Below are 53,460 nucleotides of genomic sequence, written 5' to 3'. Positions count from 1 at the left end.
GATCGACAGATAAAGCTCGCGTTCGATGTCGGCGCCGTCCTCGATATAGAGGCGGTTGACCTGCTTGCCGGAGGGCCCCGTCTGCTTGGTGACCAGCGTATGGCCGAGCATCTCATTGGCGTTGGCGACCACTTCGGCCGCCGACTTCGCCAGCCGCACGCCGCCCTTGGCGTCTGCAGGCAGTTCCTTGAACTTGCCCTTGCCGCGGCCGCCGGCATGGATCTGGCTCTTCACCACATAGAGCGGGCCGGGCAGCGCTTCTGCCGCGGCCTCCGCCTCGCTTGCCTTGAACACAGGAACGCCGCTTGCTACCGGCGCGCCGAACGACTTCAGCAGCGCCTTGGCCTGATATTCATGGATGTTCATGCGTTTGGTCTCCGCGATTACTTGCCGGCGAGGTGCGGGGCGATCTTGACGCAGGCCTCGGTGAGGCCCTGCACCGCCGCCACCGAATTGTCGAACATCTTCTGCTCGGCCTTGGCGAGGTCGATCTCAATGACGCGCTCGACGCCGCCGGCGCCGATCACCACCGGAACGCCGACATAGGTGTTCTTCACCCCATACTGGCCGGAAAGATGCGCAGCGCAGGGCAGCACCCGCTTCTTGTCCTTGAGGTAGGATTCGGCCATCGCGATGGCCGAGGCCGCCGGCGCGTAATAGGCCGAGCCGGTCTTCAAGAGGCCGACGATCTCGGCGCCGCCGTCGCGGGTGCGCTGCACGATCTGGTCGAGCTTCTCCTTCGAGGTCCAGCCCATCTTGACGAGATCGGGCAGCGGGATGCCCGACACGGTCGAATAGCGGATCATCGGCACCATCGAGTCGCCATGGCCGCCGAGCACGAAAGCGGTGACGTCCTCGACCGAGACCTTGAACTCTTCCGCCAGGAAGTAGCGAAAGCGGGCGCTGTCGAGCACGCCGGCCATGCCGACGACATGGCTGGTCGGCAGGCCGGAGAACTTCTGCAGCGCCCAGACCATGGCGTCGAGCGGGTTGGTGATGCAGATGACGAAGGCCTTCGGCGCGTATTTCTTGAGGCCCGCGCCGACCTGTTCCATGACCTTGAGATTGATGCCCAAGAGATCGTCGCGGCTCATTCCGGGCTTGCGCGGCACGCCGGCGGTGACGATGCACACATCCGCGCCCTCGATGCCGGCATAGTCATTGACGCCGGTCAGCCTGGCGTCGAACCCGTCGACCGGCGAGGACTGGGCGATGTCGAGACCCTTGCCCTGCGGGATGCCCTCGGCGATGTCGAACAGCACCACGTCGCCGAGATCCTTGAGGCCGATCATATGGGCGAGCGTGCCGCCGATCATGCCCGAGCCGATGAGCGCTATCTTGTTGCGTGCCATGTCAGGATGTTTTCCTTTGTGTGTGACCGTGCCTCAAATCTTTGCAGACTTGATGACGGCATCGAGGAGGCTGGGATGCTGCGGGGACCCGCGAGATTTCGCCGCACCCAATAGCTCCGGCGTGGAAGAAATTCAAACGATTATTTCGACCCTAGCATTTTCAATCGGTTAGATGGTTCGGGAATTACGTAAACGTCAAAATTCCTAAGCCGACTGAGGAGAATTTACACAATGAACGTCGAAATCAGAAGGCTCCGTCCCGGTGATGACGCCCTTGTGATGCAGGCGCCAAATCTCCCCCCTTGAGGGGGAGATGTCGCCGAAGGCGACAGAGGGGGTCCTCGCGCGTAAAGCGCCGACGCATCTACGCCGAGCCCGGTCGAACCGACCCCCTCTGGCCTGCCGGCCATCTCCCCCTCGAGGAGGAAGATCGCCGTCGCGCCGGCTTTCGCTAATCTCCAACGACGCAGGAGCGCGGCGAAACGATATCCCAACCCTGGAGCATGTCTCCCGAAAGTGGGAACCGGTTTCGGGACAAAGACATGCGTAAAATCAAAAACCTAAAGCGCACGGAGCGAATCTGAAAGATCGCGACGCGCTTTAGGCCTGCCTTACCTCCGCAGCCGGCGCCTCGTCGCGCCTCTCCGCCCAGCCCTCCAGCCAGTCGCGGCTTTGCATTTCGACCAGGCGCGAGGCGGTGCGCTCGAACTCGAACACTTCCGTGCCGCGCTTGGCGGTGTAGAGCCCTTCAGGCGGCGCCTCGGCGCTCATCACCAGCCGCATGCGGTGATCGTAGAGCGTGTCGATCAAGAGGATGAAACGCTTTGCTTCGTTGCGTTTGCCTTCGCCGAGTACCGGCACATGGTCGATGAAGATGGTCGAGAAGCGGTCGGCGATCGCCAGGTAGTCGCGCGCTCCATGCGGCCTTTCGCAGAGATCGGCGAAGGAAAAGCGCGCTGCATCGCCGGCTGCGCGCGGCACGATGAGCTGACGCCCTTTCAGCGTCAGCGTCACCGCCTCGGTCGGCCTGCCATGCGCCATCGCCCTCCAGGCCTCGTCCAGCGCGCGGTCGGCCGTCTCGTCGGCCGGCGTGACATAGACAGGCAGGCGGTTGAGCTTCTCTTGGCGATAGTCTTTTTCGGCGTCGAGCGTCATCACCGCGGCATTGCGCTCGAGCAGACCGATGAAAGGCAGGAAGAGCTGCCGGTTCAGCCCGTCGCGATAGAGATTTTCGGGTGCGACGTTCGAGGTGGCGACCAGCACCACGCCGTTGGCAAACAGCGCCGAGAACAGCCGCGACAGGATCATCGCGTCGGCGATGTCGGTAACGGAGAACTCGTCGAAGCACAGCACCCAGGCTTCGTCGGCCAGCGCGCGGGCCACCGGTGGGATCGGATCGTCCTCCTTGACGTCGCCGTTCTTGCGCGCCGCCCGGTGCTTCTGGATGCGGTCCTGCACGTCGGCCATGAAATCGTTGAAATGGACGCGGCGCTTGCGCCTGGCCGGCAGGAGCTCGAAGAACATGTCCATCAGCATGGTCTTGCCACGCCCGACGCCGCCATGGATGTAGAGGCCCCTCACCGCCTCGCACGGCTGCTTCTTGCGCGCGAACAGCCAGCCCAGCGAGCTGGATTTCTGCGCCAGCCTTTTTGCGGAAAGCTCGTCGGTCAGCCGGTCGAGCGCGGCAACGACGCGCTCCTGCGCCGGGTCGCGCTCGGCCGCGCCGGTCTCGACCAGGTGGTCGTAGCGCTGCCTGACGGTCACATGGGTCTGGAGGCCGTCACGCAGATGCATAGGTCACGTCGTTCTCGGGCAATTCCGGAGTGTCCGGCGGGCTCTCCGTCCGGAATTGCGTAAAATCAATAGGGAAGGGTCCGTCTTATCTTGTAAGCGAGATTGCCTGGCCGTTGGAAGTCTGGCCGTCGAACTTTTCGCCGCCAGACGAATAGAGCCGGGCCAGCGCGCCACCGTTTTCGTCGTAGAGCGTCAGCTGCTTGCCGGCGACATTCCACGACTTGATGCCGTCGATCGGGGCCGGGCAATGCAGCGGTCCGGCGCGATAACCAGCGCCGAACTTGGTCTGCGGCGTCGCCACCTTGCAGCTCTGGCCGGAGACGCTGGCGTTCCAGACACCGGCGACGCTGGCCGCTGTGAGATCGGTGGCGCCGGCGGGCGCCGTGCCGTCCGGCGGCAGCGAAGCGACCTGCGTGTTCTTCGGCGCGGTCGGGAATTGCGACGGATCGGTGGTGCCCGGAGCGGCCGGCGGCGGCAGCTGGTTCTGCGTCACCGTGCCGGAAGGCGCCGGCGTGAGCGGCGCGGGCTGCTGGTCGTCCATCGACGAGAAGCGCGAGGTCGAGCAGCCGCTCGCAATGAGCGCCGCCAGCGATACGGCCAAAAGGCCAGTCTTTGAAAAAGTCATTCCAACCTCCGTCGGATCCGGTGGGGGGCGCCGTCCGCGTAAATACCTGCTTCACCAAGATGGCGAAGGTGGCAGAATTTCAACCCGATATGGTTAAAATAGGGTTTTCGGGGCCGGTGTTGCAAATTTATCGCTACACGTCAGTCGCCTAGGCTACGCCGAGTATCTGGACCGTAACGTCTTGAAATTTTAGGCTTGCAGCCGCGCGCTGGGCACGAAGACATAACCATCCGGGCCGACGATGTAGCATTCGCGCAGACCATGCGGCTTGTCGATCGAGCCGGCAAGCACGATGTGGCCGAGTGCTGCCGCCCTTTTCTCGACCGCATCCGGATCGGCGCCATAAAGGCGCAGCTCGATGCCGGCGCCGCGCGTCTCGGCACCGGTAATCACGCCGGTCATCGAATTGTCGAGATAAGAGTGGTCGGCATGCAGCATGAAGATCGATCCCAGCAGCTCGATCGCCGCGAAATCCTCGTCGGCATAGATGATCCGAGCGCCGAGCACGTCGCGGCAGAAGGCCTCCATCGCCGCCATGTCGGTGACCAAAAGGTTGACGCCCAGCCCGCGCGGCAGCGAGCGGCCGAAATCCTCGGCCTTCATCCACGGTGTCTTGGTTCTCTTCATCACCATGATGACGTTCCTCCACGGTGTCGATCCTAGACGAAGCCGGCCTTCGGCCCTTGGCATTCGCGGGCAAAAATGCTTGCGCCAGGCGGCCGCGTTCCTATTTCAGGGAAACGAAACGGAACAGGCGGTAAAAAATGGCTGCGGGAAAGAGGACCGCCAACCGCTATTACAGCGGTCCGCCCAGCGACCATTTCGACGGCACCCTCTTTTTCAATCCCGACGGCAGGCCGCCGGGGCGCTTCGCCGATCTGCTCAGATGGCAATTCAGCGGCGGGCGCTCGAAATGGCCCGCGGTCTTTCCAAGTCCTTTTCCGCAAGCAAAGCCCGACAAAAGGGTCGAAGGCACAGCGCTTCGACTCACCATGGTCGGCCACGCCTCGCTGCTGATCCAGACCGCCGGGCTGAACATACTGACCGACCCGGTCTGGTCGGAGCGCGCCTCGCCTTTCGCCTTTGTCGGCCCGAAGCGCGTCAATCCGCCCGGCATCGCCTTTGCCGACCTGCCGCCGATCGACCTGGTGCTCCTCAGCCACAACCACTACGACCATCTCGACCTCGCCACGCTCAAGCGGCTGAAGCAGGGCCACGATCCGCTGCTGGTCACGCCGCTCGGCAACGACGCCATCGTCGGCGGCGCCGTGCCCGGCATGCGGCTGTCGGCGCATGACTGGGGCGACAGGCTTGAATTCGGCAACGATGCCGCCATACATGTCGAGCCGGTGCATCACTGGTCGGCGCGCGGCGGGCGCGACCGCCGCATGGCGCTGTGGGCGGGCTTCGTGATCGAGACACCCGGCGGCAAAGTCTATTTCGCCGGCGATACCGGCTTCCATGGCGGCGCCAACTACCGGCTGATGGCGGAAAAGCATGGCGGCTTCCGGCTGGCCATGCTGCCGATCGGCGCCTACGCGCCGCGCTGGTTCATGGCGCCGCAGCACCAGAATCCGGAGGAAGCCGTCCAGGGCATGAGGTTGTGCAATGCCGCCCATGCCGCCGGCTGCCATTGGGGCACTTTTCAGCTCACCGACGAGCCGGTAGACGAGCCGGCCCGGAAGCTGACCGTTGCGCTCGAGGCGCAAGGCATCTCGGAGGCGCAATTCCGCGCCATGCGTCCCGGTGAAGTCTGGGACTTTCCAGAATCTGGTTAAGGAACCCGGCCCTTTGAATTGCGTTCGTCCCACAATGCAATTTCGGCAGGGAGCCCCCTCATGATCAAATGGATCATCATCCTTCTGATTGTCGCCGCGGCCGCGAGCCTGCTTGGCATGCCGGCGCTGGCCGGCGCCGCCGCCTTGGGCGCGCGCATCCTGATCGGCATCGTGCTGATCCTCTTCCTGCTGATCGTGCTCGGCGTCTTCGCCGTAACCTAGGCGCGGCCTTTGCCGTCGCTAGGTCCGGCGTTTCGCCGTGGCCAGAACGGCGTCGCACTGGTAATTCCTGCCCGTTTCCGCCATATAGCGCCAAACGGATACGGAAATGACGGGATCGATGGCAGGCACTGCCCCCTTCGCCAAGATGAACGGCATCGGCAACGAGATCATCGTTGCCGATATGCGTGGCCGTGCCGACAGTGTGACGGCAACCGCGGCGATCGCACTCAATGCCGACACCGCGACAAAGTTCGACCAGATCATGGCGATCCATGATGCGCGGACGCCGGGCACCGCCTACTATGTCGACATCCTGAATTCCGACGGCACCGGCGCCCAGGCCTGCGGCAACGGCATGCGCTGCGTGGTGCAGGCCTTGGCCGCCGAGACCGGCCTGAAGACGTTCACTTTCGAAACCCGCGCCGGCATCCTGAACGCCGTGGAACACGCCGATGGCTCGATCTCGGTCGATATGGGCAAGCCGCGCTTCGGCTGGCAGGAGATCCCGCTCGCCGAGGAATTCCGCGACACCCGGATGATCGAATTGCAGATCGGCCCGATCGACGCGCCGGTGCTGCATTCTCCTTCGGTCGTCTCGATGGGCAATCCGCATGCCATCTTCTGGGTCGACCGCGACGTCTGGTCCTACGAGCTCGACCGCTTCGGCCCGCTGCTCGAAAACCATCCGATCTTCCCCGAGCGCGCCAACATCACCATTGCCCAGGTGACGTCGCCGCAGACGATGATCATCCGCACCTGGGAGCGCGGCGCAGGTCTCACCAAGGCGTGCGGCTCGGCCGCATGCGCCGCGGTGGTGGCGGCCGCCCGCACCAAGCGCACCGGCCGCAGCGTGTCGCTGATCACGCCCGGCGGTGGCGAGCTCCATGTCGCATGGCGCGAGGACGACCACGTCATCCTGACGGGTGCGGCCGAATGGGAGTTTTCCGGCAGCTTCGATCCCTCGACCGGCGCCTGGGCACGCGACACCGAAAGCGCCGCCTGATGCCCGCTCTCGCCAAAGGCCCTGCTTCCAGGGGCATTGACGTCGTCACGTTCGGCTGCCGCCTCAACACCTATGAATCGGAAGTGATGCGCCGCGAGGCCGAAAGCGCCGGCCTCGGCGCGCTGGAAGGCGGCGCCGTCATCTTCAACACCTGCGCCGTCACCGCCGAGGCGGTGCGCCAGGCCAAGCAGGCGATCCGCAAGGCGCGCCGCGAGAACCCTGCGGCGCGCATCATCGTCACCGGCTGCGCCGCGCAGACCGAGCCGCAGAATTTCGCCGCCATGGACGAGGTCGACCTCGTGCTCGGCAATGAGGAGAAGCTCAAGGCGAACTCCTATCGCGCGCTGCCCGATTTCGGCGTCAACGACACCGAGAAGGCGCGCGTCAACGACATTTTTTCGGTGCGCGAGACCGCAAGCCATATGGTCGACGCCATCGAGGGCCGGGCGCGCGCCTTCGTGCAGGTGCAGAACGGTTGCGACCATCGCTGCACCTTCTGCATCATCCCCTATGGTCGCGGCAATTCGCGCTCGGTGCCGATGGGCGCCGTGGTCGAGCAGGTCAAGCGTCTCGCCGGCAACGGCTATGCCGAGATCGTGCTGACCGGCGTCGACATGACCAGCTTTGGCGCCGACCTGCCGGGCAGCCCGAAACTCGGTAAGCTGGTGAAGACGATCCTGCGCCAGGTGTCCGACGTGAAGCGGCTGAGGCTCTCCTCGATCGATTCCATCGAGGCCGACGACGATCTGCTCGACGCGATCGCCACCGAGCCGAGGCTGATGCCGCATCTGCATCTGTCGCTGCAGTCGGGCGACGACATGATCCTGAAGCGCATGAAGCGCCGGCATTTGCGCGATCAGTCGATCCGCTTCTGCGAGGATGTGCGCAAGCTGCGTCCGGGCATCGTCTTCGGCGCCGACATCATCGCCGGCTTCCCGACCGAGACCGAAGCGATGTTCGAGAATTCGGAAAGAATAGTCGCGGAATGCGGCCTGACGCATCTCCACGTCTTCCCGTTCTCGCCACGCGAAGGCACGCCCGCCGCGCGCATGCCGCAGGTCCGCCGCGAGGTGATCAAGCAGCGCGCCGCAAGGCTGCGCGCCGCCGGCGAAGCCGCCTATCGCCGTCATCTGGCGTCCCTTGCCGGTACCCGGCAGTCGATCCTTGTCGAGCGCGACGGGCTCGGTCGCACCGAGGGTTTTACCCTTGCCGCGATCGACATTGGCGCGCCGGGCGAGATCGTCGACGCTGTCGTCACCGGCCATGACGGCGCCCGTCTGATCGCGGCTCCGCTCGCCGCCCAAGCCGCCTGAGACTGCGAGACGCATGGCTGGTTTCTTCAAGAAGATATTTTCGTTCGGCAAGAAGGAGGTCGTCGAGGAACGCGTCGACGAGACCGCGCCCCTGCCGCCGATCAAATGGGATGCGCTGGACGCGCTGAAGCCGGAAGCCGAGCAGGCTGCGCCGGAGTCACCGCCTGCCGCGGAAGCCACGCCTGTTCCCCCACCCGCGGTCGAGGCGGCACCAACGCCTCAGCCGACGCCTGAAGAACCGAAGCCGGAGCCTGCTCCGGCCATTCCGCCGACGCCGGAACCCGTTGTTCCATCTGAGCCGGAACCGCTGCCGGAGCCGAAGCCGGAAGAAGAACCGCAACCGGCTCCGGAGCCAGCCGAGCCGCCGGCACCGGAGGAAGTGCCGAGCCCGCCGGCCGAGCCCGAGCCCACACCGGGCCCGGCACCCGAGCCAAAGCCGCAGGAAGTGCCACCACCCGCGCCGGCCGAACCGGACATCGTCCCGTCGCGTCCGGAACCGCAGCCGGAGCTGGCGCCGGTCGAAGTGCCGACCCCGCCGAGCGAGGTTCCGGTCGAGACGCCTGCGCCTGAGATCCCGCCGGCGGAAGCTTTACCTCCAGTTCGCCAACCCGCGCCAATCGAGCAGCCGCCGATCGGCGCCGAGGTCGCGCCGGAGCCCGAAGCAGTTCCCGCGCCGCCAGCGCCCCAGCCGGCTCCTCCACAAACGAAGTCCGCCCCATCCGCCGGCAAGGTGACAGTCTCCAAAAAAGTCGAGCAGAAGGCCGAGCCGCAAAAGGCGCCGGAACCGGCGCCGAGGCGTTCCTGGTTCCAGCGTATGCGGGACGGGCTCGCCCGCTCCTCGCGCGAGCTCACCGGCAACATCGCCGGCGTCTTCACCAAGCGCAAGCTGGACGAGGACACGCTGCAGGACCTGGAGGACGTGCTGATCCGCGCCGATCTCGGCGTCGAGACCGCGCTGCGCGTCACCGATTCGCTCGCCTCCAGCCGCTACGGCAAGGATGTCTCCGATACGGAAGTCCGCGCCGTCATGGCGGCCGAAGTGGAGAAGGTGTTGACCCCGGTCGCCCTGCCGCTGGAGCTCGACCTCAGCCACAAGCCGCATGTCATCCTGGTCGTCGGCGTCAACGGCACCGGCAAAACCACGACCATCGGCAAGCTGGCGGCCAAGCTGACCGCGGGCGGCCTATCGGTGATGCTGGCGGCGGGCGATACGTTTCGCGCCGCCGCGATCGAGCAGCTGAAGATCTGGGGCGAGCGCACGAAGTCGCCGGTGATCGCCAGCAAGCTCGGCGCCGATGCCGCCGGCCTCGCCTATGACGCCTTCGAGAAGGCGAAGGAGGCCGGGTCCGACGTGCTGATCATCGACACCGCCGGCCGGCTGCAGAACAAGGCCGAGCTGATGGCGGAGCTGGAAAAGATCGTGCGCGTGCTCGGCAAGCTCGATCCGGAAGCGCCGCACACCGTGCTGCAGACGGTCGACGCCACCACCGGCCAGAATGCGCTCAGCCAGGTCGAGATTTTCCGCAACGTTGCCGGCGTCAACGGCTTGGTGATGACCAAGCTGGACGGCACGGCGCGCGGCGGTATTCTGGTGGCGATCGCCGCCAAGCACAGATTGCCGGTCTATTTCATCGGCGTCGGCGAGCAGGTCGACGACCTCGAACCCTTTTCCGCCAGCGAATTCGCCAGGGCGATCGCCGGCGTGGCTTGAACAAGGCGTGATCTGCCCGCTTTTCGGCCAGATCATGCGCAAGAAGGACTTTTATGAACATCCTCGAACGCGACCCGTCCGATCCGCGCCGCAAGCCGCTCAATCCCGGCTTGAAGTTCCTGCTCGAGCTGGGACCGGGCCTGGTGTTCTTCTTCACCACGATCCGCGGCGAGTGGCTGGCCCAAAAATTCCCGGTTCTCACCCATCTCGGCGAACCAATCCTGATCGCCACGGCATTCTTCATGGTCGCGACGGCCTTGTCGCTCAGCGCGTCCTGGGCGCTGACGCGCAGCCTGCCGCTGATGCCGCTGGTCTCGGCGATCGTCGTCTTCGTGTTCGGCGCGCTCGCTTTGTACCTGCAGGACAAGACTTTCGCCTTCATGAAGCCGACAATCATCAATTCGCTGTTCGGCGTCGCGCTGCTTGGCGGGCTGGCCTTCGGCAGGTCGCTGCTCGGCTATGTCTTCGATTCGGCCTTCCAGCTCGATGCCGAAGGCTGGCGCAAGCTGACCTTCCGGTGGGGGCTCTTCTTCCTGTTCCTGGCCGTGCTCAATGAGGTTGTCTGGCGCAATTTCTCGGAAGCGACCTGGCTTTATTTCAAGGTCTGGGGCACGATTCCCATCACCTTGCTCTTCACCTTCAGCCAGATGCCGCTGATCATGCGCCACTCGCTGGAGGACAAGGCGGGCGAGGAAGGGAAGGCCGGCAAATAGAGCAATTCCAGGAAAAGTGTATAACGGTTTTCCGTTCGGAATTGCGTGAAGACAAAGAGCAGTTCCAGGAAAAGTGTGTAGCGGTTTTCCGTCCGGAATTGCGTCAAAGCAAAGAGGGAGAAGGTCATGGAATTCCTCACCACGCGCGACGAGCTGAGGAATATCTATAAGACGCCCCGCCCAACCGACGGTTCGATCCGCAAGGAACTGAAGACGCTCGACGGCCACTGCCGCTCCTTCATCGGCAAGAGCCCCTTCGTGCTGATCGGCTCTTCCGACGGCGCCGGCAATGCCGATGTGACGCCGAAAGGCGACAAGCCTGGCTTCACCGCCATCCTCGACAGCAGCACCATCGCCATTCCCGACCGTCCGGGCAACAACCGGCTGGACACGCTGGAAAACATCATCCGCAATCCGTCAGTGGGGCTGCTGTTCCTCATCCCCGGCATGAACGAGACGCTGCGCGTCAATGGCGATGCCCGCATCACCGTCGATGCCGGCCTGCGCGAGCGCCTGGCTGTCGACGGCAAGGAGCCGCAGAGCGTCATCGTGGTGACGGTCAAGGCCGCCTATATGCACTGCGCCAAGGCCTTCATGCGCTCCGATCTCTGGAAGCCGGAGACCTGGTACGACCGCGCGACCCTGCCGACGCTCGGCCAGATCATCCGCGACCAGCTTGCGCTCTCCGAGAGCGCCGGCGATATCGACCGAGAGCTTGACGACGATTACCGTCAGACCATGTGGTAGACTTCCTCGGGCACGATTCGCCCGAGCTCCCATCCTTGCTTAACCTCCTCGCCATCTCCGGCAGCCTGCGCGCCGCCTCGACCAATTCGGCCCTTGTCGCGGCGCTCGCCGCCAATGCGCCCGCGGATTGCCGCGTCACCGTCTATGACGGGCTCGGCCGGCTGCCGATCTTCAATCCCGACGACGAGGGCGAGCGCACGCCGCGCGAAGCAGCCGACCTGATCGATGCCGTCACCCGCGCCGACGGCGTCATCGTCTCCTGCCCGGAATATGCCCATGGCGTGCCGGGCGGCATGAAGAATGCGCTCGACTGGCTGGTGTCGCGCGATGCCGCGGTCGGCAAGCCGGCCATGCTGGTACATGCCTCTGCGCGCTCGCTCTGTGCCCGCGCCGCGCTTGCCGAGATCATGCGCACCATGTCCTTCGCGCTCTATGAGGACACCACGCTCGAGATCGCGCTGCTCGGCAAGAAGCCAGTGGAGATCGAAGCGATATTGACGATGGCCGAGAACCGGCTGGCGATGCGCGATGCGGTTTCGGCTTTTGTAGGCTTCATCCGCTCGCGGTGAGCAGCAACCGGCCAGATCTTCGTCATTCTAGGGCGGAGCAAGGAGCGTAGCGACGCAGCGCAGACCCTAGAATCCATGCCGTGACATTTGCCCGAGAATGCAACGCCTCAGAAAGGCATTAGGAAGCCGACGCCCGGATAGAACAATCTGCACCGCTGCCGTGCTCGTAGGTCACGGCATGGATCCCAGGGTCTCCGCGACGGAGCTTCGCTCCTGCTTCGCCCTGGGATGACGAGGTTCGAGACGGCTCGGCCAAACTCGAAGGTGGTCTGGAAACTCGGCCTTGAGCCTCTGTGACTCGACGTCGCTGACTACCTCAATACGTCTTCGCCCCATTCACCATCAGCCACACCACATAGAGCGAGGTGGTGCCACAGATGTAGAGGCGGTTGCGCTTGGCGCCGCCGAACACGCAGTTGGCGACGACTTCCGGCACCTTGACCTTGCCGATCAGCGTGCCGTCCGGATCATAGCAATGGATGCCGTCGGCCGCACTTGTCCAGATGCGCCCGGCCTCGTCGAGCCGGAAGCCGTCGAACAGGCCGGCGGTGCAGTCGGCGAAGACCTTGCCGCCCGAAATCTTCTTGCCGGCCTTGCCGACATTGAACACGCGGATATGCGCCGGGTTCTTGGCGCCATGGGTGCGGCCCGTGTCGGCGACATAGAGCAGGCTTTCGTCGAGTGAGAAGGCGAGCCCGTTGGGCCTGACCATGTCGGTGATGACGGCGTCGATCTCGCCCGTTGCCGGGTCGACCCGGTAGACATTGCAGGCGCCGATCTCGCTCTCGGCATGATCGCCTTCATAGTCGCTGTCGATGCCGTAGGCCGGATCGGTGAACCAGATCGAGCCGTCGGAACGGACCACGACATCGTTGGGCGAGTTGAGCTGCTTGCCGCGCCATTTGTCGGCGATGGTGGTGACCGAGCCGTCATGCTCGGTGCGGCTGACGCGTCGGCCCGAATGCTCGCAGGTGAGAAGCCGGCCCTGCCGGTCGACCGTGTTGCCGTTGGAATTGCCGGACGGCTGGCGGAACACGCTGACGCTGCCGTCGGTCTCGTCATAGCGCAGCATGCGGTTGTTGGGGATGTCGGACCAGACGAGGTAACGGCCGGCGGCGAACCAGGCCGGGCCTTCCGCCCAGCGGCATCCGGTGAACAGCTTCTCCACCCGCTCATTGGCGTTGACCAGCCGCGCGAAGCGCGGATCGAGAATTTCATAGTCGGCGGCCGTCATGCTTTCCTCCAGGCATTGGTCGGGCGCGATCAAGCCAGCCGGCGAGCAATCTGGCAAGATCGACGATGAGGCTTCACCGTATCTTGTCCCAGCGCGCCTGCGGGCCGGCATACAAGTAACGGCCGGTTAACCGGCTATGCGCTGGCTGCAATGGTGCATTGCAACATCTTCTTTTTGCAACGCACCATTCCTATGTCATGCTCACAATCGATCAGGGAGGAACAACACGCCGCGTGAATGCGGCAGCAAAGGAACCTCGTCATGATCTTCGACAACTTCGTCTCACGCGCCCGCACCAACATCGCCAAGCGCCGCCAGTACAACCGCCTCGTCGCCGAAATCGAGAACCTGTCGAGCCGCGATCTCGCCGATCTGCGCGCCGACCGCTCCGAGATGCTCTACCAGATCCACAAGCAGATCTACGGCTGAGTCTTTTAGCCACCCAGCGCGAGGCCTGACGGCGCGTTGAGATTCAGGTCAGGCCGAGTCGAAAATGGTGGGTTCCGAGAACCGGAGCGGAGCGTACGTAACGTACGTGAGCACCGGAAGCGCAGGGAGCCGCCATTTGCAGGCCGGCCTCACCTGAATATCAATGTGCCGCCAGCGCCTTCTCGATCTGCGGCAAGAGCAGGTCTCTCGCCGATTCCGGCGTCAGCGGCCCGACATGCTTGTAGGCAATCTTGCCGTCCTTGCCGACGACGAAGGTCTCCGGCACGCCATAGACGCCCCAGTCGATCGCCGCGCGGCCGGCCGGATCGACGCCGATCGCCTGGTAGGGATTGCCGAGATCGCCAAGGAAGCGGCGGGCGTTTTCCGGCTCGTCCTTGTAGTTCAGCGCGGCAAGCGTGAAGCGCTTGTCCTGCGACAGCGCCAGAAGCACCGGATGCTCTTCCCGGCACGGCGCGCACCATGATGCAAAGACGTTGACCAGCGTCACCTTGCCGGCGAAGGATTTTGACTCCAGCCCCGGCAGGTTCGCGCCTTCGAGCGGCGGCAGGCTGGTCTGCGGCGCCGGCAGCCCGATCAGGGCCGAGGGGATTTCCGAGACATCGCGGCCGGACAGAAGCTGCGACAGGAACAGCCCGGCCAGGCCCAAAAAGACCAGCAGCGGCAAAAGCACGAACAGACGGCGACGGGGCGGCGACGGCGTTTGGGTTTCGCTGCTCACGGCTTCGCCTTCCCCGATTTGTCGGAACGTCGCCGCACGCCTGCTGCGTCGAGCGCGGCGAGCTCGCGCTTGCGCGCCCGCTGGTCGAGCAGAATCCAGCCGATCAGCCCGGCCAGCACGATCGCCGTGATGGCATAGGCGGCAGTGACATAGAGGGCGTGTGCGCTCATATCAGCCGCTCCCTGCGCGTGCCTTCCGCGCCTGCCATGCCAAATCGTCCGACCATGTCTTCCCTTAACCCTGCGCCGCCGGCCGCGCAATCAGCCGCCGCGCCGCAGGTGAGAACGTCGTTGCGACATCAATCCGTCCCGTGGCGCAACGCCAGCGCCGCGGCCAGCGGGCCGATCACGGCAAGAAACAGCGTCAGAGCGGCAAGAATGAGGAAGGGCTGCAGGAACGGCGCCGGATCGGCCACCGCGCCATAGCTGGCCGAGACGCCGAAGATCAGCACCGGAATGGTGAGCGGTAGCACCAGCACGGAGATCAAGAGCCCGCCGCGCGGCAGCGCCACCGCTACCGCTGCGCCGGCGGCGCCGATGAAGGTGATGGCCGGCGTGCCGATGAGGAGCGTGAGCGCCGTGGCGCCGATGCCCAACGGCTCCATGTTCATGAACAGGCCAAGCAGCGGTGCCGCGACCACCAGCGGCAGCACGCTGCCCGCCCAATGCGCCAGGCATTTGGTCAGCACCGTCAACGCTAGCATGTGACGGTCGTTGTTAAGCACCAGAAGGTCGAGCGAACCGTCCTCGCGGTCGGCCTGGAACAGCCGGTCGAGGCCGAGCAGGCAGGCGAGCAGCGCGGCAATCCAGAGTATCGCGGGGCCGATGCGCGATAAAAGATTGAGGTCAGGCCCGACGCCGAACGGGATCGTGGCGATCACCGCCAGGAAGAAGATGACGCCGATCAGCGCCCCGCCGCCGGCGCGGATGGAAAGGCGGATATCGCGCAGGAGGAGGGACGACATTATGAAGGCCCCCCTTGTTGAGATCCGCGTTCCTTCGCGCCCCCCTCTGTCCTGCCGGACATCTCCCCCACTTGGGGGGAGATCAGCTGTCGCCGGCGATTTCGCCAATCACCAACGCCGGAAGGATAAGCGGGGCGCCGAAACAGCCAATCTCCCCCCTTGTGGGGGAGATGTCCGGCAGGACAGAGGGGGGCGCCGTAGAGCACCGACATCAACCGGCAACCTTCATTTGGAGCGATTTCGCCCCATCGATCCCCAGCGGCAGATGCGTCGCCGCCACCACTATCCCCCCATCTGCCAGATGCCCGCGCATCACCCCCGCGAACCTTTCCTCCGATGCCTTGTCCAGCCCCGCCGTCGGCTCGTCGAGCAGCCAGACCGGCCGCCGGCTGACCAACAGTTTCGCGATCGACGCGCGCCGCCTCTGCCCGGTCGAAAGATAACCGAACGGCAGATGCCCGAGCCCGCCTAGCGCTACCGTCTCCAAGGCCTCTTCAACGCCAAGTCCCGGCTCACCCTGGAAAGCGCGCCAGAAGCCCAAATTCTCCGCGACGCTGAGCGCCGTCTTCATCGCGTTGAGATGGCCGAGATAATGCGAGGCCGAGGCGACCGACGGAAAATCCTCGCCGCCGCCCTCGACCCGCACGCGGCCCTCGGCTGCCGGCAGCAAGCCGGCGATGACCCTCAGAAGCGTCGATTTGCCGGCGCCGTTCGGCCCGGTGACGATGAGCGCCTCGCCCTTCTCGAGCGCGAATCCGATGCCGGAAAAGACCGTCTCGCCGCCGCGCTCGCCGCCCAGATTTTCGGCGATCAGCCGCATTCTTGCCCGTCCCGAAAGCACCGTTTCGCGGCCGCCGCCGCATCGCACAAATTTGCTTTTCGACTGTCTAGAACTATTCCAGGAAATTCTCTATATGCGGTTCATCCGTGCCAGCGGTCGGCGCGGGAACAGAATTAGCGCCGAACCAGCGCACGCGCCGCCTTGAACGGCTCGGGTTGCTTGGGAGCGGACAGCGGAAATGGCCGTACCCGCACCTTTGCGCGTGATTGCATGCCATCGGCGTCCGTTCCCTTTCAGGCTGAACAGACAAGGACGGATCGCACGTGTCAAAATCCCTCGACAGTTTCGAATGCCGCCGCACCCTGACCGTGGGTGGCGCGGACTATGTCTATTTCGACCTCGCCGAGGCCGAGAAGAACGGCCTCACCGGCATCGCCCAGCTGCCCTATTCCATGAAGGTGCTGCTGGAGAACCTTTTGCGCAACGAGGACGGCCGCTCGGTCACCAAGGAGAGCATCCAGGCGGTCGCCGCCTGGCTGAGCGATAAGGGCACCGCCGGCGTCGAGATCGCCTATCGGCCGGCCCGCGTGCTGATGCAGGATTTCACCGGCGTCCCGGCCGTGGTCGATCTCGCCGCCATGCGCGACGGTATCAAGGCGCTCGGCGGCGATCCGGAAAAGATCAATCCGCTGGTGCCGGTCGATCTCGTCATCGACCACTCCGTCATCGTCGACGAGTTCGGCACGCCGATGGCCTTCGCCCGCAATGTCGAGCTTGAATATGAGCGCAACGAGGAGCGCTACAAGTTCCTGAAGTGGGGCCAGCAGGCGTTCCGCAACTTCCGCGTCGTGCCGCCCGGCACCGGCATCTGCCACCAGGTCAACCTCGAATATCTGGGACAGGTGGTGTGGACCAACAGCGAGGACGGCGAGACCACCGCCTATCCCGACACCTGCGTCGGCACCGATTCGCACACCACCATGATCAACGGCCTCGGCGTGCTCGGCTGGGGCGTCGGCGGCATCGAGGCCGAGGCCGCGATGCTTGGCCAGCCGGTCTCCATGCTGCTGCCGGAAGTCATCGGCTTCCGCCTCACCGGCAAGCTGAAGGAGGGTGTGACCGCCACCGACCTCGTGCTCACCGTCACCCAGATGCTGCGCAAGAAGGGCGTCGTCGGCAAGTTCGTCGAGTTCTTCGGCCCCGGCCTCTCCAACATGACGCTGGCCGACCGCGCCACCATCGGCAACATGGCGCCGGAATATGGCGCCACCTGCGGCTTCTTCCCGGTCGACAGCGAGACCATCCGCTATCTCACCATGTCCGGCCGCGAGGAGAACCGCATCGCGCTGGTCGAAGCCTATTCGAAGGCGCAAGGCATGTGGCGCGACGCAGGTTCCGCCGATCCGGTCTTCACCGACCTGCTCGAGCTCGATCTCGGCGACGTGGTGCCGTCGATGGCCGGGCCGAAGCGTCCCGAGGGCCGCGTCGCCCTGCAGGACATTCCCGCAGGCTTCGCCAAGGCGATGGAGACCGAGTACAAGAAGGCCGCCGAAATCTCCAAGCGCTATGCGGTGGAAGGCGCCTCCTATGATCTCGGGCATGGCGACGTCGTCATCGCCGCCATCACGTCGTGCACCAACACCTCGAACCCGAGTGTGCTGATCGGCGCCGGCCTGCTTGCCCGCAACGCCAACCGGCGCGGCCTGAAGCAGAAGCCCTGGGTCAAGACCTCGCTGGCGCCGGGCAGCCAGGTGGTCGCCGAATACCTCGAAAAATCCGGCCTGCAGAAGGAGCTCGACCAGATCGGCTTCAACCTGGTCGGCTTCGGCTGCACCACCTGCATCGGCAATTCGGGCCCGCTGCCAGGACCGATCTCCAAGACCATCAACGATAAGGGCCTGATCGCCGCCGCGGTGCTCTCCGGCAACCGCAACTTCGAAGGCCGCGTCTCGCCGGATGTGCAGGCGAACTACCTCGCCTCGCCGCCGCTGGTGGTGGCGCATGCGTTGGCCGGCACCGTCACCAGGGACCTCACTACCGAGCCGCTCGGCGAGGGCAGCGACGGCAAGCCGGTCTATCTCAAGGACATCTGGCCGAGCTCGGCCGAGATCCAGGAGTTCATCGAGAAGAACGTCACGCGCGAGCTGTTCGCCCGCAAATATGCCGACGTCTTCAAGGGCGACGCGTACTGGCAGAAGGTCAAGGCGCCGGAAGGCCAGACCTATGCCTGGGACGACGGCTCGACTTATGTGCAGAACCCGCCCTATTTCGCCGGCATGGCGCGCAGCTTCGGCAAGGTCGGCGACATCAAGGGCGCGCGCGTGCTTGGTCTCTTCGGCGACAAGATCACCACCGACCACATCTCGCCGGCGGGTTCGATCAAGGCCGCTTCGCCGGCCGGCAAGTACCTGACCGAGCATGGCGTCGGCGTTGCCGACTTCAACCAGTACGGCACGCGGCGCGGCAACCATGAGGTGATGATGCGCGGCACCTTCGCCAACATCCGCATCCGCAACCACATGCTGGGCGAGAACGGCCGCGAGGGCGGCTACACGATCCACTATCCCTCGAAGGAGGAGATGTCGATCTACGACGCCGCGATGGAGTACAAGCAGGAAGGCGTGCCGCTGGTCATCTTCGCCGGCGTCGAATACGGCAACGGCTCCTCGCGCGACTGGGCGGCCAAGGGGACGAATCTCCTTGGCGTCCGCGCGGTCATCGCCCAGTCCTTCGAACGCATCCACCGCTCGAACCTGGTCGGCATGGGCGTCATCCCCTTCGTCTTCGAGGACGGCACCTCATGGGCGTCCCTCAACCTCAAGGGCGACGAGCTGGTCGAGATCGACGGCCTGGCTTCGATCAAGCCGCGCCAGAAGATGGTGGCCAAGGTCACCTATGGCGACGGCACGGTGAAGAACCTGCCGATCGTCTGCCGCATCGATACGCTGGACGAGCTCGACTACTTCAAGAACGGCGGCATCCTGCAATACGTGCTGCGCGATCTGGCGGCATAATTAAGGGAGTAAGGGAGTAGGGAAGACAGCCCTACTCCCCTATTCCGGCCTTATGTAGCAAAAGCACCAAAGGTGGCGCGGTGATTGCGCGCGCGACATTGGGCTTATTGTTCTGGTCTGCTCTGTCCGTGGTTGAAGGCAACCAATCGTCCCGAGCGGAGAAGTTCCTTTTCGAGGAGCGGCGCGAGTTCTCTAGCATCGCCTTCGCGAAGGGAAAAGTTCACAACGTTGATGCCGCCAAACACGTCTCTCCAATGGAGCGTGCAATCGATGTTGAAGGACAGACCTTGGACGATAAAGTCATGCATCTCGGTTCCGACGTCTTCATGGGGCCAGATGATAAAAGCCGATTCCTCACCGCCACTCGGTATGATGCCGCAGAACCCTTCCGATGGCTTACTGGCGGTCCTGCTGGCCTGCCGTTGCCACCTTGGCACAGTCCCGTCCGTTTTATCTGGGACCATTGCCACAAGACGACCAACCACCTTGACGTCGAAGGCGGGGGATTGGCCTTTGTTCGTGACTATTGGCACAAACTGAAACCAATTCTTTTCAACTCCGAATTTGCCTCCAGAACAGGTCAAGTAGGCAATGACTTGTGCTCGACCGATTTCGCGAGCAGTCGCTACGGCGTCCTGCGCAGCGGTAGTGGCATCCCGGTTCAATGCCAGCGTGCTTCGGACGAGTTTCACGGCCCAAATGCTGACGCCTACGCTGAACAGAGCGGAGAACGCTGCGATCCACTGTGCGTACGTATCCGACGGCGTAGTGTAGGTTTTCCAAAAGCCGGTCGGCTGGATTGGTTGTTCATTCCCGCCGGATGTCTCGGCGTGTTGGTGGCCTATCTCGGTATTGGCTGGATCACGAAACCCCGGCACAGCCCAAGCGAGAATCAAAAGCGCGATACCAAGGCCAATAATTAGCCCAAGTGCAACGTCTGCGAACCTATTGCGCTGAGACATTGAAGTAGAAACGCCGCCGTGAATTTGCCCCTAGATAGCTTATTCCGCACGTTCACTTCCTTCTCGTCAACGCCTATCGCCTGAAGCCTGTCCACGAGCTGCCAATAGGTGACGCCTTTCCGCTTCAATTCGGCCTTCAGAAGGCTGGCCGTAAGCGCTTCATAGTCCGTTTCGCCGGTGCACTTCACTGATGCCCAACAGTCCAGCGGCAATGAAGGCAAGGTTGGTCAAAGCATTGGCTGGCTCTACCCAAAGTCCAGGTCCGGTCGGTTCGCAATAAAGATCGGCAGGCGTCGGGAGAGTTTGCCACCTGGCGAGGATGCCGCCTTCAATCGAACCATGCCGAAAAATGCAGAGGCCTCTCCTATTGCGGGCCTTGTCTGCGCTTGCAACGATAAAATTTCACCGCAACGTGACTTCCCGTTGACTGTCGGTTCTGCCACATATTTTAGCAATCAGAACAGGCCGGCGTCACCGGCGGGAATCGGAACAGTCATGGCATCTCGAGGACCATTGCGGCTCGCGGCATTTGCGCTGGCCCTTTCAACGTTTGCCGGCGCCTCGCTGGCAAGCGAGCCCGAGAAGCCCCAAACCGACAGGCCCTTGGGCGTGGTCGAGCTTTTCACCAGCCAGGGCTGCAGTTCCTGCCCGCCGGCCGATGAATTCTTCGCCGAGCTGGCCGCCAAGGAAAACATCGTCGCGCTCGCCTACCACGTCAACTACTGGGACTATCTGGGCTGGCAGGACACGCTGAGCAACAAAGAGAACACCGACCGGCAGTATGACTATATGCGCGCCTTCGGCAGCCGCTCGGTCTATACCCCGCAAGCCGTCATCAACGGCCGCAGCCACGTCAACGGCGCCAGCCGCAAGGACGTCGACGGCGCGCTGGCCCGGATGGACAGGGTGGGCGAGGGCATGCGGGTCGGCATCAAGGTGAGCCGCACCAGCGACCGCGTCATGATCGACGCCGGTGACGCCGGCAACGGCCCGAGCGACGCCCATGTGGTGATCGTCTATTTCGATCCGCCGCAGATGGTGAAGATCGGCCAGGGCGAGAACAGCGGCCGCAGCCTGACCTACTGGAACGCCGTCTCCGACATCCAGACCGCCGGCATGTGGCACGGCAAGGCGCAGCGCTACGAATTGCCGATGAGCGAGATCGCCAAGAAGGGCGGCTGCGCGGTGCTGCTGCAGTCCGTCGGCAAGGACGGCACGCCTGGTCCGATCCTCGGCGCCGCCTTCATCCGCAAGCCCTGACTCCCCTTCTCCCCTTGTGGGGTGAGCAGCCGGTTCGCGAAGCGAATTCATCGTGCCTGTGGCACGATGAAAGGCGGCGAACGCCGGGACGCTGCGAAGCAGCGGGGATCCGGCCGGGGGTGGATCGGCGCGCAGCGCCGAGACGGATGAGGGGTGTTGAAAGAAATGAGACGTTGGCAATCCTGTCGCCGAGCGACCTACCCTCGACGGACGTCCTCGCCAAGTTGGAACACCCCTCATCCGTCCGAGCTTCGCTCGGCCACCTTCTCCCACAAGGGGAGAAGGATAATAAAAAACCGGCGTCAGCTTGCTTCTGACGCCGGTCATTCAGGTTTTGGGATCGTCGCACCTGATTTTTCCAAGGAAAAACCGAGGTTGGTTCGATCCGACGCTGACCCGTGGGCGGGGGGCTTGGGGTTTACGAGCCGGTGCCGGACCGAACCGTCTCAGGCAACGCGGGTAAACTCGTCGGACATTGGGGCATGAGCGCGGATAATTTGTGGCGACAATGTGGCGGAGCATCACCAATTCCAACACGCGTTTTGCAAACGTGACTGGACGTTTGGGAAACCGCTCGGCGGCAGTGTGCTTAGCCGGCCCTTGCAATTCAGCGGCGAAAGCGCGAACCTTGGGACGCGCAAGATTCAATCGAAGGATCGCGGCATGACCGATCACAGCAGCGGGATGGAGGATGGGGAAGCATCCGGAATATTGATCCCGCTACATGAGGCGCGCAGCGCACGCCTCGACCAGCCGGTGCGCTTCGACCGGCGTGAGCTCGACCAGATCCTGAGGCTTTACGGACGCATGGTGGCGGCCAATGAATGGCGCGATTATGCGATCGATCATCTTACTGATCGCGCTGTCTTTTCTGTCTTCCGCCGGGCCAGCGAAGTGCCGCTGTTCCAGATCGTCAAGGACCCGAAACTGGCGCGCCGGCAGGGCGCCTTCGCCGTCATCGCCGCCGGCGGGCGCATCCTCAAGCGCGGCCAGGAGCTCGGCCGCGTGCTCGGTGTTTTCGATCCCAAGCTGAAGCTGGTCGAGGCTTGAGCAGGGGAAGGGGAATTGAAGAACTGAAGAATTCAGGAAAGGGGCGCCAAACGACTGATATAACTGCTGTTTTCGTTTGTTCTTCAATTCCTCAGTTCTTCAGTTCATCAGCTCCCCTTAAGCCCCCGAAATTTCCGCTCCGGCAGCGAATCCGGATCGGGCGTCAGCTCCGCGCCGCCGTTGAGCGGCAGCTGCATGAACACCGTGTCCAGCCAGCGCCCATGCTTGTAGCCTGACCCTTCCAGGCGCCCGGAATGACGGAAGCCGAGCTTCTCGTGCAGCCGCACCGAGGCGCTGTCGGCATGGCCGTCGCCGATCACCGCGATGATCTGGCGGAAGCCTGACGCGCGCGTCGCCTCGATCAGCGCCTGCATCAGCAGCAAGCCCACGCCCTGGCCCTTGGCCTCGGGCGTGACATAGACCGAATCCTCGACGACGAATCGATAGGCGGGGCGCGGCCGGAACGGTCCGGCATAGGCATAACCCAGCACGATGCCGTCCTTTTCCGCCACGAGATAGGGAAAGCTGCCGGCCGCTAAACCGTCGTATCGATTGCCCATTTCGGCGCGGCTGGGCGGCTCCAGCTCGTAGCTCGCCGTGCCGTGCGTGACCGCGTCGGCATAGATTTCCGTGATTCGGTCGAGGTCGGCCGCGGTGGCGGCTCTGATCGCAATATTGCTCATAATTCGTGCAATTGGTTTTCCTGCCTCGATAACAGCAGAGGAACGCGCAAAAGGAAAGGGCGGCCGTTGGGCCGCCCTTTCCGAAGTCTATGGTCCAGCCGGACCGGGTGCTCGCCTTAGCGGCGGTCGCCCATGAACTGCAGCAGGAACATGAACAGGTTGATGAAGTCGAGATAGAGCTGCAACGCGCCCATGATCGCCTTGCGGCCGGCAACGTCCGCGACATCACCCTCGAAATACATCTCCTTGATCCGCTGCGTGTCGTAGGCGGTCAGGCCCGCGAACACCAGCACGCCGATCGCCGAGATGGCGAAGGCCAGCGCCGACGACGCCAGGAAGATGTTGATGACCATCGCGATCAGCAGGCCGATCACGCCCATGATCAGGAACGAGCCGAACGCTGTCAGGTCGCGCCTGGTCGTGTAGCCGTAGAGCGAGAGCCCGCCAAAAGCCGCCGCGGTGGCGAAGAAGGTCTGGGTGATGCTGGTGCCGGTGTAGACGAGGAAGATCGTCGACAGCGACAGGCCGACAAGGCCGGCATAGACCCAGAACGTGGTCTGCGCCGCCCCTACGCTCATCGACTGGATGCGGAACGACAGGAACATCACGGCAGCCAGCGGCGCCAGGATGACGACCCAGCGAAACGCGCTTGCATAGATGAGCTGGCCGAAGGCGGTCAACTGGCCGTCACCCGTGACGGCAAGATGGAACGCGCCCCAGGCGGCAAGGCCGGTGATGAGCAGGCCAAGCCCCATCAGGTTATAGACTTTGATCATATAGGCCCTGAGGCCCTGATCGATATCGACGCGCGCGCCGGGGGCGGCGGACGTCTGGTAGTTGCGAATGGGATCAGCCATTGGAAATCCTCTGTTGCTTCTGCCCCGTCCGGTGACAGGTCCCCATGGGATGACCCCTTGGACCAGGCGCCGCTGGCGGGGCTCCAGCATGCCTGCACGAAATATGATGGTTCTTGACGTCAAGGACAAGACGGTAACGGGGCGTAACGCTTCGTGAGAGGGCAAAGGGCCGGTTTTTCAGCCCTTCCGCGCCGCATTCTTACAAAGATTTAACGCTGGCGCCGATCTTCAAGGCGCGGAATTCAGAGATTGCGCAGCACCGGCGCCGCCTTGTGGCCGAGCACCCGCCAGGTGCCGGCAAGGCCGATGCCGACGGTGACCGCCAGCGACACGAGGATCGTCGCCACCGCCACTTCCGGCATGAAGTGCGACGGCAGCGTCATGATATGGGCGACGACGAACCATGCCGCGATGCCGCCGGCGGCAAGCGCGAACAGCGCGGTCGCAAGGCCGATCAGCACATATTCCAGCGAGAAGGCGGTGATCAGTGTTTTCCGTGTTGCGCCGAGCGTCTTCAGCACCACCGCGTCATGGATGCGCGCCCGGTTGCCGGCGGCCAGAGCGCCGGAGAGCACCAGCACCGAGGCGATCAGCGCCACGCCCGCGGCGGCGCGGATGGCGGTGCCCAACTGGGCGACCAGCCGGTTGACGATGTCGAGCGCGTCCTTGACGCGGACCGTCGTTACCGCCGGAAAGGCACGGGTGACGGCGTTGAGCAGCCGCGCGTCGTCGGCCGTGGTGGCTCCCTTGTCGGTCAGCGTCGCCAGCCAGCCATGCGGCGCGCCGGCAAAAGTGTTGGGCGAGAACACCATGACGAAGTTGATGCCCATGGTCTCCCACTCGACCTGGCGGAAATTGGCGATTTTTGCCGTCACGTTGCGGCCGAGCACATTGACGGTGACGCTGTCGCCGAGCTTCAGCCCGATCGCCTTGCCTTCCTCGGCCGAGAACGACACCAGCGGCTCGCCGGAATAATTTTGCGGCCACCACGTGCCTTCGGTCAGCGTGGCGTTTTCCGGCTGCTTGGCGTCATAGGTCAGGCCGCGGTCGCCGCGCAGCACCCAGGCACCTTCCGCCGGGATCTTCACCTTGTCGACGTCGACGCCGTTGAGCGCCATGATCCGGCCGCGCAGCATCGGCACCTTGACCAGCGCTCCCCGAGGCGCCTCTTTCCCGACCAGGCCGGCGAAGGCATCGACATCGCTATTCTGGATGTCGACGAAGAAGAAATTCGGCGCCCGCTCCGGCAGGCTGCCGGAGATCTGCCGCCTGAGATTCCCGTCGATCAGCGCCAGCGTCACCAGGAGCGTCAGGCCGAGCCCGAGCGACAGCACCACCGAAGGCGTCAGCGCGCCTGGACGGTGGATGTTGCCGAGCGCCAGCCTGAGCGACACGAAGCGCACGCGCGGGCTGCGCCGGGCCAACCATTGCACCAGCGCCGCCACCAGCCGCAGCACCAGGAAGGCAAAGACCGTCGCGCCGACGAAGATCGAGGCGATGCGCTGATCGTCGGCCGAAAGAATGGCGAGCCCCGCCAGCGCAAACACGATCGCGAGAGCAGCGCCGACATAGGGCAGGCGCGGCAGGCCTCGGCTCTCAAAGCCCATCTCGCGAAACAGCGCCGTCGCCGGCACGTCGCGGGCGCGCCCAAGCGGCAAGAGCGCAAAGGCCAGCGTCACCAGCAGGCCGAACAACGCGGCCATGGCGAGAGCGCTCGCGTAGAAGCCGCCTTCCGCCGGCACTGGGATGACCGATTGCAGAAGCGCGCTCGCCACGAACGGCATCGCGGCGCCCAGGATCAGGCCGAGCACGATACCGAGGCCGGCAATAAGCAGGATCTGCACGAGATAGACCGTGAAGACGAAGCCGCCGGAAGCGCCGAGGCTCTTGAAGGTGGCGATGACGCCGCGCTTGCCGTCGAGATAGGCGCGCACCGCGTTCGCCACGCCGACGCCGCCGACCACCAGCGCCGTCAGCCCGACCAGCGTCAGGAATTGCGAGAAACGCTGGATGTTGGAGGAAAGCGCGGGTGCCGCGTTGCTGCGCGTGCGGATCGACCAGCCGGCCTGCGGAAAGTCTTTCGCCGCCTCGGCCTGGATTTGCTTGATCCGCGCTTCGCTGGCGCCGTCGGGCAGTCGGACCTTGTAGGCGTTCTCGACCAGGCTGCCGGGCTGGATCAGTCCGGACGCGGCAAGCCCGTCGTTCGAGATCATCAGCCGCGGCGCGAAGCCAAAGCCGTCGGAGATCGCGTCGGGCTCGTTGACCAGCCTGGCCCTCAGCTCGAAGGTTGCGCCGCCGAGCTTCAGCCGGTCGCCGACCTTGAGATTGAGCCGGTCGAACAAAAGGTCGGGCGCGGCGGCGCCGAAGACTCTCGCTGTCTCGCCGAACAGCTCCTTCCTGGGCAGCGGCGGATCGGTCTCCAGCGCGCCGTAAAGCGGATAGGCGTCATCGACCGCTTTGGCTTCGACCAGCGCCTGGTCCGAACCGTCCTCGAGCCGCGCCATGGAGCGCATGCCGGAATTCAGCGAAACCGTGCCGAGGCTCTTGATAAAGCCGAGCTCGGCATCAGAAGCGCTGCGCTGGTTGATCTGGAAGCGCAGGTCGCCGCCGAGCAGCGTCTGGCCCTGGTTGGCGACGCCGGCGGTGATCGCCTGCGCCACCGAATTGACGCCGCCGATGGCCGCGACGCCGAGCGCGATGCAGCCGAGGAAGATCATGAAGCCCGAAAGGCCGCCGCGCATCTCGCGCAGCGAGAAGCGGATGGCGAGCTTCAATGTCCTGGGCATCAGGCCGGCACCTTCACCGGCCTCGGCGCGTCCTCGATGCGTCCCGAACGCATCGACACCTGGCGCGAGCAGCGGGCCGCGAGCGCCGGATCATGCGTCACCAGCACCAGCGTCATGCCGCGCTCGGCCGCCTTGGCGAACAAAAGGTCGGCTATTTGCTTTCCCGTCGCCTGGTCGAGGTTGCCGGTCGGCTCGTCGGCAATAAGGATGCGCGGCGAAGGCGCCAGCGCCCGGGCGATCGCCACGCGCTGCTGCTCGCCGCCGGAAAGTTCGCCCGGGTAATGCGTCACACGGTCGCTCAGGCCGACAGCTCCCAATTCCCGCGTGGCCACGCCGAACGGATCGGCGTGGCCGGCGAGTTCCAGCGGCACCGCGACATTTTCGAGCGCCGTCATATTGGGGATGAGATGGAAGGACTGGAAGACGATGCCGATGTTTCGTCCCCGAAACGATGCGATCTGGTCCTCGCTTTTGCCGTTGAGCAATTCGCCGGCGATCCGCACCGTGCCCTGGTCGACCCTTTCCAGTCCGGCTAGCACCATCAGCAAGGTGGACTTGCCGGAGCCCGAAGGGCCGACGATGCCGGTGGCTTCGCCGCTAGCCACATCGAGGCTGACGCCTTTCAGAACATGGACGGAGGAAGCGCCCTCGCCGAGCGTCAGCGAGACATCCCTCAGTGCGATGACGGCTTCTGTCACAATGAAAGCGTCCTATATGGTGGAAAAGGAGACGACGATATCTCCTCCAGGGATTGTTCCGGTCATATGGGGCTCGCCGCATGGCTTTCAAACATACACTTGCCGCAGCCCTCATCCTTTTCCTCGGCGCTTGCGGCGCCATTTCGTCGGCGCGCGCCGAGACCTTCAATATCGTCGGCTTCGGTGACAGCCTGACGGCGGGTTTCGGCCTCGGTCCGGGCCAGGGCTTCACCGACAGATTGCAGGCGGCGCTGAAAGCGAAGGGCCATGACGTTGCCGTCGCCAATGCCGGCGTGTCGGGCGACACCACGAGCGGCGGGCTGGCGCGGCTCGACTGGTCGGTGCCGGACGGCACCCGGCTCGTCATCCTCGAGCTCGGCGCCAACGACATGCTGCGCGGCGTTTCGCCCGACATCGCCGAAAAGAACCTCGACACCATGCTGGCGAAGCTGAGAGAGCGCAAGATCGCCGTGCTTCTTGCCGGCATGCGCGCCGCGCCCAACCTCGGCGCCGGCTACCAGAAGAGCTTCGATGCGATCTATCCGAGGCTCGCCATGAAATACGATGTTCCGCTCTATCCGTTCTTTCTCGACGGCGTTGCCGGTCACCCCGACCTGCAGCTTGAGGACGGCCTGCATCCCAATCCCAAGGGCGTCGATGCGATCGTCGAGCGCATCCTGCCCTCCGTCGAGAAGGCCATTGCCGCGGATGGCGGCGCCTAGTGAGGCTCGGGCGCAACGGTTTCCGTTGGGGAAACCTTGTGGACAACAAACCGCTTGCCCCGCGCGGATATCGATGATTCGCTAGGGCCAAGAGTTTCGATTCGAGGACAGGAGGCTTTTCATGCCACGTCTTTTCACCGCCCTCGAAATTCCGCGCGACGCCGCTCTTTCGCTGTCCCTGCTCCGGGGCGGCCTTCCCGGAGCCCGCTGGATCGACGTCGAAAACTACCATTTGACGCTGCGCTTCATCGGCGATGTCGAAGGCCATGTCGCCGACGAGATCGCCAACGCGCTCGACCGGATCAACCGTCCCTCCTTCTCCTTGACGCTCTCCGGCGTCGGCGCTTTCGGCGGCAAGAAGCCGCATGCGGTGTGGGCCGGCGTGTCCGCCTCGCCGGACCTGGTGGCGCTGCAGGGCGAGATCGACCGCATCTGCCAGCGGCTCGGCCTGCCCGCTGATCCGCGCAAGTTCTCGCCGCATGTGACGCTTGCCCGCCTGCGCAATGCGAGCCCGCTCGACGTCGCGCAATATCTTTCGGCGCGCGGCAACTTTTCCGCATTGCCCTTCCGCGTCGGCCGCTTCGTCTTGATGTCATCGCGCGATTCGGTCGGCGGCGGCCCTTATATCGTCGAGGAAGCCTGGCCGCTTTCGGGTGTTGACGCGCGTTCGTTGAGCCGCGTCGCCAGCGCTTCCGACGCCTCGCGGATCATGCGGTAGACCGAGGCGAAGGCTTGCTGGTCCTCGTAATAGGGGTCTGGCACGTCGCGCTGGTTGCCGCTGGCAAACTCCAGGAAGAGATGGATGCGGTCGCGCGCGGCCGCCGGCGCCAGCGCCTTGAGATCGCGCACGTTTGCCCGGTCCATGCCGAGGATCAGGTCGAAGCGCGCGAAATCGTCCGGCGCTATCCTGCGCGCCCGCTGTCCGGAAATGTCGACGCCGTGCCGTGCGGCGATCGCGATCGAGCGCGGATCGGGGGCGGAGCCGACCTCCCAGCCGCTGGTGGCGGCTGAATCGAGCACAATGTCGTGACCCGTTCCGCGCTCGGCCAGAACATCGCGGAAGACACCCTCAGCCAAGGGCGACCGGCAGATATTGCCGAGACAAACGAACAGAATGGACTTTATGGGCTTTGCGCTCATCGATCCGGCGCTATGGTTGGTTCAATTTCGAATAGCACAGGAACCCGACATGACCAGGGAAAAACTCAGCAAGGAAGCGATCACGGCAGCGCTCGCCGAACTCGAAGGCTGGTCGCTGGCCGCCGACGGCGCTTCCATCAAGCGCAGCTTCGGCTTCAAGAACTTCTCCGAGGCCTTCGCCTTCATGACCCGCGTGGCGCTGGCCGCCGAAAAGATGGATCACCACCCCGACTGGTCGAACGTCTACAAGACCGTCGACGTCACGCTGAACACGCATGACGCCAGCGGCGTGACCGCGCTCGATATCGAGTTGGCCAAACGGATGAACCGCTATTTTGGGTAGCGGCTGGGAAGCGGCCGTGCCTCCACCCTGGAGCGTTCCGGCGGTGGAGAAAACTTTGAGACGCCGGCGGGGCAGCGCCCCCCTCTGTCCTGCCGGACATCTCCCCCACTTGGGGGGAGATCGGACTTCACCGCGGCTTTCGCCAATCGCCAACGTCGCAGGACTGAGCGGGGCGCCAAAGCTGCCAATCTCCTCCCTTGTGGGGGAGATGTCCGGCAGGACAGAGGGGGGCGCGAAGGATCTCGACCGATGCCACCGGAGTCCCATTTTCCGGGCCAGCAACCGCCCCAACTCTTGCAGCCGGGTGCTGCTTTCACCACATTTTCCTCCGGCGGGCCGGCACGCAAGGGTTGCGCGCGCAGCCGCCAAGGAGAGATGGATGGCGCAAGGTACCGGTTTTGATTTCTTCGGCTTCGGCGACAAGCTCGCCGGCGAGGGTGAGGTGCGCGAGAAATTCTGGCGCACCGCCAAGAAGGCCGCCCGGCAGATCCCGTTCATGGACGAGGTGGTCGCCGCCTATTATTGCGCCATGGACAAGGACACGCCGTTGCGCGCCAAGGGCATCCTGGTCGCTGCGCTCGGCTATTTCGTGCTGCCGGTGGATTTCATCCCCGACTTCGTCCTCGGTCTCGGCTTCACCGACGACCTTGCCGTGCTGACCGCCGCGATCACCGCCGTCAGCGCCCACATCACGCCCGCGCACCGGCAGGCCGCCAGGGATGCGCTTGCCGACAAGCGTTGACCCTGGGGTTGACCCTGGCTGACATTTCGGCACAACGAGACCGCGAAACCACCCGCGCGAAAAGACAAACTCTTGCCGCTTTCGTGGCCTCCAAGTTCGCGCCGGGACATTGTGATCGCCGCTCTTCCAGCGGCGGCGCGACTGGTGGCGGTTTCCTGGGGTGAGTTCCTTTTCTTGAGGGAAATTCACCGTTTGGTAACCCTGATTAAATCAAAATGAAGCGACGGCAGGACGCCACGCGGCCCGCCCCCGCACCATATGGAATACGGGAAGAACGATGCGCGGATTGATTGCTACAGTTTCCAGCCTGGTCATGGTGGCCGCCTTGGCAGCGCCGGCGCTGGCGCAGCAGGCGACCAAGATCGGCCAGCACAATGCCTGGGGCACCTACAGCTATCAGTCGGCAGGCGGCAAGGTCTGCTACGTGCTGACGGTGCCGACCGACAAGCAGCCGACGACCCTCGACCACGGCGACATGTTCTTCTTTGTCAGCCAGCGGCCCGGACAGCAGGTCTCCTACGAGCCGCAGTTCATCGCCGGCTACAATTTCCAGGAAGGCTCCAAGGCCACCGTCACCATCGACAAGAAGTCGTTCTCGATGTTCACCCGCGGCAAGTCGGCCTGGGTCGAGAACGCGGCCGAAGAGCCGGTGCTGATCGCCGCCATGAAGACCGGCACCGACATGAAAGTGCAGGCGAAGTCCGGCCGCGGCAACCCGACATCCTATGTCTTTTCGCTGAAAGGCATCTCGGCCGCGCTGGCCTCGATCGCCAAGTGCAAGTAGGCGCGAAGGCCTCCGCGCGGCTGGGTGGGCTCGGCTGGCCGGCTATCCAGCACTCGGCATTTTTCGCGTCAACGACCAGTCTTTGGCCACGACCTCGATTGTGTCGTCTCGAAAACAGAACAAGAAATGCCGTGAACCCGGGCCGTCCGGCGCCAAGACATCCCAATCATCCTCGCTGACTGGCCGGCTGTCTCCAGTCACCTCGTAGAACTCTCCCCATTTTGGGGCCTGATTGCCGTAAAGACCTTTGCCCGCAAACCAAGCGTGGTCGTCTGAAGCATTCCATCGGACTCGGCTGCAGCCAACAAAGTGAAGCGTTCCCATCTCTCCGGGCCTGGCATCGTGGGCCCATGGGTTCAAGAGAAAGGAAAGCCGTGCCGAATTGCCCTCGATAAGCAGCTCAACGTCGGGAGCACTTGGCTCGGCGTTCCAGCCAAGGTTCAGGTGCCGGAAAGACAATTCGGTCATACATCGATATTGCATGTCGACAGGGCGCCTACTACCCACCCGGCCCTGCAGCAGTATCTTGGCGGCAACTCAGGTGGTTGCAAACCATCCCGCCGGCACGTCGCCGGCGGGCAGATCGGCTTGAAGGGCTCCAGCCTCACATCGCCATTTTTTCACATTCGGCCTGGGCCTTCTTGGTCGACGTGTCGACCATATAGGTTTTGCCCTTGGCGTCGGTGATCATCATCATGCAATGCTTGATCGGCTTCGCCATTTTCATCATTTCGGCGCTCGTCTTCGCGTCGGGCATCATGGTGCCCATATGCCCGTCGGGCATGATCGCCGTCACCTGCCCACCCTTCATCATCGTCATCGTGCCCATCGTATCCTCGGCAAATGCCTGCGAGGCAAAGACGCTGACGAGGCCGGCCATGGCAACAAGCTTGATCGAATGCATTCCGCGTACTCCCATTTTTTGACGGGGCATGGTCGCCCCTTTCAGGTTCGCGGCTGCGCTTCGGGCTGTTACGCCAACACGAATATGTGATCTGGTTTGCGGCGACACGCCGGCCCGCGTTCGCCGCCCCATGACTCCGCCTGCAAGCTGTGCTATGCGCCGCGCTTCATTTCGGGCACGATGCTGAAATCGGCCGCAAACCGCTTATATTGGCGCAACCATGACCCTTTCATTCGATCTGACCGCCGAAGGCGCACGCGACGCCTTGCGCGCCCGCGCTGCTGCTGCCGAGAAGCCGTCGCTGATCGGCCTGACCCGGGCCGAGCTTGGCGGTGCCTTGGTCGAGGCTGGCATCGTGCCGGAGCGCCAGGCGAAGATGCGCGCCCAGCAGCTCTGGCACTGGATGTATGTGCGCGGCGTCTCCGATTTCGCCCATATGTTCAACATCTCCAAGGATTTGCGCGCCGAGCTCGACAAGCATTTCACCGTCGCGCGCCCCGAGATCGTCGAGGAGCAGATTTCTTCCGACGGCACGCGCAAATGGCTGTTCCGCTTTCCGCCGCGCGGCGCCGGCCGCCCGGTCGAGATCGAGACCGTCTATATCCCCGAGGAAGGCCGCGGCACGCTCTGCATCTCCTCGCAGGTCGGCTGCACGCTGACCTGCTCCTTCTGCCACACCGGCACGCAGAAGCTGGTACGCAACCTGACGACGGAAGAAATCCTGGCGCAGCTGCTGACCGCGCGCGACCGGCTCGGCGATTTCCCCGACCGCGACACGCCCGACGGCGCCATCGTGCCGGCCGAGGGCAGAAAAGTCTCCAACATCGTCATGATGGGCATGGGCGAGCCGCTCTATAATTTCGAGGCGGTGAAAAAGGCGCTGCTGATCGCTTCCGACGGCGACGGCCTGTCTCTGTCGAAGCGGCGCATCACGCTCTCGACCTCCGGTGTCGTGCCTGAGATCGCCCGCACCGGCGAGGAGATCGGCGTCATGCTGGCGATCTCGCTGCACGCCACAAATGACGATCTGCGCGACCTTTTGGTGCCGATCAACAAGAAGTTCCCGCTGAAGGAATTGATCGCCGCCTGCCGCGCCTATCCCGGCCTGTCGAATGCCCGCCGCATCACCTTCGAATATGTAATGCTGAAGGACGTCAACGATTCCCTCGACGACGCCAGGGCGCTGGTGAAGCTGCTGAAGGGCATCCCGGCCAAGATCAATCTGATCCCGTTCAACCCCTGGCCCGGCACCAACTACCAGTGCTCGGACTGGGAGACGATCGAGAAGTTCGCCGACTACATCAACAATGCCGGCTATGCCTCGCCGATCCGCACGCCGCGCGGCCGCGACATCCTCGCCGCCTGCGGCCAGCTCAAGTCGGAATCGGAACGCATGCGCAAAGTCGACCGGCTGGCGCTCGAGGCCATGATGATCGCAGGGCACGGCGAGGCGTGAGGCGTATCATCGCCTATCTCGTCCGCTTCGCCGCCATCCTGGTCGGCTATGTGATCGCCTCGCTGGCGGCAAGCGCCTTCCTCAACGTGCTGTTCCTCGGCTATTTCGGCTACGCGCCGGAGCCCGGGCACCCGACGATCGCGCCCGCGCTTTATTTCTCCGTGCCCTTCATTGCACTGTTCGTCGCCTATTTCGGCTTCATGCCGGCGGCGGTCGTCATCCTCATCGCCGAAGTGCTCGGCCGCCGCGACTGGCTGTTCTATGCGCTCGGCGGCGCCATCATCGCCGTCGTCTTCCTCGGCTTCGCCCATAACGTCGGCGATGGCGATTTCGACGTCACCGACAACAATGTGAGGCTCGCTTTGATCGGTAGCGGCATGGTCGGCGGCATCTTCTACTGGCTCTCCGCCGGCCGCTGGGCCGGCGCCTGGCGCCGCGAGCCGCTGCCCGATCCCGAAGCCTGAGTTCAGCGCGGTTCAGTGTCCTCAGTTTGAAATTTGATTGGATGCCATCCGCCAGAGTGTGTCCGTCGATCAATCTCGGAAAGCTGTCACTCGGATTTCGACCCGCATCGCCGGATCGCCAAGCAATGCTACGCCTAGGCAGGTCCAGATCGGTTTGTGGTTCGGCATGCGCAGACGAAACTGCCTCGCCATCTCTGCCGTGGCCTTGAGGATTGTCCCGTCGGGTTCCAGCGTATGGTAAGAGTTGACGTGCGCGACGTGAGACCAGCCCAGCCCGACCTCTTTCAACATGAAGGCCACGTTATCGAAGGCTTGATCGATCTCTGCCTCGATCGGAATGCTGTCGCCGGGAAAATCAAGCGTGTCGGGCCGCCAGCCACCTTGACCCGACAGTTCGACCCGGCCGTCGACTTCCATCACCATCGAATAGCTGTAGTCCTTGGCGCTCTTTTCGCCCCATGGGCCGGGAGCATATAGCTTGAACCTTGGCATCATTCCTCGCTAGAGCAATTCTAGGAAAAGTGTGTAAGGTTTTCCGTCCGGAATTGTGTAAAAACAAAGAGTTAGAGGGTCACAGCCTACCAAAGCGACCGGCAAATTCAAACTAAGCCCGGCGTCTACCTTGCCTGCGCCGTCAGGATCTTGAGCGCGAAGGCCGAGAACACACCGCCGAACAGATAGTCGACCACCCGCGTGACGCGCGGGCTGGCCTTCATCGCCGCCGAAAACTTCTCTGCCGCCAGCACCATCGGCGCTGTCACCGGGATCGCCAGCACGATGAACATCACGCCGAGGAAGAACAGTTTTCCGGGCGCGTTCGGGTCATGCGCGGAGACGAATTGCGGCAGGAAGGTCATGAAGAACAGGATGATCTTCGGGTTGAGCAGATTGACGCCGAGCCCGGCCGCCCAGCTGCGGAACAGCGAAATCTGCGGTCCGCTCTTCTTCTCCGGCGAGAAGGCCGAGCCTTTCGTCACCGCTTGCCAGGCCAGGAAGACGAGGTAGCCGGCGCCGAAGAGCTTCAGCGCGAAGAAGGCCGTCGGCGAGGCGACGATCAGCGCCGAGACGCCGACCACCACCAGCGCGGTGTGGATCAGCGTGCCGGTGAGCGCCCCGGCCATCGAGGCGAAGCCGGTGGCGCGACCCTGGCTCAGCGTCCGCGACACGAACAGCGTCATGTCCGGGCCCGGCGTGATCGCCAGGATGAAGGTGGCGATGGCGAACTGGATCAGCGTCGTGGTGTCGGGAATGAAGGACATTGCTCGCCCCGTAAAATGGATCGCAGAGCCTATAGCGCAGCCATCTCCGTTTCGCCAGCAACTGCCGACGTGGCGGCGGCATAATCTCCCCCCTCGAGGGGGAGATGTCGCCGAAGGCGACAGAGGGGGTCGCCGCGCGTGAAGCGTCAGCGTTTTCCGCGACGAAAAAACAGCAGCGGCGATCTATGTGAGACGACCCCCTCTGGCCGCTTCGCGGCCATCTCCCCCTCAAGGGGGGAGATCACGCGCAGCGATTGGCTGCGCCCTGCGCCGCTTCGTCTCTTGCATCGCCCGGAAACCCCGTGATACTCGCCCGCGAACCTTTTTACCCGCGGAACCGCCAACAATGTCCAAGACCAAAGACGTCAAGAAAGTCGTGCTCGCCTATTCCGGCGGCCTCGACACCTCCATCATCCTGAAATGGCTGCAGACCGAGCTCGGCGCCGAGGTCGTCACCTTCACCGCCGATCTCGGCCAGGGCGGCGAGCTGGAACCGGCGCGCCGCAAGGCCGAGATGATGGGCATCAAGGACATCCGCATCGTCGACGTGCGCGAGGAATTCGTCGCCGACTTCGTCTTCCCGATGTTCCGCGCCAACGCCGTCTATGAAGGCACCTATCTGCTCGGCACCTCGATCGCCCGCCCGCTGATCTCCAAGCATCTGGTCGAGATCGCCAAGGAGACCGGTGCCGACGCGATCGCGCATGGCGCCACCGGCAAGGGCAACGACCAGGTGCGCTTCGAGCTTTCCGCCTATGCGCTGAACCCGGACATCAAGGTCATCGCGCCGTGGCGCGACTGGTCGTTCAAGTCGCGCACCGACCTCCTCAACTTCGCCGAGCAGCACCAGATCCCGGTGCCGAAGGACAAGCGCGGCGAGGCGCCCTTCTCGGTCGACGCCAACCTTCTGCACTCCTCCTCCGAGGGCAAGGTGCTGGAGGATCCGTGGAGCGAGCCGCCGGAATTCGTTCACCAGCGCACCGTCTCGCCGATGGATGCGCCCGACGCCGTCACCGAGATCGAGATCGAGTTCCTGAAGGGCGATCCGATTGCGTTGAACGGCAAGAAGCTGTCGCCGGCCACCATGCTGGCGGCGCTCAACGACCTCGGCCGCGACAACGGCATCGGCCGACTCGATCTCGTCGAGAACCGCTTCGTCGGCATGAAGTCGCGCGGCGTCTACGAGACCCCCGGCGGCACCATCCTGATCGCCGCCCATCGTGCCATCGAATCGATCACGCTCGACCGCGGCGCCGCCCACCTCAAGGACGAGTTCATGCCGCGCTATGCGGAGCTCATCTACAACGGCTTCTGGTTCTCGCCCGAGCGCGTCATGCTGCAGGCGATGATCGACAAGAGCCAGGAAGACGTCGAAGGCACGGTGCGGCTCAAGCTCTACAAGGGCAACGTCATCGTCACCGGCCGCAAGTCGAAGAAGACGCTCTATTCCGACGCGCTGGTCACCTTCGAGGACGACCGCGGCGCCTACGACCAGAAGGACGCCGAAGGCTTCATCCGCCTTAATGCGCTCAGGCTGAGGACGCTGGCGGCAAGGAACCGTCGCGGCTGATATCCGAACGTCGAAAGTCGAGATAAGCGGGGCAACCCGGCGGAGACGCCGGGTTTTATTCCACGTATCGAATATAAGAAAAGTTCAGACCGCTTCAGAGAAATTGTCGTTTGACCTTTCCGCCGCTCTAATTAAGTTCGCCAGCGGGATGCGGGGGGTTTTGACAGTGAAAAGTAGTATTTCTTTTCTGGTTGCGGCGGCGTTGGCCTTGATGACGTGCGGGTCCTCGCAAGCAGGCACGGAGCAGGCGCCTGAGGCTAATTTGGACGGGTGCATCTCCGCTGTCCATTTATGGAGCATCACGTTCAAGCACGAAATCGCCTCTTTCATGGGCGTCTCGCAGGAGCGCATGCCGGCCTTGTTCTGCCAGCGCATAGCCGAGGGGATACGCAGCGGGCGGATCAGCTACTCCGATTTGAACAAAGTGCAGCTAGACCTACCGACCGAGATATGGTTGGTCGTCAAGGGCAAGTCCAAGGCTGCGGCTACGGCCACGCCGGCGCCGCGAACGTCCAGCTTCCGTACCTGCTACCGCAACAACGGCGCCTTCCAGATTCCCGCTTCCCAGAAATGCCCGTTGAGCGGCCACGCACAGTTTGACCAACCGACCAAAATCGACATGAAGGGTAAGTCCAAGGTGGCTACTCCAGCGCCGCGGAACCCCAAATTCCGTACCTGCAACGGCACTACCGGTACCTTCCAGATTCCCGTTTCCCGGAAATGTCCATTGAGCGGCTACGCAAATGATTGAGAGTTAGGTGATGAGATCGAACCTGGTCGTTCCGGGCGATCGGATTTGACCCCGCTCGATAAACAAAAAGCCCGGCACACGCGCCGGGCTTTTCGTTTGGAATGGAGACGGTCGATCAGTTGCTGTCGATCGCCTCGGCGATGCGGGCGATGGCCTGCTGGTAGACGCTCGCGGAGTTCCAGCCGGCGATCGCGCCCATATTCGCCTCGTAGCCCGCGCCGGCCTGCCAGCCATGGCCCTTGAGGAAGTTGGCGGTAGAAGCCAGCGCGGTGTTCCTGTCGCGCAGGTTTCCGCTGCCGACCCCATACTTCAGGACATTTCCGGGCAGAAACTGCGTGTGGCCGATCTCGCCATGCATGGCGCCGACCGAGGAGGCGCTCAGCGCGCCGCGATCGACCAGCTTCAAGGCTGCAATGGCATGCGGGGTAAAATAGTCCGGGCGGCGGCAATCATAGGCCAGCGTTAGAATGGCCGAGACCGTGTTCTGGTTGCCCATCGAGGCACCGAAGCCGGTTTCCATGCCCCAGATGGCGAGCAGCACGCCCGGCGGCACGCCGTAGGTCTGCTCGATCCTGTCGAACATCGCCGCGTTCGACTTCTTCAGCGCCCGGCCCTTGGAAATAATTGCGGCCCCGCCGCGGCGCTTCATGAAAGCTTCCACCGAGCCGCTGAAAGCCTTGTGAATGGCGCGGTCGGCGGCGATCGTCCTTGTTGCGTAAGTCGCGCCGGCCAGCGCGGACAGACCCTTCTGGCCAACGCCCTCAGCCTGTGCTTCCGCAGCAAACTGCTGCTTCCAGGCGTCGAAGCCAGCGCCGTTCTTGCCACAGCTGGCCGCCGCCTGCGCGCCCGTCGCCAGCCCAAGTGCCGCCACAGCGGCGGCCACGAAAATCCTTCCCTTGGCAAAAAATGCCATGCTGTCTCTCCTGGTTGCCTGAATCACGTCCCGGTTGCAAATCTGCCAGTGAAACGCCCGGTTGTCACCGCCCACACGGGCTACGCGGCGCTCGACGCTGGCGAATGCCGGGGAATTTGCGCACGATCAAGCATTTATTATGGCAGGCCTTCATGGAAGATATCGATACCCCGCCCGTAGGCGTGAACTCCGCGAGGCTGTCCGGCGCGTAAAACTGGCGCTCTTCACAGGCTTTTGACCCGATCCGCCGAAAGAACATGGAACAATTCGTGAGCGGGTGGACGACGCTTTAGCCGGAACGCATAAGGCCTTGTTTCGTTTTCGAGCCCGAGGGAGCATTGAAAACGGAGAAAAAGCCATGAAAAGCGTATTGTTTCCGGCGCTTGCCGGTGCGCTGCTCGCCATGTCGGGTGCGGCCCTTGCCGACACGCCCGTCTCGGCGTTGACGGATCTGAATGTCCGCGCCGGCCCTGGCCCGCAATATCCAGTGATCGGTGTGCTGGCGGCCGGCCAGTCGGCTACGCTCAGAGGCTGCATCGCAAACAGCAAATGGTGCACCATCGCCGAAGCCGGCGGCAACGGCTGGGTCTATTCCGACTATGTGACGGGCGATTTCGGCGGCAGCCGCGTGGTGCTGACGCGCCGGCCGGCCGATGCCGAGATCGCAGTGGTGGCGCCGCCGGCTGACGATGTCTATTCGCAGGACGACGACACCGGCGCCATGGTTGCGAGCGATCCGGTTGATCCGATCGCCAGGCCGCCGGCCGAGGTGGGCACCTACATCACCACGCATCGGGTAGACCCGGTCTATCTCGAGGGCGAAGTGGTGACGGGTGCTACCCTGCCCGACACGGTCGAGCTGCGCGAGATCCCGGACTACAACTATCGCTATGTCTATGTGAACAACCAGCCGGCGCTGGTCGATCCGGGTACGCGCCGCATCGTCTATGTGATGCGCTGATCCAGGCGCTGATTGCGCAACGCGGCCGCCGGCGATCGGCGGCCGCTTTTCGTTGGCGGCCGCCCAATTGCCGCCCCGCCGGCAATTCAAGCAGCTTGCATCTGCTCTATCGACGCGATTTCGGCCTTCTTTGCCTCGCCTTCCACCGCGAGGTCGTAGCTGGCCTGCATGTTCATCCAGAACCGGGGCGTCGTGCCGAAGAACTTGGCAAGGCGCAGCGCCGTGTCTGGTGTTACCGGCGTGGTTTCGCTCACCAGGCGCTCGATACGCGTGCGGGGGACATGCAGCTTCTTGGCCAACGTATATGGTTTCAATCCAAGCGGGACCAGATACTCCTCACGAAGGATTTCGCCCGGATGGATCGGCGGGAAGATGCTGGCAGCCATCTTCATTTCCTTTCTGGTTGCGGGCACGGGCCCTAATGATAGTCGGTGATCTCTACATCCTCGGCGGCACCTTCCACCCATCTGAAGCAGATTCTGAATTGGCCGTTGATGCGAATAGAGTGCTGCCCGGCACGATCGCCCTTCAGCGTCTCCAACCGGTTGCCCGGCGGCGTCCTCAGATCGATGAGTTCATCGGCGTTATCCAACATGAACAGCTTGCGTTGAGCCACGCGAACAAGATCGGAAGGAAAGCCCTTCGGAGATCGTCCTTGCGAAACCGACTCCGTTGTCTTGTTCTTGAACGAGCGTATCAACGGTGCCTCCGCGCATCGTATCATAGTGTGATACGATTTAATTGTCGATAGAGGCGTATCTTTCTGTGATACGATTTCTAAACCGCTTCCCCGGCAAGCCTCGGGAAGAGATTGCACTGAAATCGCCGATCCCATAGATCATGCGACCCGAAAGGCAGGGGACCCGCGTGATCATCGACAGTACCGCCTTCGAGCGCTACCGCCGCTCGCCGAACGAAAAGACCACCTTGCTGCGCCTGCTGCTCGGAACGGCAATCGTCATTGCCTTCTGGATGGCTATGACAGCTCTCGTGCTTTTTGCCGGCACCTACGCCTACATCGTCTGGCGTCTGCCCGGTCCCTCGACCGGCCGGTACATGCAGGATTTCCTGGCATCGCCCGTCGGCATCCTCACCGCGCTGACGTCGTTTGCCGGCATCTGGATCGGCCTCTGGGTGGCGATGCGCTTGGTGCATGGCGAGCCGCTCTCGGCGCTGATCGGCGCCAGCCGCCGCATCTCGCGCGGCGGTTTCCTCAAAGGCCTGGTAGCGGTGCTGATCACCTCGTTGTTCTCCGAGGTCCTGCTCTATTGTCTGCAGCCGGAAGTCGCCCGCGGATCGATCGCGTTCTCGTCCTGGCTGCTGTTCCTCGTCCCGATAATGCTGCTTGCCTTCCTGCAGACGTCGTCTGAGGAGGCGCTGTTTCGCGGCTATCTGCTGCGCGGCCTCGCCAGCAGATTCGGTAGCCCGCTGATCTGGGCGGCGCTGCCGGGGTTGCTGTTCACCGCGCTGCACTGGAGCTCGTCCTCGACGCTTGCCATCAATGCCTGCGTGCTGGTCTCGATCGCCGCATTCGCGCTGCTGCTCACGCTGTTGGTCTACGCGACCGGCAATCTGGGCGCCGCCTTCGGCGCCCATCTCGGCAACAACCTGACCGGCTTCCTGCTGATCTCGCATCAAGAAAGCTACAATTCCTTCGCCCTGTTCAACGCCAAGCCGCTCGAAGGCGCCGGCTGGACGAATTGGGACGCCGTTCTCATCGCCGCGATCGGCATCGCAAGCACCCTGCTGACGATGCTCTTGCTTTTACACCGCCGCTCGCCGCTGAAGGTCGGGCCGGACCGACCATGATCCCAAAAAGTGGAAACCCGCTCTTGGACGGGATCATGCTCGAGCAGAAAGCCGAAAGGGTCGCCTGATGCGCATCACGCTGGTGGCGGAACGCACCATTCCCTGCAAAGGCTATGGCGGCACCGAGCGCCAGGTCGACTGGCTGGCTCAAGAGTTTTCGCGCCGCGGCCACCAGGTGATCCTGATCGCCGGCCGCGGCTCGAGCCATCCGCTTTGCGAAGTGCGGCAGGCATCTTCGGCCGCCGAATGCCGCGCCGCGATCCCGGCCGACGCCGACATCGTGCATTTCAATGGCTGGTACACCGAGGCGCCGCGCCCGGCGCTCTATACGATGCACGGCTTTAACCCGGAATTCCCGAAAAAGGGGCAGAACTGGAACTTCGTCAGCGCCAGCCATGCGCGCAGCCACGGACGGGAAACCTTCGTCTACAACGGCTTTCCGCTCGACGCCTATCGCCTGTCCGCCGTCAAGACGAGCCGGCTCTTGTTTCTGGCCGGCATCGCCCGTGTCGGCAAGAATCTCAACCGGGCCGTCGATCTCGCCAGGTCCTTCGATTTCCAGCTCGACATCGCCGGCGGCTCGCGCTGGCAACTCCTGCAGCGCACGAAGGTTCGCAGCCAGGGCGTCTTCTTCAAGAGCCTGGGCCGTCGCTTCCGCTACCACGGTACCGTCGACGGCGATAAGAAGCTGCGCCTGCTCGGCGAAGCCAAGGCCTTCCTCAATCCGATCGCCTGGGAAGAGCCGTTCGGCATGGCGCCGGTCGAAGCGATGCTGTGCGGCACGCCGGTACTGACGACGCCGCGCGGCGCGCTGCCGGAGATCGTCGACGATGCCACCGGACGCCTCTTCGACACCGATGCCGAGTTCGCGCAAGCCTTCGCCGACATAGCCGCGCTTTCGCCCGGGCGGTGCCGCGAATCCGCCGCCGACCGGTTCCCCATTGCGAGAACGGCACAAGGCTATCTCGACCTCTACAAGCGCATACTCGACGGCGAAAGCCTGCCGTGAGCCGCACTTTCCCTTCTCCCCTTGTGGGAGAAGGTGGATCGGCGCGCAGCGCCGAGACGGATGAGGGGTGTTCCAGCGGAGTGAGACGCTGGCTTTCCCTGGAACACCCCTCATCCGTCGCCTTCGGCGACACCTTCTCCCACAAGGGGAGAAGGGGTTTTTCTGCCGCTTGGCTTGACTCCTGGGCCGATTTCCTGTCTAGACGCGCTCGAATTCCGCGACGAGTACACCTCCGCGAAGCCGACCAGGACGCCGAAGCCTCTTCGAGGCAAGAGCTGTAAACCGATCCTGGAGGCCAACACCCGGCAGCGCGATGCGCCCCCGGGTGCTTTTTGGCTTTGCGCTTTTGCTTGGCGACCCGGCGCGAACGCACTACCTCTCGGGCATCCACAGGATGCCAGAGAAAAGGAAAACGAATGTTTGAATCCCTCCAGGAGCGCCTTGGCTCCATCCTGAACGGCCTGACCGGCCGTGGCGCGCTGTCCGAGGCGGATGTCTCGGCGGCGCTGCGCGAGGTGCGCCGTGCCCTGCTCGAGGCGGACGTGGCGCTGGAGGTGGTGCGTTCGTTCACCGACAAGGTGCGCGAGAAGGCGGTCGGCGCGGCCGTGCTGAAGTCGATCAAGCCCGGACAGATGGTCGTCAAGATCGTCCATGACGAGCTGGTCGACATGCTTGGCGCCGAGGGCGTCGCCATCGACCTCAACGCGCCGGCGCCCGTCGTGGTCATGATGGTCGGCCTGCAGGGCTCCGGCAAGACGACGACCTCGGCCAAGATCGCCAAGCGCCTGACCGAGCGCCAGAACAAGAAGGTTCTGATGGCCTCGCTCGACACGCGGCGTCCGGCCGCGCAGGAGCAGTTGCGCCAGCTCGGCGAGCAGGTGAAGGTCGCGACGCTGCCGATCATCGCCGGCCAGAGCCCGGTCGACATCGCCAGGCGCGCCGTGCAGGCGGCCAAGCTCGGCGGCCATGACGTCGTCATCCTCGACACCGCCGGCCGCACCCATATCGACGAGCCGCTGATGGTCGAGATGGCCGACATCAAGAAGGTGTCGTCGCCGCACGAGATCCTGCTGGTCGCCGATTCGCTCACCGGCCAGGACGCCGTGAACCTGGCAAAAAGTTTCGACGAGCGCGTCGGCATCACCGGCCTGGTGCTCACCCGCATGGACGGCGACGGCCGCGGCGGCGCCGCGCTTTCGATGCGCGCCGTCACCGGCAAGCCGATCAAGCTGATCGGCACCGGCGAAAAGATGGACGGGCTGGAGGAATTCCACCCCAAGCGCATCGCCGACCGCATCCTCGGCATGGGCGACATCGTCAGCCTGGTCGAGAAGGCCGCCGAAACCATCGACGCCGAGCAGGCGGCGGCGATGGCCAGGAAGATGCAGTCGGGCAAGTTCGACCTGAACGACCTTGCCCAGCAGCTTCAGCAGATGTCGAAGATGGGCGGCATGGGTGGCATCATGGGCATGATGCCCGGCATGGGCAAGATGAAGGACCAGCTTGCGGCGGCCGGCTTCGACGACAAGATGTTCCGCCGCCAGCTCGCCATCATCTCGTCGATGACCAAGGCGGAGCGGGCGAATCCCGACCTTCTGAAACACTCGCGCAAGAAGCGCATCGCTTCCGGTTCCGGCACCGACGCGGCCGAGATCAACAAGCTCCTGAAGATGCATCGCGGCATGGCCGACATGATGAAGGCGATGGGCGGCAAGGGCAAAGGCGGCGGCATGATGCGCGGCATGATGGGCGGCCTTGCCTCGAAGATGGGCCTTGGCGGCATGATGCCCGGCGGCATGCCCGATCTGTCGAAGATGGATCCCAAGCAGCTCGAGGCCCTGCAGAAGCAGGCCCAGGCTGCCGGTCTCGGTAAAGGCTTGCCGGGCGGGTTGCCCGGCGGACTTCCCGGCGGCGGCGGATTGCCGGGCCTGCCCGGCGGCATGAAGTTGCCGGGACTTCCGGGCCTCGGCGGCGGCGGGCTGCCCGGTTTGGGCAAGAAGAAGTGAGGGGGCGATGAACGAGGAGAAGGACATGGCCGACGCACGCGCCGTTCTGGCGGGCTACCGCGCTTCGATCGACAACATCGACGCCGCTCTCATCCATATGCTGGCCGAGCGCTTCCGCTGCACCAAGGCGGTCGGTGTGCTGAAGGCCGAGCATGGCCTGCCGCCCGCCGATCCGGCGCGCGAGCAGCAGCAGATCGCTCGCCTGCGCCAGTTGGCGAAGGATGCGCATCTCGACCCGGACTTTGCGGAGAAGTTCTTGAACTTCGTCATCCGCGAAGTGATCCGTCATCACGAACAGATCGCCGCTTCCAACGGCGCTGCCAAAGCCGGCTAATCAAATGCATGTCGCCCAAAATGCGCAGCGGTTTTGGGACAACGATTTGCACAAGACAAACCGATCAATGAAAGAAATCAGAGCCTTTAGGAGATAGAAAATGGCACTGAAGATCAGACTGGCCCGCGCGGGCTCGAAGAAGCGTCCCTATTACCACGTCGTCGTCGCCGACGCCCGTTCGCCCCGCGACGGCCGTTTCATCGAGTCGCTCGGCTCGTGGAACCCGCTGCTGCCGAAGGACGGCGAACGCGTCAAGGTCGACGCCGACCGCGTCAAGCATTGGCTGTCGCACGGCGCCCAGCCGACCGACCGCGTGCTGCGCTTCCTCGACGAGGCCGGCATCGCCAAGCGTACGGCCCGCTCGAACCCGAACAAGGCTCTGCCCGGCAAGAAGGCGCAGGAGCGCGCCGCCCTGCTGAAGAAGGCCCAGGAAGACGCCGCTGCTGCCGTTGCCGCCGCATCTGCCGCGCCGGCCGAAGCGGAAGCCGCCACCGCGGAGTAATTTCGGGGTTTCTGTTGCGCTTACGAAAACGGCGGGTTCTTTGCCCGCCGTTTTTCTTTGAATCCGGGTCGTTGTGCCTCAATAGCCTTGTGGGCAACGCGCGACGTAGACGCGCCCGTAACGATCTCGGTAGCGGCACTGGCCTGCCTCGCTGGCATGGCCGATCAGAGCGCCGGCCACCGCGCCGACGGCACCGCCGACCACCGCGCCCTGTACCGGATTGTTGGCGACAGCGGCGCCGACGGCCGCACCGCCCAGACCGCCGATCGCGGCACCTTTTTCCGTCTGCGAACAGGCGCCCAGCGCCAATGTCAGCACCAGAATGGTAATCGCTTTCTTCATTTCGGTTCCTCTCTCACGGGATCGCCGTCCTCGCCGCCAAATGTTTAACTCGCAGGCGGCTAGTTTGATCCCGAGGACAATGAGATTGGCATCTTCGAGCGCCGGCGCCGGTCAACAATGCCATTGAAATCACTAATGATTTATCGTTCGGCGGCGCGCTTCAGATTGTCGAGCCCGGCCTCGAAATCCTTGCCGATCAGCGCGTCGAAATTCATGAACAGGCCCATCAGCTTGGCGATGAACGGCCGGCCGCCCCGCATCGCCCAGGTGACCGTGGTGCCGTCGCCCGATGGCGTCAAGGTGAAGTCGACGGTGTTGTTGGCCCGGAACGGCTTTTCGAAATCGAGCCTCAGCGAGACCAGCGACGACGGCACCGAATTGGCGATCTCCATGCGGCCCTTTCCGGCCTTGCCGCTGCCTTCCCAGGCGTAGGCCGCGCCTTTTCCGCTTTCGGCACCGGAAAGCGTGCGTTTCATCTCCGGATCGAGCTTTTCGAACGGCGACCATTCGGGCCAGTGTTTGAAGTCGTTGATCAGCGGGAAGATCGCCTCGGCCGGCGCCCTGATGCTGGCGGACCGGCTGACGACGAAGTCGTTCGGCCGTGTCGCTGCGTAGATGAGTATGGCGGCGACGATGGCGACCAGGATGACGAGAATGGCGGCAAGCATCTTTTTCTCCTCCCTTATCGCGTCAACGGGATCAGCGCGCGCACTCTTGCGTCGCGCAGATAAAGCCCGCCCCACAGGATAACACCGAGATAGACGCCGAACAGCGTGTGCGAGAACAACGGGTTGCCGATGCGCACATGGGTGGAAATGGCGCCGCCCATATAGGCGGTGAGCAGGATCGCGCCGAGCACGGAAGTGCGCGGCAAGGCATAGAGCGCGGTCGAGACCAGCCCGATAATGCCGAGCAGGCGGGCGACATTGGCGTCGGCCGGCCAGCCGAGCTGCGTCATCGTCTCGGTGACGATCGAGAGTGGCGGCAGCTTGATGACGCCGTCGAAAATCATGAACAGGACCACGATGGCGCTGAGCACGCGCCCGGTCCACAAGGCGCCCGACGACACGGGCGCGGTTTGAGAAATGCTCATTGACGTTCCCTCCTGATATTTTGGTTCAAACGCTGGCCGTCTTTGCCAAGTTCGAACCAAGGACGCGGCACGAGTCGAGGGTCCGACACGTCCCAGATTCTTTTTCACGGAGGCGCGCGGCTCATTCCGACGCGCCAAACGGCACTCTCGCTCAGAGCGTCCTGAGATAGGCCTCCAGTCGCGCATAGCTCGCCATGACCATCTGGCCGAAGCCCATCTTCACCGCCATGTCGCGGGCGGCGACCGAGTTGGCGCGGATGTTGGCGACGATGCGCGTCTTGCCGCCGGCATCCTCGAACTGGATGGTCGTGACCATGTTGGGCGGCGGCAAGGTATCCTGCCATTGGCTGCGGTCGAGCGGCGCGTCGCGATAGACGATCCGCTCCGGCGGAGTGATCTCCAGATAGACGCTGTTGGTCGGATACTCGCTGCCGTCGGCAAAGCGCATGGTCAGACGCCACTGCCCGCCTGGCCGCACATCCATATCGCAGACCGGATAGGTCGACCCTTCCGGTCCCCAGAACCGCACCAGATGATATGGATCGGTGAACAGCTTGAACATCAGCGCGCGTGGCGCATCGAAGGTCCGGGTGATGACGATCACCGGGTCGTCGGATGGAATGTCGATGGTCTGATCCGTCATTTTCCCCTCTCTGGATTGTCTTGCCGCGCATGGGCGGCATGCTGATTAGCCGGCTTCAATTTCGATTTCCGCTCGGATCACCCGCCCGCAAGGCTTGCAGATAAGTTTCTAGCCGGTCGAAGCGGGCGTCCCACAGCGCGCGATAGGACTCCAGCCATTCGTCGATCTCACGCAATGGTTCCGGCTGCAGGCGGCGCGGCCGAAACTGTGCGTCGCGCCCGCGCGCCACCAGGCCGGCGCGCTCGAGCACCTTGAGATGCTTCGACACCGCCGGAAAGCTCATGGCAAACGGCTCCGCCAGTTCCGTCACCGAGGCCTCGCCGAGCGACAGCCGCGCTAGGATGGCACGACGGGTCGGGTCGGCAAGCGCCGCGAGGGTCAGGCTGAGCCTATCCGTTGCCATATCTATTGAACCAAATGGTTATGTAACCTTTTGGTTTTATATGGGGCGCCGGCGACCGAGTCAAGCGGCGCGATCCAAGGATCGAATCCGCCCGCAACGCTCATCCGGCCCGCAAACAGGATGGCCATGCTGGAACGCTCGATCGGCCGCTCAGGAGAAGTAGAATTTGTCGGCCGGGATCATCTTCGGTGGCGTCTCGCCCAGCGCCTCGAACACGGAAATCTCGCAGACACGGCACAACCCATCCAGCGCAAGGTCGTTGGGCTGGGTACCGAACGGGTCCTCGAGCTCCTCCGAAAGCGCGTCGAGCCCGAAGAAGGTGTAGGCGATCAGCGCGGTGAACAAGGGCGTCGCCCAGCCGGCCGGCGTGGCCAGCCCGAACGGCAGCAGCAGGCAGAACACATAGGCCGTCCGCTGCAAGAGCAGTGTGTAGGCGAAAGGCAGCGGCGTGCCCATGATGCGCTCGCAGCCCGCCTGGGCGGCGGCGATTTCCGACAGCCGCTCGTCGAGGATGCGGTAGCCGATCATGTCGATCGCGCCGCTCTTGCGCAGGGCCGCGACACGCGCTCCCATCCGGCGCACCAAAGCGTCGGGGCCGTTGGCAGCCTGCGCCACCGCTTCGACCTCGTCGCCGATGAAGCCGCGTGCCTCCGGCACGGCATCGACCCGCCGCAACGAGCCGCGCAGAAAGTGGCAGAAGGCGATCGCGTCCATCAAGAGCCCGCGCAGCTCGCTCCGGTCCTCGATCAGCCCGGTCGAGGCGCGCGCCAGGTTGCGGACGTCGAAGACGAGCTGGCCCCAGAGCTTGCGCGCCTCCCACCAGCGATCATAGGCGGCGTTGTTGCGGAAGCCGAGATAGATCGACAGCGCGACGCCGAGCAAAGCGAAGGGCGCGGTGCCGGCATTGCCGAAATCGAGCTTCAGCGCCCGCACGATCACCACCACCAGCGCGCCATAGGCGGCAAAGCCGAAGATCTGCGGCAGGATGCGCGGCACCACTGAGCCACGCATGATGAAGAACAGGTGCAGGAATCCCGGGCGCGGACGAACGATCATCGAAACCCCTCAAGAGCAATTTCGGGACCAGTTGCGCTGCAACCCCGCAACATGCGGGACGCCGCGCCAAGACCAGGCGGTCCGGATCTTGTGTATTGTGCTATTGGCCAGCCGCGCAAGCTCGGCCACACGCGACATAGCCATGTCGTTGAGCAGAAGGCCTACCGGCACCAGGCCGGGCGATTTAGTGAGGAGACGCCGTTCCCGCGTCGGACAGCGGGCGCGGTGACGAAGGAGAGAAAATGACCGGTGAGACCGATCTGCAAAAACTGCTGGCGTCGATGACGCCGCAACTGCTCCCCGACGTCCATGTCTTCGCGACGCTGGCACCGGATGCAGCCGTGCCGGATGGGCTCGATCCGGTCATGAGTTTTCGCGAACGGGAAGGCCTGACGCTGATCGTGACGGAGGACGAGGCGAAAGCGGCCGGCCTTGCCGGCACGTTCCGCTGCCGGATGATCACACTCGACATTCACTCCTCGCTGGAGGCTGTCGGCTTCCTCGCCGCCATCACCGCGCGGCTGGCGGCGGCCGGCATGGGCGTCAACCCGGTCTCGGCTTTCTACCATGACCACCTGTTCGTGCCGGCGGAGCGGGGGGAAGAGGCGCTCGTAATCCTGCGGCAGCTGGCGACGGACAGCGGCGGCTAACGCCGTAGGACATAGAGAATGTCCGGCAGGCCTTCCTCGTTGGTCGTGCCGTCGCCGAAGGCTTCGGCGCGGAATCCGTGGCGTTCGTAAAAGCGGGGGGCGCCGCTGTTGGCCTGGAAGCAATGCAGCTTGACCGAAGGCATGCCGGCGGTCGCCTCAATGAGCAGCCGGCTGCCGATGCCTTGTCCAGTCCAGGAGGGATCGAGATAGAGCTGCTCGACCCAATCGCCGCTGACGGCAATGAAGCCGACGATGCGCTCGCCGGCTTCCGCCACCATCACCTGCTGCCGGGGCAGCACGATGTTGCGGATGAAGAAAAAGTCCTCCTCCGGCGTATGCACAACCGGCATCCAGTCGAAGGAATTGAGCGACGCCCGCATAAGCTTGGCGACGGTGGGTGCATCCGCCTTTATGGCCGGACGTAGCAAGATTTCAGGAAAACTGGACATGCTGGCGCTGCCCCTCACCCCCCTGCCGGGACCTTCTCCCCGTGAACGGGGAGAAGACGCCACGCCGGCCGAAGGCTGAGTCGGCGACTGCCGGCCGCCGGTCGTCCGGCGCCCCCGCGGAGGCCCAGCCGCGGCAGCGGCGGTACGGGCCGTGAGCGAGAACCAAACGGCCGAAGGCCGAGCCCGCGACTGCGGGCCGCCGGCTTTCCGGCGCCCCCGCGGAGGCCCAGCCGCGGCCGCGGCGGTACGGCCGTCAGCGAAAACTAAGCCGCCTTCTTCTTCGGTTGGATCAGGCCGCGCTCGACCAGCAGCTCGGCGATCTGCACCGCGTTGAGCGCCGCGCCCTTGCGCAGATTGTCGGAGACGACCCACATCGACAGACCGTTGTCGACGGTCGAATCCTCGCGGATGCGCGAGATGAAGGTGGCGTCCTCGCCGGCCGATTCGAGCGGCGTGATGTAGCCGCCGTTCTCGCGCTTGTCCAAGACCTGGCAGCCCGGCGCCTCGCGCAGGATCTCGCGCGCCTCGTCGGCCGTGATCGGCTTCTCGAACTCGATGTTGACGGCTTCCGAATGGCCGATGAACACCGGCACGCGCACGCAGGTCGCCGTCAGCTTGATCTTGGGGTCGAGCATCTTCTTGGTCTCGGCGACCATCTTCCACTCTTCCTTGGTGAAGCCGTCGTCGAGGAAGACGTCGATATGCGGGATGACGTTGAAGGCGATGCGCTTGGTGAACTTCTTGACGTCGACCTGGTCGGCGACGAAGACCGCGCGGGTCTGGGTAAACAGCTCGTCCATGCCTTCCTTGCCGGCGCCGGAGACCGACTGGTAGGTGGCGACCACGACTCGCTTGATGGTGGCGACGTCGTGCAGCGGCTTCAGCGCCACGACGAGCTGCGCGGTCGAGCAGTTCGGGTTGGCGATGATGTTCTTGCGCGAGAACTGCTCGATCGCGTCCGGGTTCACTTCCGGCACGATCAGCGGCACGTCCGGGTCGTAGCGGAAGGCCGAGGAATTATCGATGACGACGCAGCCCTGCTTGCCGATCTTGGGCGACCATTCCTTCGAGACATTGCCGCCGGCCGACATGACGCAGATATCGGTGTCGGAAAAATCGTAGGTGTCGAGCGCCTTGACCTTCAGCGTGCGGTCGCCGAAGGACACTTCGGTGCCCTGGCTGCGCCGCGAGGCCAGCGCCACCACTTCGCTCGCCGGGAAGCCGCGCTCGTCCAGAATGTTGAGCATTTCGCGGCCCACATTGCCCGTGGCGCCGACTACCGCAACCTTGAAACTCATAAAGATCTCCTGTCCCTCTCCGCTTGGTTGTTGGAGAAAACCCGCCGGCCTCATGCGGGTTCCGTCCCCCGGGCCGAACCCGGGAGAGGGTGGTTAGGCCAAGGGAATCACACCGTTTTGGTGGTGGTTTTTTTGGCCGTAGTTTTGCTGGAACCCAGAATCTTGCTGGAACGGACGGACGCGCCGAAGCGCCCGGCCCGATGCGCTGCATCGTGGCTGGGGGCATCGAATGCAAGAAGAGCCATCAGAAGGCCGCGCATCGAAAAACGATCCCGTTCGACGCGGGCTTTTACGCGGTTTGCTGAAAGAGTCAATCGGCGCACCGCTCTCCTTTTCCCCTTGTGGGAGAAGGTGTCACCGAAGGCGACGGATAAGGGGTGCTCCAGGGAAAGCCAGCGTCTCACTCCGCTGGAACACCCCTCATCCGTCTCGGCGCTATCGCGCCGATCCACCTTCTCCCACAAGGGGAGAAGGGAAAGGCGGTGCCCCCTGCTCTGTACAATGGCGGCTGCAGGAAGTACGAACGCGCAAATTTGTTGGCTGGCGTAGTGCCGGCCCCCCCTTGTGCTCCATGAAGAGCCCAGAACCCTGAATTCCGAAAGAACAAAATGTCCGACTTCGAAGGTATTGTTCCTGCGCTCGCAGAGGCGCTGGAAAAACGCGGCTATGTCGCGCTGACGCCGGTGCAGCAGGCGGTGCTTAATCCGGAGCTCGGACAGGCGGATGCGCTCGTTTCGGCGCAGACCGGTTCCGGCAAGACCGTCGCCTTCGGCCTCGCCATGGCGCCGACGCTGCTTGGCGGCGCGGAGCGCTTTGCCGACGCCGCGGCGCCCCTGGCGCTGGCCGTGGCGCCGACGCGCGAACTGGCGCTGCAGGTGAAGCGCGAGCTGGAGTGGCTCTACGAACTCGCCGGCGCGACGGTGGCCTCCTGCGTCGGCGGCATGGATATGCGCGGCGAGCGGCGGGCGCTGGAGCGCGGCGCCCACATCGTCGTCGGCACGCCTGGACGGCTGCGCGACCACATCACCCGCGGCGCGCTCGACATGTCGGCGCTGAAGGCCGTGGTGCTGGATGAAGCCGACGAGATGCTCGACCTCGGCTTTCGCGAGGACCTCGAATTCATCCTCGAGGCCGCGCCCGCCGAACGGCGGACACTGATGTTTTCCGCCACCGTGCCGCGCTCCATCGCCACGCTGGCGAAGAGTTACCAGCGCGACGCGATGCGCATCTCCGCCGGCGGCGAGGAAAAGCAGCATCTCGACATCGAATACCGGGCGCTCTCCGTCGCGCCCGCCGATCGCGAGAACGCCATCATCAACGTGCTGCGCTATTACGAGGCCACCAACGCGATGGTGTTCTGCAACACCCGCGCCGCCGTCAACCATCTCACCGCGCGCTTCAACAACCGCAATTTTTCCGTCGTGGCGCTGTCAGGCGAGCTCAGCCAGAACGAACGCAGCCATGCCCTGCAGGCGATGCGCGACGGCCGCGCCAGGGTCTGCATCGCAACGGACGTCGCCGCGCGCGGCATCGACCTGCCCAATCTCGACCTGGTGGTGCATGCCGACCTGCCGACCAACCCGGAGACGCTGCTGCATCGCAGCGGACGGACGGGCCGCGCCGGACGAAAAGGGGTGAGCGCGCTGATCGTGCCGAACAATGCCCGCCGGCGCACCGAACGGCTGCTGCAAAGCGCGAAGCTGACGGCGACCTGGGCAAGTCCGCCTTCGGCCGACGACGTGCTCAGGCGCGACGACGAGCGCATCCTCGCCGACCCCGCCTTAAAGGAGCCGGTGCATGAGGAGGAGCGCGATTTCATCGGCACGCTGCTGGAGAAGCACGGCGCCGCGCAGGTGGCCGCCGCCTTCGTGCGGCTCTGCCGTTCCAGCCGCTCGGCGCCGGAAGAGCTCCTCGAGATCGCGCCGTTCGCACCGTCGGGCGAAAAATTCGCGCGCCGCGACGAGGCGCCCGCCCGCCGCGATGATTTCGGCGACAGCGTCTGGTTCTCGCTGTCGGTGGGACGCCGGCAGAATGCCGAGCCGCGCTGGCTGATCCCGATGCTGTGCCGCACGGGCGGCATGTCCAAGCGCGAGATCGGCGCCATCAAGATGCAGCCCGAAGAAACCTTCGTTCAGATCGCCGCTGACTGGGCCGACCGCTTCCTCGCCGCGATCGGCCCCGACCGCAGGCTGCAGGGCAGCATCGTGGTCAAGCGGCTCGACGGCACGCCTGATCTTTCGAGAGCCGGCTATCAGCCGCCACGACCCGACAAGAAGCCGCATCGCGGCAAACGGCCGTTCGAGCAGAATGCGCCCAAGCCGAAATTTGAGAAGCGCGCGCAGCCCGAACGTGCCGGCCAGGCCGAGGCTAAGCCGTGGGCGAAAAAACCCGGCAAGCCGAAATTCGACAAGCCGGCAAAGCACAAGAAGCCGACGAAGCGGCCGGGCTAGATGTGGAGCCTCAACAGGTTGTCCTCGGACAATGCGAGGCGACTGATGGGTGTTTTGGATTTTAGGCCGCCATGCGGGCGATGCCAATTGTAGCGATGCATCCAAACGGGCAACTCGGCAGCT

At 64.0% G+C, this 53,460-nt stretch carries 61 protein-coding genes and 1 pseudogene (1 of these 62 only partly in view); 30 read left to right on the top strand and 32 right to left on the bottom strand.

Annotation, left to right across the window (positions count from 1 at the left end):
* The 5 genes from sucC to AC4FWB_RS29575 all read right to left on the bottom strand — a co-directional run.
* On the bottom strand, positions 1-366 hold the beginning of the coding sequence (sucC, locus tag AC4FWB_RS29595) for an ADP-forming succinate--CoA ligase subunit beta (protein WP_491029775.1). It extends 828 nt beyond the left edge of the window; the window shows 366 of its 1,194 coding nt (coding positions 1-366); the start codon lies at positions 364-366; its stop codon lies off the left edge, out of view.
* A 17-nt stretch (positions 367-383) separates the two neighbouring features.
* Positions 384-1,352, bottom strand: coding sequence for a malate dehydrogenase (mdh, locus tag AC4FWB_RS29590; RefSeq protein ID WP_491029774.1), 969 nt, complete (start codon positions 1,350-1,352; stop codon positions 384-386).
* 600 nt (positions 1,353-1,952) lie between these two features.
* Positions 1,953-3,146, bottom strand: a complete 1,194-nt coding sequence (gene zapE, locus AC4FWB_RS29585; RefSeq protein WP_491029773.1) for a cell division protein ZapE — start codon at positions 3,144-3,146, stop codon at positions 1,953-1,955.
* An 85-nt stretch (positions 3,147-3,231) separates the two neighbouring features.
* On the bottom strand, positions 3,232-3,771 hold the full coding sequence (locus AC4FWB_RS29580) for a protease inhibitor Inh/omp19 family protein (protein WP_491029772.1): 540 nt from the start codon (positions 3,769-3,771) through the stop codon (positions 3,232-3,234).
* A 189-nt stretch (positions 3,772-3,960) separates the two neighbouring features.
* Positions 3,961-4,404 (bottom strand): VOC family protein, encoded by a 444-nt coding sequence (locus AC4FWB_RS29575; RefSeq protein WP_491029771.1) that lies wholly within the window; start codon positions 4,402-4,404, stop codon positions 3,961-3,963.
* Positions 4,405-4,535: 131 nt separating this feature from the next.
* Here AC4FWB_RS29575 and AC4FWB_RS29570 point away from each other — a divergent pair, with 131 nt between their 5' ends.
* The 8 genes from AC4FWB_RS29570 to AC4FWB_RS29535 all read left to right on the top strand — a co-directional run bounded on the left by AC4FWB_RS29570 (position 4,536) and on the right by AC4FWB_RS29535 (position 11,827).
* Positions 4,536-5,549 (top strand): MBL fold metallo-hydrolase, encoded by a 1,014-nt coding sequence (locus AC4FWB_RS29570; protein ID WP_491029770.1) that lies wholly within the window; start codon positions 4,536-4,538, stop codon positions 5,547-5,549.
* A gap of 60 nt (positions 5,550-5,609) precedes the next feature.
* A complete protein-coding gene (locus AC4FWB_RS29565; RefSeq protein WP_491029769.1) occupies positions 5,610-5,771 on the top strand; it encodes a DUF1328 domain-containing protein in 162 nt (53 codons plus the stop codon).
* 118 nt (positions 5,772-5,889) lie between these two features.
* Entirely contained in the window at positions 5,890-6,774 is an 885-nt protein-coding gene (gene dapF, locus AC4FWB_RS29560) for a diaminopimelate epimerase (protein ID WP_491029768.1), read from the top strand.
* A complete protein-coding gene (mtaB, locus tag AC4FWB_RS29555; protein ID WP_491029767.1) occupies positions 6,774-8,087 on the top strand; it encodes a tRNA (N(6)-L-threonylcarbamoyladenosine(37)-C(2))-methylthiotransferase MtaB in 1,314 nt (437 codons plus the stop codon). The genes dapF and mtaB overlap by 1 nt, the downstream gene beginning before the upstream one ends.
* Positions 8,088-8,100: 13 nt before the next feature.
* A complete protein-coding gene (gene ftsY / locus AC4FWB_RS29550) occupies positions 8,101-9,798 on the top strand; it encodes a signal recognition particle-docking protein FtsY (RefSeq protein WP_491029766.1) in 1,698 nt (565 codons plus the stop codon).
* Between the two features lie 53 nt (positions 9,799-9,851).
* Entirely contained in the window at positions 9,852-10,511 is a 660-nt protein-coding gene (locus AC4FWB_RS29545) for a septation protein A (protein WP_491029765.1), read from the top strand.
* A gap of 126 nt (positions 10,512-10,637) precedes the next feature.
* The gene (locus tag AC4FWB_RS29540) at positions 10,638-11,258 is read left to right on the top strand and encodes a pyridoxamine 5'-phosphate oxidase family protein (RefSeq protein ID WP_491029764.1); all 621 of its coding nucleotides are present in this window, start codon (positions 10,638-10,640) and stop codon (positions 11,256-11,258) included.
* Positions 11,259-11,293: 35 nt separating this feature from the next.
* Positions 11,294-11,827, top strand: coding sequence for an NADPH-dependent FMN reductase (locus AC4FWB_RS29535; protein WP_491029763.1), 534 nt, complete (start codon positions 11,294-11,296; stop codon positions 11,825-11,827).
* A gap of 316 nt (positions 11,828-12,143) precedes the next feature.
* Here AC4FWB_RS29535 and AC4FWB_RS29530 read toward each other — a convergent pair whose 3' ends face one another.
* Complete coding sequence (locus tag AC4FWB_RS29530) at positions 12,144-13,061, bottom strand: SMP-30/gluconolactonase/LRE family protein (RefSeq protein ID WP_491029762.1); 918 nt, start codon at positions 13,059-13,061, stop codon at positions 12,144-12,146.
* Positions 13,062-13,322: 261 nt separating this feature from the next.
* Here AC4FWB_RS29530 and AC4FWB_RS29525 point away from each other — a divergent pair, with 261 nt between their 5' ends.
* Positions 13,323-13,490 carry a hypothetical protein gene (locus tag AC4FWB_RS29525; protein ID WP_491029761.1) on the top strand — a complete coding sequence of 56 codons (168 nt, stop codon included), beginning with the start codon at positions 13,323-13,325 and terminating at the stop codon, positions 13,488-13,490.
* 160 nt (positions 13,491-13,650) lie between these two features.
* Here AC4FWB_RS29525 and AC4FWB_RS29520 read toward each other — a convergent pair whose 3' ends face one another.
* The 4 genes from AC4FWB_RS29520 to ccmA form a co-directional block, all read right to left on the bottom strand.
* Entirely contained in the window at positions 13,651-14,229 is a 579-nt protein-coding gene (locus AC4FWB_RS29520; RefSeq protein ID WP_491029760.1) for a DsbE family thiol:disulfide interchange protein, read from the bottom strand.
* Positions 14,226-14,399: a heme exporter protein CcmD gene (gene ccmD / locus AC4FWB_RS29515; protein WP_491029759.1), complete on the bottom strand. Its 174-nt coding sequence runs from the start codon at positions 14,397-14,399 to the stop codon at positions 14,226-14,228. The genes AC4FWB_RS29520 and ccmD overlap by 4 nt, the downstream gene beginning before the upstream one ends.
* A gap of 128 nt (positions 14,400-14,527) precedes the next feature.
* Positions 14,528-15,193: a heme exporter protein CcmB gene (ccmB, locus tag AC4FWB_RS29510; protein WP_491029758.1), complete on the bottom strand. Its 666-nt coding sequence runs from the start codon at positions 15,191-15,193 to the stop codon at positions 14,528-14,530.
* 211 nt (positions 15,194-15,404) lie between these two features.
* A complete protein-coding gene (gene ccmA / locus AC4FWB_RS29505; RefSeq protein ID WP_491029757.1) occupies positions 15,405-16,013 on the bottom strand; it encodes a heme ABC exporter ATP-binding protein CcmA in 609 nt (202 codons plus the stop codon).
* A 284-nt stretch (positions 16,014-16,297) separates the two neighbouring features.
* Here ccmA and acnA point away from each other — a divergent pair, with 284 nt between their 5' ends.
* Together acnA and AC4FWB_RS29495 are read left to right on the top strand one after the other, a co-directional pair.
* Positions 16,298-18,988: an aconitate hydratase AcnA gene (gene acnA, locus AC4FWB_RS29500; protein WP_491029756.1), complete on the top strand. Its 2,691-nt coding sequence runs from the start codon at positions 16,298-16,300 to the stop codon at positions 18,986-18,988.
* Positions 18,989-19,068: 80 nt separating this feature from the next.
* On the top strand, positions 19,069-19,911 hold the full coding sequence (locus AC4FWB_RS29495; protein ID WP_491029755.1) for a hypothetical protein: 843 nt from the start codon (positions 19,069-19,071) through the stop codon (positions 19,909-19,911).
* On the opposite strand, the gene AC4FWB_RS29490 is transcribed toward AC4FWB_RS29495, so the two are convergent.
* Positions 19,908-20,138 carry a DUF6471 domain-containing protein gene (locus AC4FWB_RS29490; RefSeq protein ID WP_491029754.1) on the bottom strand — a complete coding sequence of 77 codons (231 nt, stop codon included), beginning with the start codon at positions 20,136-20,138 and terminating at the stop codon, positions 19,908-19,910. The genes AC4FWB_RS29495 and AC4FWB_RS29490 overlap by 4 nt on opposite strands.
* Before the next feature lie 307 nt (positions 20,139-20,445).
* On the opposite strand from AC4FWB_RS29490, the gene AC4FWB_RS29485 reads away from it, so the two are divergent.
* Positions 20,446-21,210 carry a DUF1223 domain-containing protein gene (locus AC4FWB_RS29485; protein ID WP_491029753.1) on the top strand — a complete coding sequence of 255 codons (765 nt, stop codon included), beginning with the start codon at positions 20,446-20,448 and terminating at the stop codon, positions 21,208-21,210.
* Positions 21,211-21,873: 663 nt separating this feature from the next.
* The gene (locus AC4FWB_RS29480) at positions 21,874-22,260 is read left to right on the top strand and encodes a DUF2794 domain-containing protein (RefSeq protein ID WP_491029752.1); all 387 of its coding nucleotides are present in this window, start codon (positions 21,874-21,876) and stop codon (positions 22,258-22,260) included.
* A 107-nt stretch (positions 22,261-22,367) separates the two neighbouring features.
* Here AC4FWB_RS29480 and AC4FWB_RS29475 read toward each other — a convergent pair whose 3' ends face one another.
* The 4 genes from AC4FWB_RS29475 to AC4FWB_RS29460 all read right to left on the bottom strand — a co-directional run bounded on the left by AC4FWB_RS29475 (position 22,368) and on the right by AC4FWB_RS29460 (position 27,284).
* Positions 22,368-22,943: a GNAT family N-acetyltransferase gene (locus AC4FWB_RS29475; protein ID WP_491029751.1), complete on the bottom strand. Its 576-nt coding sequence runs from the start codon at positions 22,941-22,943 to the stop codon at positions 22,368-22,370.
* 116 nt (positions 22,944-23,059) lie between these two features.
* Positions 23,060-23,800, bottom strand: a complete 741-nt coding sequence (locus tag AC4FWB_RS29470) for a Bax inhibitor-1/YccA family protein (RefSeq protein WP_491029750.1) — start codon at positions 23,798-23,800, stop codon at positions 23,060-23,062.
* Between the two features lie 242 nt (positions 23,801-24,042).
* Positions 24,043-26,586, bottom strand: coding sequence for an ABC transporter permease (locus tag AC4FWB_RS29465; RefSeq protein WP_491029749.1), 2,544 nt, complete (start codon positions 26,584-26,586; stop codon positions 24,043-24,045).
* Positions 26,586-27,284, bottom strand: a complete 699-nt coding sequence (locus tag AC4FWB_RS29460) for an ABC transporter ATP-binding protein (protein ID WP_059189404.1) — start codon at positions 27,282-27,284, stop codon at positions 26,586-26,588. Before AC4FWB_RS29460 ends, AC4FWB_RS29465 begins: the two co-directional genes overlap by 1 nt.
* 80 nt (positions 27,285-27,364) lie before the next feature.
* Here AC4FWB_RS29460 and AC4FWB_RS29455 point away from each other — a divergent pair, with 80 nt between their 5' ends.
* Together AC4FWB_RS29455 and thpR are read left to right on the top strand one after the other, a co-directional pair.
* On the top strand, positions 27,365-28,006 hold the full coding sequence (locus AC4FWB_RS29455; protein WP_491029748.1) for an arylesterase: 642 nt from the start codon (positions 27,365-27,367) through the stop codon (positions 28,004-28,006).
* A 121-nt stretch (positions 28,007-28,127) separates the two neighbouring features.
* A complete protein-coding gene (gene thpR / locus AC4FWB_RS29450) occupies positions 28,128-28,724 on the top strand; it encodes an RNA 2',3'-cyclic phosphodiesterase (RefSeq protein ID WP_491029747.1) in 597 nt (198 codons plus the stop codon).
* Here the strand turns inward: thpR and AC4FWB_RS29445 are convergent.
* Positions 28,628-29,146, bottom strand: a complete 519-nt coding sequence (locus AC4FWB_RS29445; protein WP_491029746.1) for a low molecular weight protein-tyrosine-phosphatase — start codon at positions 29,144-29,146, stop codon at positions 28,628-28,630. The two genes, thpR and AC4FWB_RS29445, sit on opposite strands and share 97 nt — an antisense overlap.
* 49 nt (positions 29,147-29,195) lie before the next feature.
* Between AC4FWB_RS29445 and AC4FWB_RS29440 the strand changes: the two genes are divergently transcribed.
* The 3 genes from AC4FWB_RS29440 (at position 29,196) to AC4FWB_RS29430 (ending at position 31,015) form a co-directional block, all read left to right on the top strand.
* Complete coding sequence (locus AC4FWB_RS29440; protein WP_491029745.1) at positions 29,196-29,489, top strand: 4a-hydroxytetrahydrobiopterin dehydratase; 294 nt, start codon at positions 29,196-29,198, stop codon at positions 29,487-29,489.
* Positions 29,490-29,868: 379 nt separating this feature from the next.
* Positions 29,869-30,231 carry a YkvA family protein gene (locus AC4FWB_RS29435; RefSeq protein WP_491029744.1) on the top strand — a complete coding sequence of 121 codons (363 nt, stop codon included), beginning with the start codon at positions 29,869-29,871 and terminating at the stop codon, positions 30,229-30,231.
* 277 nt (positions 30,232-30,508) lie between these two features.
* Positions 30,509-31,015, top strand: coding sequence for an invasion associated locus B family protein (locus AC4FWB_RS29430; RefSeq protein ID WP_491029743.1), 507 nt, complete (start codon positions 30,509-30,511; stop codon positions 31,013-31,015).
* Positions 31,016-31,619: 604 nt separating this feature from the next.
* Here AC4FWB_RS29430 and AC4FWB_RS29425 read toward each other — a convergent pair.
* Positions 31,620-31,919, bottom strand: a complete 300-nt coding sequence (locus AC4FWB_RS29425) for a hypothetical protein (RefSeq protein WP_491029742.1) — start codon at positions 31,917-31,919, stop codon at positions 31,620-31,622.
* A 220-nt stretch (positions 31,920-32,139) separates the two neighbouring features.
* Between AC4FWB_RS29425 and rlmN the strand changes: the two genes are divergently transcribed.
* Positions 32,140-33,375, top strand: a complete 1,236-nt coding sequence (rlmN, locus tag AC4FWB_RS29420; RefSeq protein WP_491029741.1) for a dual-specificity RNA methyltransferase RlmN — start codon at positions 32,140-32,142, stop codon at positions 33,373-33,375.
* Positions 33,372-33,839: a hypothetical protein gene (locus tag AC4FWB_RS29415; protein WP_491029740.1), complete on the top strand. Its 468-nt coding sequence runs from the start codon at positions 33,372-33,374 to the stop codon at positions 33,837-33,839. Before rlmN ends, AC4FWB_RS29415 begins: the two co-directional genes overlap by 4 nt.
* Before the next feature lie 69 nt (positions 33,840-33,908).
* On the opposite strand, the gene AC4FWB_RS29410 is transcribed toward AC4FWB_RS29415, so the two are convergent.
* Together AC4FWB_RS29410 and AC4FWB_RS29405 are read right to left on the bottom strand one after the other, a co-directional pair.
* Positions 33,909-34,331, bottom strand: coding sequence for a Rid family hydrolase (locus tag AC4FWB_RS29410; RefSeq protein ID WP_491029739.1), 423 nt, complete (start codon positions 34,329-34,331; stop codon positions 33,909-33,911).
* Between the two features lie 125 nt (positions 34,332-34,456).
* Positions 34,457-35,098, bottom strand: coding sequence for a LysE family translocator (locus AC4FWB_RS29405; RefSeq protein WP_491029738.1), 642 nt, complete (start codon positions 35,096-35,098; stop codon positions 34,457-34,459).
* A gap of 346 nt (positions 35,099-35,444) precedes the next feature.
* On the opposite strand from AC4FWB_RS29405, the gene AC4FWB_RS29400 reads away from it, so the two are divergent.
* A complete protein-coding gene (locus AC4FWB_RS29400; protein WP_491029737.1) occupies positions 35,445-36,668 on the top strand; it encodes an argininosuccinate synthase in 1,224 nt (407 codons plus the stop codon).
* A gap of 103 nt (positions 36,669-36,771) precedes the next feature.
* Positions 36,772-37,419, top strand: a complete 648-nt coding sequence (locus AC4FWB_RS29395; RefSeq protein ID WP_491029736.1) for a hypothetical protein — start codon at positions 36,772-36,774, stop codon at positions 37,417-37,419.
* Between the two features lie 115 nt (positions 37,420-37,534).
* Here AC4FWB_RS29395 and AC4FWB_RS29390 read toward each other — a convergent pair whose 3' ends face one another.
* Positions 37,535-38,332, bottom strand: coding sequence for a lytic murein transglycosylase (locus AC4FWB_RS29390; protein WP_491029735.1), 798 nt, complete (start codon positions 38,330-38,332; stop codon positions 37,535-37,537).
* Positions 38,333-38,690: 358 nt separating this feature from the next.
* On the opposite strand from AC4FWB_RS29390, the gene AC4FWB_RS29385 reads away from it, so the two are divergent.
* Positions 38,691-39,293: a DUF1236 domain-containing protein gene (locus AC4FWB_RS29385; RefSeq protein ID WP_491029734.1), complete on the top strand. Its 603-nt coding sequence runs from the start codon at positions 38,691-38,693 to the stop codon at positions 39,291-39,293.
* A gap of 86 nt (positions 39,294-39,379) precedes the next feature.
* Here the strand turns inward: AC4FWB_RS29385 and AC4FWB_RS29380 are convergent, their stop codons facing one another.
* A complete protein-coding gene (locus AC4FWB_RS29380) occupies positions 39,380-39,679 on the bottom strand; it encodes a HigA family addiction module antitoxin (RefSeq protein ID WP_491029733.1) in 300 nt (99 codons plus the stop codon).
* 32 nt (positions 39,680-39,711) lie between these two features.
* A complete protein-coding gene (locus AC4FWB_RS29375; RefSeq protein WP_491029732.1) occupies positions 39,712-39,993 on the bottom strand; it encodes a type II toxin-antitoxin system RelE/ParE family toxin in 282 nt (93 codons plus the stop codon).
* A gap of 167 nt (positions 39,994-40,160) precedes the next feature.
* Between AC4FWB_RS29375 and AC4FWB_RS29370 the strand changes: the two genes are divergently transcribed.
* The 5 genes from AC4FWB_RS29370 (at position 40,161) to rpsP (ending at position 44,953) form a co-directional block, all read left to right on the top strand.
* Entirely contained in the window at positions 40,161-41,102 is a 942-nt protein-coding gene (locus AC4FWB_RS29370) for a CPBP family intramembrane glutamic endopeptidase (protein WP_491029731.1), read from the top strand.
* Between the two features lie 67 nt (positions 41,103-41,169).
* Entirely contained in the window at positions 41,170-42,111 is a 942-nt protein-coding gene (locus AC4FWB_RS29365) for a glycosyltransferase (RefSeq protein ID WP_491029730.1), read from the top strand.
* Between the two features lie 416 nt (positions 42,112-42,527).
* Positions 42,528-44,117, top strand: coding sequence for a signal recognition particle protein (gene ffh / locus AC4FWB_RS29360; protein ID WP_491029729.1), 1,590 nt, complete (start codon positions 42,528-42,530; stop codon positions 44,115-44,117).
* Positions 44,118-44,124: 7 nt separating this feature from the next.
* Positions 44,125-44,451 (top strand): chorismate mutase, encoded by a 327-nt coding sequence (locus AC4FWB_RS29355; RefSeq protein ID WP_491029728.1) that lies wholly within the window; start codon positions 44,125-44,127, stop codon positions 44,449-44,451.
* Between the two features lie 100 nt (positions 44,452-44,551).
* On the top strand, positions 44,552-44,953 hold the full coding sequence (gene rpsP, locus AC4FWB_RS29350; protein ID WP_491029727.1) for a 30S ribosomal protein S16: 402 nt from the start codon (positions 44,552-44,554) through the stop codon (positions 44,951-44,953).
* 78 nt (positions 44,954-45,031) lie between these two features.
* Here the strand turns inward: rpsP and AC4FWB_RS29345 are convergent, their stop codons facing one another.
* The 6 genes from AC4FWB_RS29345 to AC4FWB_RS29320 form a co-directional block, all read right to left on the bottom strand.
* Positions 45,032-45,295, bottom strand: coding sequence for a YMGG-like glycine zipper-containing protein (locus AC4FWB_RS29345; RefSeq protein ID WP_491029726.1), 264 nt, complete (start codon positions 45,293-45,295; stop codon positions 45,032-45,034).
* A gap of 140 nt (positions 45,296-45,435) precedes the next feature.
* On the bottom strand, positions 45,436-45,963 hold the full coding sequence (locus AC4FWB_RS29340) for an SRPBCC family protein (RefSeq protein WP_491029725.1): 528 nt from the start codon (positions 45,961-45,963) through the stop codon (positions 45,436-45,438).
* Positions 45,964-45,977: 14 nt separating this feature from the next.
* Complete coding sequence (locus tag AC4FWB_RS29335; protein ID WP_491029724.1) at positions 45,978-46,388, bottom strand: DoxX family protein; 411 nt, start codon at positions 46,386-46,388, stop codon at positions 45,978-45,980.
* 151 nt (positions 46,389-46,539) lie between these two features.
* Positions 46,540-47,031, bottom strand: a complete 492-nt coding sequence (locus tag AC4FWB_RS29330; RefSeq protein ID WP_491029723.1) for an SRPBCC domain-containing protein — start codon at positions 47,029-47,031, stop codon at positions 46,540-46,542.
* Between the two features lie 55 nt (positions 47,032-47,086).
* Positions 47,087-47,434 carry an ArsR/SmtB family transcription factor gene (locus AC4FWB_RS29325; RefSeq protein WP_491029722.1) on the bottom strand — a complete coding sequence of 116 codons (348 nt, stop codon included), beginning with the start codon at positions 47,432-47,434 and terminating at the stop codon, positions 47,087-47,089.
* Between the two features lie 150 nt (positions 47,435-47,584).
* A complete protein-coding gene (locus tag AC4FWB_RS29320; protein WP_491029721.1) occupies positions 47,585-48,490 on the bottom strand; it encodes a bestrophin family protein in 906 nt (301 codons plus the stop codon).
* A gap of 242 nt (positions 48,491-48,732) precedes the next feature.
* On the opposite strand from AC4FWB_RS29320, the gene AC4FWB_RS29315 reads away from it, so the two are divergent.
* Complete coding sequence (locus AC4FWB_RS29315; protein WP_491029720.1) at positions 48,733-49,140, top strand: ACT domain-containing protein; 408 nt, start codon at positions 48,733-48,735, stop codon at positions 49,138-49,140.
* Here AC4FWB_RS29315 and AC4FWB_RS29310 read toward each other — a convergent pair.
* From AC4FWB_RS29310 to AC4FWB_RS29300, 3 genes are all read right to left on the bottom strand, one after another.
* Positions 49,137-49,589, bottom strand: coding sequence for a GNAT family N-acetyltransferase (locus AC4FWB_RS29310; protein ID WP_491029719.1), 453 nt, complete (start codon positions 49,587-49,589; stop codon positions 49,137-49,139). The two genes, AC4FWB_RS29315 and AC4FWB_RS29310, sit on opposite strands and share 4 nt — an antisense overlap.
* A gap of 263 nt (positions 49,590-49,852) precedes the next feature.
* Positions 49,853-50,887 carry an aspartate-semialdehyde dehydrogenase gene (locus AC4FWB_RS29305; protein ID WP_320273164.1) on the bottom strand — a complete coding sequence of 345 codons (1,035 nt, stop codon included), beginning with the start codon at positions 50,885-50,887 and terminating at the stop codon, positions 49,853-49,855.
* 107 nt (positions 50,888-50,994) lie between these two features.
* Positions 50,995-51,291: a hypothetical protein gene (locus tag AC4FWB_RS29300; RefSeq protein WP_491029718.1), complete on the bottom strand. Its 297-nt coding sequence runs from the start codon at positions 51,289-51,291 to the stop codon at positions 50,995-50,997.
* 204 nt (positions 51,292-51,495) lie between these two features.
* On the opposite strand from AC4FWB_RS29300, the gene AC4FWB_RS29295 reads away from it, so the two are divergent.
* On the top strand, positions 51,496-53,337 hold the full coding sequence (locus AC4FWB_RS29295) for a DEAD/DEAH box helicase (protein WP_491029717.1): 1,842 nt from the start codon (positions 51,496-51,498) through the stop codon (positions 53,335-53,337).
* Here the strand turns inward: AC4FWB_RS29295 and AC4FWB_RS29290 are convergent.
* Positions 53,334-53,460, bottom strand: a pseudogene (locus tag AC4FWB_RS29290) (IS481 family transposase); the annotation flags it as partial. The gene AC4FWB_RS29295 and the pseudogene AC4FWB_RS29290 sit on opposite strands and share 4 nt — an antisense overlap.

Source organism: Mesorhizobium sp. LEGMi-168a (assembly GCF_058312955.1).
This window is presented reverse-complemented; position numbering and strand designations above follow the sequence as displayed.

Bases quoted from the DNA above. Each gene is read 5' to 3' on its own strand.
- AC4FWB_RS29310 (WP_491029719.1), bottom strand. From the start codon at position 49,589: ATGTCCAGTTTTCCTGAAATCTTGCTACGTCCGGCCATAAAGGCGGAT.
- ftsY (WP_491029766.1), top strand. From the start codon at position 8,101: ATGGCTGGTTTCTTCAAGAAGATATTTTCGTTCGGCAAGAAGGAGGTC.
- thpR (WP_491029747.1), top strand. From the start codon at position 28,128: ATGCCACGTCTTTTCACCGCCCTCGAAATTCCGCGCGACGCCGCTCTT.
- AC4FWB_RS29465 (WP_491029749.1), bottom strand. From the start codon at position 26,586: ATGCCCAGGACATTGAAGCTCGCCATCCGCTTCTCGCTGCGCGAGATG.
- AC4FWB_RS29295 (WP_491029717.1), top strand. From the start codon at position 51,496: ATGTCCGACTTCGAAGGTATTGTTCCTGCGCTCGCAGAGGCGCTGGAA.
- ffh (WP_491029729.1), top strand. From the start codon at position 42,528: ATGTTTGAATCCCTCCAGGAGCGCCTTGGCTCCATCCTGAACGGCCTG.
- AC4FWB_RS29430 (WP_491029743.1), top strand. From the start codon at position 30,509: ATGCGCGGATTGATTGCTACAGTTTCCAGCCTGGTCATGGTGGCCGCC.
- AC4FWB_RS29390 (WP_491029735.1), bottom strand. From the start codon at position 38,332: ATGGCATTTTTTGCCAAGGGAAGGATTTTCGTGGCCGCCGCTGTGGCG.
- AC4FWB_RS29315 (WP_491029720.1), top strand. From the start codon at position 48,733: ATGACCGGTGAGACCGATCTGCAAAAACTGCTGGCGTCGATGACGCCG.
- ccmA (WP_491029757.1), bottom strand. From the start codon at position 16,013: ATGCGGCTGATCGCCGAAAATCTGGGCGGCGAGCGCGGCGGCGAGACG.
- AC4FWB_RS29405 (WP_491029738.1), bottom strand. From the start codon at position 35,098: ATGTCCTTCATTCCCGACACCACGACGCTGATCCAGTTCGCCATCGCC.
- AC4FWB_RS29525 (WP_491029761.1), top strand. From the start codon at position 13,323: ATGATCTTCGACAACTTCGTCTCACGCGCCCGCACCAACATCGCCAAG.
- rlmN (WP_491029741.1), top strand. From the start codon at position 32,140: ATGACCCTTTCATTCGATCTGACCGCCGAAGGCGCACGCGACGCCTTG.
- AC4FWB_RS29320 (WP_491029721.1), bottom strand. From the start codon at position 48,490: ATGATCGTTCGTCCGCGCCCGGGATTCCTGCACCTGTTCTTCATCATG.
- zapE (WP_491029773.1), bottom strand. From the start codon at position 3,146: ATGCATCTGCGTGACGGCCTCCAGACCCATGTGACCGTCAGGCAGCGC.
- AC4FWB_RS29435 (WP_491029744.1), top strand. From the start codon at position 29,869: ATGGCGCAAGGTACCGGTTTTGATTTCTTCGGCTTCGGCGACAAGCTC.
- ccmD (WP_491029759.1), bottom strand. From the start codon at position 14,399: ATGAGCGCACACGCCCTCTATGTCACTGCCGCCTATGCCATCACGGCG.
- AC4FWB_RS29355 (WP_491029728.1), top strand. From the start codon at position 44,125: ATGAACGAGGAGAAGGACATGGCCGACGCACGCGCCGTTCTGGCGGGC.
- AC4FWB_RS29440 (WP_491029745.1), top strand. From the start codon at position 29,196: ATGACCAGGGAAAAACTCAGCAAGGAAGCGATCACGGCAGCGCTCGCC.
- AC4FWB_RS29475 (WP_491029751.1), bottom strand. From the start codon at position 22,943: ATGAGCAATATTGCGATCAGAGCCGCCACCGCGGCCGACCTCGACCGA.
- AC4FWB_RS29470 (WP_491029750.1), bottom strand. From the start codon at position 23,800: ATGGCTGATCCCATTCGCAACTACCAGACGTCCGCCGCCCCCGGCGCG.
- mdh (WP_491029774.1), bottom strand. From the start codon at position 1,352: ATGGCACGCAACAAGATAGCGCTCATCGGCTCGGGCATGATCGGCGGC.
- AC4FWB_RS29455 (WP_491029748.1), top strand. From the start codon at position 27,365: ATGGCTTTCAAACATACACTTGCCGCAGCCCTCATCCTTTTCCTCGGC.
- AC4FWB_RS29540 (WP_491029764.1), top strand. From the start codon at position 10,638: ATGGAATTCCTCACCACGCGCGACGAGCTGAGGAATATCTATAAGACG.
- dapF (WP_491029768.1), top strand. From the start codon at position 5,890: ATGGCAGGCACTGCCCCCTTCGCCAAGATGAACGGCATCGGCAACGAG.
- AC4FWB_RS29380 (WP_491029733.1), bottom strand. From the start codon at position 39,679: ATGGCTGCCAGCATCTTCCCGCCGATCCATCCGGGCGAAATCCTTCGT.
- ccmB (WP_491029758.1), bottom strand. From the start codon at position 15,193: ATGTCGTCCCTCCTCCTGCGCGATATCCGCCTTTCCATCCGCGCCGGC.
- AC4FWB_RS29345 (WP_491029726.1), bottom strand. From the start codon at position 45,295: ATGAAGAAAGCGATTACCATTCTGGTGCTGACATTGGCGCTGGGCGCC.
- AC4FWB_RS29305 (WP_320273164.1), bottom strand. From the start codon at position 50,887: ATGAGTTTCAAGGTTGCGGTAGTCGGCGCCACGGGCAATGTGGGCCGC.
- AC4FWB_RS29425 (WP_491029742.1), bottom strand. From the start codon at position 31,919: ATGCATTCGATCAAGCTTGTTGCCATGGCCGGCCTCGTCAGCGTCTTT.
- AC4FWB_RS29330 (WP_491029723.1), bottom strand. From the start codon at position 47,031: ATGACGGATCAGACCATCGACATTCCATCCGACGACCCGGTGATCGTC.
- AC4FWB_RS29485 (WP_491029753.1), top strand. From the start codon at position 20,446: ATGGCATCTCGAGGACCATTGCGGCTCGCGGCATTTGCGCTGGCCCTT.
- AC4FWB_RS29580 (WP_491029772.1), bottom strand. From the start codon at position 3,771: ATGACTTTTTCAAAGACTGGCCTTTTGGCCGTATCGCTGGCGGCGCTC.
- AC4FWB_RS29385 (WP_491029734.1), top strand. From the start codon at position 38,691: ATGAAAAGCGTATTGTTTCCGGCGCTTGCCGGTGCGCTGCTCGCCATG.
- AC4FWB_RS29480 (WP_491029752.1), top strand. From the start codon at position 21,874: ATGACCGATCACAGCAGCGGGATGGAGGATGGGGAAGCATCCGGAATA.
- AC4FWB_RS29325 (WP_491029722.1), bottom strand. From the start codon at position 47,434: ATGGCAACGGATAGGCTCAGCCTGACCCTCGCGGCGCTTGCCGACCCG.
- AC4FWB_RS29445 (WP_491029746.1), bottom strand. From the start codon at position 29,146: ATGAGCGCAAAGCCCATAAAGTCCATTCTGTTCGTTTGTCTCGGCAAT.
- AC4FWB_RS29335 (WP_491029724.1), bottom strand. From the start codon at position 46,388: ATGAGCATTTCTCAAACCGCGCCCGTGTCGTCGGGCGCCTTGTGGACC.
- AC4FWB_RS29530 (WP_491029762.1), bottom strand. From the start codon at position 13,061: ATGACGGCCGCCGACTATGAAATTCTCGATCCGCGCTTCGCGCGGCTG.
- AC4FWB_RS29340 (WP_491029725.1), bottom strand. From the start codon at position 45,963: ATGCTTGCCGCCATTCTCGTCATCCTGGTCGCCATCGTCGCCGCCATA.
- AC4FWB_RS29565 (WP_491029769.1), top strand. From the start codon at position 5,610: ATGATCAAATGGATCATCATCCTTCTGATTGTCGCCGCGGCCGCGAGC.
- rpsP (WP_491029727.1), top strand. From the start codon at position 44,552: ATGGCACTGAAGATCAGACTGGCCCGCGCGGGCTCGAAGAAGCGTCCC.
- mtaB (WP_491029767.1), top strand. From the start codon at position 6,774: ATGCCCGCTCTCGCCAAAGGCCCTGCTTCCAGGGGCATTGACGTCGTC.
- AC4FWB_RS29365 (WP_491029730.1), top strand. From the start codon at position 41,170: ATGCGCATCACGCTGGTGGCGGAACGCACCATTCCCTGCAAAGGCTAT.
- AC4FWB_RS29545 (WP_491029765.1), top strand. From the start codon at position 9,852: ATGAACATCCTCGAACGCGACCCGTCCGATCCGCGCCGCAAGCCGCTC.
- AC4FWB_RS29400 (WP_491029737.1), top strand. From the start codon at position 35,445: ATGTCCAAGACCAAAGACGTCAAGAAAGTCGTGCTCGCCTATTCCGGC.
- AC4FWB_RS29575 (WP_491029771.1), bottom strand. From the start codon at position 4,404: ATGGTGATGAAGAGAACCAAGACACCGTGGATGAAGGCCGAGGATTTC.
- AC4FWB_RS29410 (WP_491029739.1), bottom strand. From the start codon at position 34,331: ATGCCAAGGTTCAAGCTATATGCTCCCGGCCCATGGGGCGAAAAGAGC.
- AC4FWB_RS29570 (WP_491029770.1), top strand. From the start codon at position 4,536: ATGGCTGCGGGAAAGAGGACCGCCAACCGCTATTACAGCGGTCCGCCC.